Below are 57671 nucleotides of genomic sequence, written 5' to 3' on the forward strand. Positions count from 1 at the left end.
GCCGCCGGGAGCGGAGGCGTTCGGGCTGGTCTCGGGCAGGATGACCTGCCGGTTGAAGAGCGAATTGGCCACGTCGTCGGGCCGGTCCACCGTCCAGCGGTATGCCGGGCGCGTCTGCCCCGGCAGGAAGAGCACCGCCGAACCCGGATCGCCCTTGTCGATCGCCTTCGCGGCCTGCTTCCAGTAGGACGGGATGTCCATCGGCGAGGTGTAGAGCCGGTTGGTCAGGGCCGGCAGCGTCCACGACACCAGCAGCAGGAGGACGGAGACGGCGGCCAGTGGCGCGAGACCGTCACGGCTGAGCAGCCTGGGAAGCACCTTCGCGGCGGCGACGCCGAGGGCGATCGCGAAGGCGAGCGCGAGCAGTGCGCCGACCTTGTTGGTGGTGCGGAAGGCCGCCATACCGGGCAGGTCGACGAACCAGTGGAAGACCACCCCGAACGGCGAGGACGGATGCCCAGCGGCCGGGAACATGCCGACCATCAGCACGGCGGAGATCGCCACCGTGCCGCCGACGATCACCCGCGCGGCACCGTGCAGCCAGCGCATCGCCAGCAGCGCGAGCGCCGGCCACAGCATGGTGAGCGCCATGACCGTGGGACTGGTCAGGAACACCGCGTCCTGTGGCACCCATGCGCCGTGGTTGTCCTGGCCGTAAAGCGACCACAGCCCCATGCCGCGCAGCACCTCGGGGAAGGAGGCGACCTTCGCGATGCCGGTCAGGGATTCCGACTCGTCGATGATCTGGTTGCCGGTCGCCATGGCACCGAAGCCCGGCACCAGCCAGTAGATCGAGACACCGACCACGAACGCCGTGCACTTGCCCAGCGCGCCGAGCACGACCGGCCACCGCAGCCGCCATACCCGACGTGCGACCCAGAGGATCGGCAGCAGGGCGAGCAGCTGGAAGATCGGCACGATCGCCACGTTCATGCCGCTCATGGCGAAGAAGAGCAGCCCGAAGACCGCCGGCCAGGCCCAGCCACGCGGCGAGAACCAGCGATCCCCCGGCGTCCACAGCGCCCGGATGAAGGCGAGCAACGACCACGGCAGCAACGCCATCGGCAACGCGATCGCCAGCGTGCTGCCGGCCTGGATCGTGTAGGGGTTGGCCAGGATCAGCACACCTGCAGCAAGCCCCGCCCACTGCTCACCCCACGAAGTTCTCCGCTCCTGCGTCGCTCCGATACTTCGCGGGGACCCCGAGCCCCGAGTATCGGCGTCCTCGTGATGGATATGGATGAGGCGGCGGGTCAGCCGGGCAGTGCCCCAGGCAGTCGCCAGCCAGAGGACGAAATGCACGACCTTGAAGGTCCACTCCGGCGACAGGCCGATGCCGCGCAACGCACCGGTGACCAACAGGACCGGCACCAGGCCGACATTGAAGTTGGCCGAGCCGAGGTATGGCGTGTCGGTCCAGGCGGAGAGGTACTGCTCGATCATCCGCCGCGGCGCGAGATAGACCTCCGGCTTGATGTCGGTGTAGAAGTGCCCGAGACCGTTCAGCGCCACGATGAGCGCCAGCAGCAGGGTCAGTCCGAAAACAGTGAGCCGGTGGCCCGTCAGCTGTCGGCGCACGTGGTCGGCTCCCAGGGTTGAGGTCGGCTGTCGTCGCGGTCTTTGCGTTTGCGAGCACCCAAATATAACTCGCGGGTAACCTCTGTGCTCGTGGCCACACGTAGCGCACTTCGCACCCCCTCGTCGAGGACGGCGATGGGTGCGTTGCTCGGGGTCGCCATGGGTATGGCGAACGCGCTCGGCTATCTGGTCGTCATGCTGCTCTCGCGCCCGCTCGGACCCGGCGAATTCGGTGGCTACACAGCGCTTTCCACGTATGGCGTGCTGCTCGCCATACCGGCCGGGGTGTTCCAGGTCGTGGTCGCGCGGCGACTGTCCGGCGATGACCCCGAGGGCCCCACCAGCGCCATCCGGCCGGCGCTGCTGATCGGGCTGGGCTGTTTCGCGGTGACGGCTGCCCTCTCCCCCGCCCTGGCGCACTGGTTCCACCTGCCGTCGTTCTGGGCGGCGGTGCTGCTCGGCGGAATGCTCGTGCCGATGATGGTCACCGGCTGCTTCCAGGGGATCCTGCTCGGCCGCGGCCGGTTGCGGACGTTGTCGCTGCTCTATCTGGCCAACGCGCTCACCCGGGTCGTCGCGGCCTCGGTCTGTGCGTTCCTGTCCGCCGACGTCACCGGCGTCTTCGCCGCGATGCTGGTCGCCGGCGCCGTCACGGCCGGGTATGGCGCCTGGTTGTGCCGCGTCGACCTGGCCGCCCTGCCCCGCACGGCCCGGCTGGCCGGGGAACTGATCCGTTCCAACAGCACGCTGGCGGCATACGTCGCCCTGACCAATGTCGACATGCTGCTGGCCCGGCACTTCCTGACCCCGCACGAGTCCGGCGGCTACGCGCTGGCCTCGACCTTCGCCCGCGCGATGTGCTGGGGCACCCAGTTCGTGGCGCTGATCATCGTGCCGCGGATGCAGGGCTCGCGACCGACCCGCACGTTGTTGCGCGCCAGCGGGGTCGTCGCCGCGATCGGGGTGGTCGGCTTCGGGATCGTCGCGATCTCACCGCAGACCTGGATCACCGTCGCGGGCGGACCCGACTACGAGCAGTTCGGCCACCTGGCGCTGCTGTGCGTGGTGCTCGGCGTCGCGTGGGCGCTCGCGCAGGTGTGGCTCTTCTCGGAGATGGGCAGCGACACCGGTGTGCTCGGCGCGCTGACCTGGGCGGTCATCGTCGTCGAGATCCTGGCGATCGCCCTGGTCTGGCACGACTCGCCCACCCAGGTCGTGTGGGTCTGTATGGCGGGCGCGTTCGTCGTCGCCCTCTCCGGTTTGCTACGCGTCGTACTGCGGCATCAGGCCACCGCGATCGCGGACGAATCAGTGATCGTCGCCGCCGATAGCCCGCGAGCGTGAGAGCACCAGTCCGGCCAGCCGCTTGACCGGTCCCGGGAAACGATCGGCCGCACCCCAGGCCACCTTGTTGACCCGGTCCTGCACCGTGGTCTGGTAGCGGCGCAGCCCCTCGTCGGTCCGCGACAACCCGCGGCGCCGACCGGGGACCCGACGGAAGACCAGCGCGTGCAGGCCGTTGGACCAGCGCGGGTCGTCGGCGTGCTGCGCGTCCCAGGTGGCGGTGATGATCCAGCCCGGGTGGCGCTTCAGGAAGAGCTTGTGTGCCCGCTGCACCACCGGCCAGGTGGCGTCGTCGATCAGGACGAGCGCCTCGTCGGCGAGCAACGGCTCGACCACGGCCAGCGCGAGGTAGTGCGACAGCAGGGTGTGCTCGCCGTCGTAGAAATAGACGCCGACCGGCCGGTCGACCACGCCCTCCTGCGCCATGAGGGTGAACGCGTCGCCCTCGAGCAGCCGGATGTCGGCCGTCCCGCCGAACCGCCGCAGGTTGCCCTCGAGCTCGGTGCGGGCCTCCTGCCCCGCCATACCGAATTCCAGGAAGTTCTCCATGGCGTAGAACGTCTTGCCCTCGTTGCCCTGCACTGCGGCGACCAACGAGCGCCCCTTGAAGGTGCCGACCTCCAGGTAGGCCTCGTCCTCGGGCAGCGCCGCGGCCGCGAGGTTGAGCACCGCGAGCTCGTTGGCGCCGGTGTAGCCGGCGACCTCGTCGGTCATCGCCTGCCACCGCGGGTCGAGCGGGTCACTCGTCTGCGGATCGCCCGCGAAGGCGTCGGTGATCGCGTCGAACACACGGGATGTCTGCATGGGCGCAGAGACTAGCCGGACCTGAAGCGGGTCGAGTAGCAGCGGGGGGAGCGAAGCGGAGGACGCTGCGTATCGAGACCTACTCACCGGTCACTTCTTCGGCGGTGCAGGCACGCCGCCCGCCAGTAGGCTGCGATCATCATGGGAGGTTCCAGAGACCGGGCGACGAACACGCAGACCCTGCCCGGTGATGCGCGCGCCAAGCGGGCAATCACCAGGCTCGAGGTCCCGTCGGCCTATGCCGAGCTGGAGCTGGGTTTCGAGACTCGCTCGCTCTACACCCGACTGGCAGCAGAGGGTCCGCTTCCGGTCGGCGACCTCGAGCGCTCGGCGCTGCAGGCACTCGTCGCGACCGGCCTTGTGATCATCAGCGGGGACCGCGCGGATGCCGTGCCTCCTACCGGTCCGTTGCTCGCCCTCTCCGAGCTCCACACCCAACGAGCCGTCGCGGCACGGCAGGCAATCGACGACCTGACGATGGTGTGGCGAACCGCTCGGTCCAGCGAGGTCGGCGTCGAAGTGGTGTCCGGCGCCGCCGCCGACCGCGTATACCGCGACGGTCTGGCCGCCAGCGAGCGAGAGATTCTGGCACTGGCGATCGGTCCGCGCGCGGGCAAGACCATCGAGCCGGCGCCCGGCGTGATCGATGCCCTGGGCCGGGGAGTAGCGGTGCGCGTCGTCTACAACAGCCGAGTGTTCGAGTCGGAGTCGGCGATCGCGGTCACCGAGGCCTGCATGGCGGCGGGCGAGGAGGCGCGCGTTCTGCCGGGCGTTCCGGTCAACCTGACGATCATGGACGACTTCGCGACGATGAACGTTTCCTACAACAGCGATGAACCGATTCACGTCGCGTACACGCGCAACCGGCGGGTGGTCGACTCGTGGAGGGCGATCTTTCAGTCCTTCTGGCAGCTTGCGATGCCGCTGGACCAGCACACCATGCTGGCTGATGGACCGGACGACGACTTCCGGCAGCTGGTCCGGCTGCTGAGTCTCGGACTCACCGATCGCGCGATCGCTCGCGAGCTGGACGTGTCGGAACGCACCATCGGTCGCCGGGTCACCCGGTTGCAGGAGCACCTGGGCGCGGACACCCGCTTCCAGTTGGGCCTGCAGCTCGCCATACGCGGCTGGGTGTGACCCGGCGACCGATCAGGCGTCAGTTCGCGTCAGGTGCGGTGATCTGCGGCAACGCCTTCTCGAACGCCGCGTCGACCGCGAGGCTGGGCAGCACGTGGCCCTGGTCGGACTGGCTCTTGGCCAGATCGGCGCCCCACTCCGCGGCGCGGTACCGCTGGTTGGGCGTGCCGTGGTGACCCGGATTGCTGAACCCGCAGTCGCCGACGTTGTAGAACGTCTGCAGGTCCTGCAAGGTCTGCGCCTTGTTCAGCGACTCACCATGCTTGCTCACGGTGAAATAGGTGCCGAAGGCGTCCGCCATCAGCTCCGTCCGGGCGGTCGCCTCGGCCTCATCGGTGATGTCGGTGACGAAGAGATTGTCGTCGTACTGCACCTGGTGGCTGTATTCGTGCGCGAGAACCGCGCGATCGCCGACCCTGCCGAGGCCGAGGTCGTCCCACATCCGGATGAGGCCCTGGCCCATCGCGATCCGGCGAGTCACACCGAGCATGTCGAGCGTGGCCTTGTCGTCCCCGGTTGCGTGCGTCGGGTCGATGGCGAAGGAGTTGACCGAGAACATCGGGTTGTCGACACCGCCGGGGAATCCGGCGAGCGTGCCGCTCAGGATGCCCGACTCGACACTCAGTCTCAGCAGAATGCTGGCGAACCCGCTGATCTTCGAAATGCCGTCGTAGACGACGGCGCGGTCGGCCGCAGCTTCCGGCGTGTCTGCCAGCAGCTTGGCGTCATACGACACCAGGGCGATTCCGCTGCCGTCGATGTCCCAGAAGTTCTGCAGCGCACCGAAGGTCCGCGCCATCTCGTTGGTGGCCGAGCCGCTCGGGCCGAACGACGTGTCACGCGGCGCCGACGGAGTCTTCATCAGGGTCCAGTACTGGACCAGCAGGTCGGGTGACAGACCGAGGATCCCGTTGGTGTACCACGACCAGGACGTGGGGTCGATCTGTGCCACCTGGTCCTTGACCCAGGCGTTCATCGCCGTGGGGCCGCACTCGTAGTCGCCGGGGTTGAGGGCCGGGTTGGCGTCGCGGTCCACACCTGCGTTGGTCAGGCCGGCCTGCAGCGTGGCCACCGCAACCTTGCCGGCCGCGGTGAATGCCGCGTCCGAGGCACCGGCGGCCTCGAGCTTCGTACGGGTGGCTGCATCGAGATCCATGCCCGCGACATACGCGTTGAACTTCTGCCGCATGGCCGACACATCGGTGGTCGTCGAGGCCGCCGCGGCAGCACTGACTCCCGTCGCCGGGGTGGACGCGTGTGCCGTGGGCATGCCGAAGCCGGTCACGGACACGGCTGCAATGGAAGCAAAGGCCAGGGCGGTCGCGAGGGGGCGTTTCATCAGCTGTGACTCCTCATCATCATCAGGCGCGGATTCGCCTGCGGTTGTGAGGATTCAAGCAACGCTCAGCCGTGCTGGGGACCCCTTGCAGGGTGCCGCCACCGGACATGTCGTAGGTCGGACACGTGCAGCACCGGTCCGTCAGGTCGCCGCGACGGCGGCGCGCAGCGCGAGCAGCGCATAGACCCGGGCGCAGGCCAGCACGTCGCTGATCTCGACGGACTCGTCGACGGCGTGTGCCTGCTCGACCCGCCCCGGGCCGTACTGCAGGGTCGGCACGCCCGCGGCGGCATACAGGCGAAGATCCGAGCCGTATGGCGCACCCCTCACCTCCGGTGCTCTCCCCCGCACCTGCGTGACCGCGTCCGTGACCTGAGCGAGCAACGGGTGACCGGCCGCGAGGCGCCCGGAGGCGAAGACGCCGCCGGGCCAGCTGATCCGCACCGGGTGCTCACGCAGCCACGGATCCTGGCCGGCGTGCGCGGCGACCGCCTGCTCGAATGCCTCCCTGGCGTCCGCCACCGACTCACCCGGCCGCACGCCATACCGGCCCTCGGCCACCAGCAGGTCGGGCACGGTGCTGGCCCAGTCGCCGGCGTGGACCATCCCGATCGACAACGGCCACGGAACCTCGAGGTGCGCGAATTCGCTTGGTACGTCGACGTTTCGGTCCCGTTCGAGTTGGCGCAGCGCCTGCTGTACGACGTCCAGCTTGTCCACCGCACTGACGCCCTGCCACCGCTGGGAGCCGTGCGTCGCCAGACCCGGCACCTCGATCCGGAAAGTCAGCGACCCGGCATTGGTCGGTATGGCGGCTCCCGCCGTCGGCTCGGTGATGACGCACGCCGCCGCACGGTGCCCGCGCCGCAGCGTGGCGAACGCTCCCAGGCCGCCGTCCTCCTCGCCGCTGACACAGTGGATCGCGAGAGGCCGGGCACGACGCGCATCCGACCGGCGCACCGCATCGACGGCGGCGATCATCGCGACGACACCCGCCTTCATGTCGCACACCCCGCGGCCGTAGCCACGGCCGTCGCGAACCCGCAGCACGTAGGGATCTCCGCTCCACCCCGCCACGTCACCCGGAGGCACCACATCGGTGTGCCCGCAGAAGGCGAGCGCCGGTGGACCCGAACTGTCTCCCGCGGATGCCGGCAGCACGCCGACGACACCGAGCGCCCGCTCGCGTTCGACCTCGGCGCCGGGGAAGTCGGGGTCGGCGCTCAACTCCGCCACGTCGATCTCCCAGCCGTCGACGTCGAACCCCGACGCGTTCAGCCGCTCGACGCACCACTGTTGCGCCGCGACCTCGCCGTCGCCACCACCGACGGAGGGTATGGCGACCAGGGTCGCCAGATCGGTCAGGATCGCGTCGTCGTCCACCAGGTCGAGCACACGTCGCTCGAGAGTCGTCAGTTCCTTCACCCGGGCAGGTTCTCACTCATCGACGGCCCGGTCAGCCGATCGGCCGACTGTGTCGGTGCCGAGTGCCACGAGCGCCAAGTTACGCTGAAGTAGCAAAGTGGCGCCGATCACGATTCCGTGGTGGCCCAGCATCAGAAACAGGGAGGTCTCCATCGTGTCTCGCACAGTTCGCCAGCTCGGACTCGCCAGTGCCGCTGTCGGCACAGCAACGGCGATCGCGGTAGCCACCGCGTCCGGTGCAAGTGCCGAGCCGGTGTGGACGCTGCATCATTCCGCCAGGATCTCCACGTATGTCGCCAAGCCGGGCAAGACGGTCACCTTCACCGGCCTGCAGACCACGAAGGTCGACCTCGGCGCCTACAAGAACAACGTGTCGGCCGCGCTCGACCTCAAGCCCGGCACCATGAAGGTCGACCTGCCGATCATTCCGGGCAAGCTCAGCGTCCCCAGCGTGGCCACGGCGACGATGCAGATCGAGCCGGTGGGCAACGCCACCGGCAACTTCGACAGCGGCAAGGTCGACGTCACGCAGCGGTTCAACGTGCGCATCACCAAGCTGTCACCGCTCAACATCGGCATCATCAGCCTGGTGCCGAAGACGTGCATGACCTCGACGCCCGCGTCGATGCACCTGACCGGCAGGATGACCGGCCTCTTCGATCCCTTCACGCTGAAGGGTTCCTACAGCCTGCCGTCCTTCAAGAATTGCGGCCTGCTCACCAGTCTGGTCACGCAGCTCACCTCCGGCGGCGGCAACACGGTCAGCGCGACCTTCACGCCCTCTGCGTAAGTGACTGCCTGAGGAACGCCTGACCAACGGCGCGGCCGGTCACTGCGAGATCTGGTTCGACGGCACCTGGGGCCCGAAGCGCTTGCGCAACTCGGGCGCGAAGTGCTTCCACCACGCTGCGGTCCCCTCCTTGGCGAAGTGGATGCCGTCCGGCCGCATGGTGACACCGTCGATCTGAGCCTGGTACTTCCCGTCCGGGCAGAGGTAGCTGCGTATGTCGAGCAGCGTGGTCCTCGGGTGGGTGCCGGCGACCTGCTCGAGCACCGCGTTGACCGCCTGCTGCCGGGCCGTGCTGTTCTGCGCCTTCGACGCGGCGGCACTCTCGTCCGGGTTCGCGCCCGGGAGCGCGTCCGCCCCGGTCGTGACCTCGCGGTTGTAGCAGGGGATGTTGGCGATCGTGACGGGATAGCGGCCGTGCTGCCCCGCGACGTCCACAGCACGCCCGTATGCCGCGGCCAGGTAGGTGCGCCACTGCGGCGATCCGACCCGGAGCAGCTTGCCCTTGACCCACCGGTCGTAGAGCTCGGCGGACCCGGACACGATGATCGACAGCCGCGGCCTGGTCTCCTTGACCAGGGCACTCCAGCGCTGCTCCCAATGTTCACACTGGGGCTCGGGCGCGGTCCGGAACGAGCCGACCTGAAGTTCCTGCGGCATCGCCAGGCCGCAACCCAGTTGGGTGCTCGAGCCGACGCTGAGGTCGCGTAGCTGCGCCGTCGGGAAGTACTTCCACAGGGTGAAGCCGACCGAGTCCCCGAAGATGTCGACCCGGCTCTGCCCCGGCCGCATCGGTCCCGTCACCGTCGAGATGCTGCCCGGCAACGCAGTGCCGAAGATCGGGTCCTTGGCGTCGGCGGTCGACACGAACGCGCAGGACAGGCCGAGCGCCAGAGCCACCGCCGTCGCGATCACACCACCGTGCGGCACCAGCTTCCGCAGCGCGCCGCGCCGGACCGGTCGCTCCACGAACCAGTCGAACGCGAACGCCACGACGAAGACCACGATCAGCCGCACCGCCAGCAGGACGATGCCGTCGAGGTGGGTCCGCTCGTGGTCGAGCATCAGGAAGATCGGCCAGTGCCAGATGTAGAGCCCGTAGACCCGCTTACCGATCTCTGCCAGCGGACGCCAGCCCAGGATCGCGGAGATGCGACCGTTGCGGCAGGTCACCAGGTGCCAGCCGATGCCGATCGACGTCACGCCTGAGACCAGGAAGCCGCCTCGGAAGACCCACTGACTCTCGTCGTCGACGAACAACGGTGCGAGGACGAGCCAGCCGATGCCGATGCAGGCGGCGACCGCTGAAAGGGATGACGTACGGATCGGCACGCCGAAGAGCACCGGCATACTCCGCCGGCGACGGACCGCCCGTCGCCTGTTCTGCTGCTCCAGCAGCACGGCGAGCAGGCAACCGCACAACAGCGCCTGCGCCCGTGTGAAGGTGCTGTAGTAGACGTTGGACGGGTCGGAGTAGGGCTGGTACATCACGGCCATGAGGACGGCCGATCCCACGGCAAGAGCGGCCAGAACCGTTGGCAGGCCACGCAATCGGCCGCGACGGACAACCATCCAGCCCAGCAGCAGCACCGGCCAGACGAGGTAGAACTGCTCCTCGATGCCCAGCGACCAGGTGTGCAGCAACGGCGAAACCGTCGTGCCCGTCTCGAAGTACGACTGCCGGTCATGGATGAAGTGCCAGTTGGACCAGAAGGTCATCGCCGACACCATGTCCATCCGGAACCGGCCGAGCACCGTCGGGTCCGCGAAGAACTTCGCGTAGACCCCGGCGAGCAGCACCACCCCGGTCATCGCCGGCAGCAACCGGCGCGCGCGGGCCGACCAGAACTGCAGGAGCGGCACCGTCCCCCACCGGTCGTACTGGCGCAGCAACAACGCCGTGATGAGGAAGCCGCTGAGCGCGAAGAACATGTCGATGGCGAGGAACGCCCCACCCAATATCGTCCAGCCGGCGTGGTAGAGCAGCACGATGAGAACGCCGATGCCACGCACCCCGTCGATCGCCGGAAGGTAATGCCGGGACGGCGTCGAACGCGTCGTTGCGTGAGCCATCATCGGATGCCGGTCCGGTGCTTGCCGAGCTCGGCGATCAGGAACGCCCACACGCTGGGTGAGAACTGCGCCGAGAAGTGCATGCCGTCGCTGAAGACCGACATCCCCGGGACGGTCCGTGGCTTGCCGTCCGGGCAGATCGCGCCGTGCAGATCGGCGACCGGGACGTGGTTGGCCGCTGCCCAACGCCGGATGAACGCATTCACCTTGGCCGCAGAGTCGAGCTCGCGGAGTGCGGCAGGTTCCTTCTGTCGCACGGTCTCCACGAATTGACCCAGGTTCACCTGCTTGTCGTCGCGGCAGGTCTGCGTGACGATCGCGGGTTGTGCTCCGTTCGCCTTTGCGGCATCGACGATCGTCTGCAGCTTCGCGGCAACCGCCGCCGAGTATGCCGGGTCGCCCCACCAGCGATCGGTACCGTCGAAGCTGTGCGGGAATCCGAGCATCAGGCTGGGGACGATCACCAGCAGCTGACTGTCGACGTCCTTGAGCTCGGTGGTGAGGTTGGCCTTGAGCGCCGTGCACTCCTTCGAGTTCACGTTGAGGTCGTTGTGCACCGGATCCACGAGCGGCTGATCGAGCAGGTCGCAACCGGGTATCGCTATCGCCTTCGCGGTGACTCCGGGGAAATCGTGCTTCGGGAAGTTCTTCGCCAACAGGTATGGCACCGAATCGCCATACACAGCAATCGTGTAGGGCTTGGCGGGCCGGTGGAACCTCGGCTGTCCGGGGACCAGGGGCACGATCCTGGCCTTGCCAGCGGGCTGGGCCGGTCCGGCGACAGCGGGCGCGCCGACGCCGACACCGACGGCGCCGAGGAAGAGTGCCGCCACCGTTCCGACGGCGATCGAGCGCGCCCGGAACGCGCCACCGACGACCGCGCGCCAGCCCCGATCGTGGATCGGTCGCTCGATGCGCTGGTAGGAGACGGTGGCCACACCGATGGTCAGCCCGAAACCGAGCACCACCCGCAGGACGGTGGGTCCGTCCGGCATCAGCTGCGCGAGCCACAGGCCGATCGGCCAGTGCCACAGATACGCGCCGTACGAGATCCGGCCGAGGGCGGCGAGTGGCGGCATTGACAACACGCGCTGGAGCGGACCGATCCGGTCGTCGGCGGCGGCCCAGACCCAGGCGACCGCGACCACGGACAGGACGAACATGCCACCGTCGCCCATGAGCGGCGTCTGCGGGACGGCGAGCACGAACCCGGCGATCGTGACCGCGAGCGCCGCCCAGCCGATGGCCTGAACATGCTTGACCGAGAACGGGTTTCGTCGCTCGGCAGAGCCGAGACGGGCGGTCCAGACGCCGAGTGCCGCGCCCAGCAGCAGCGACTGGGCACGCGTATCGGTGCCGTAGTAGAGGTGCGAGCGGGCGAAGGCGCTTCCGACACCGACATACGCCATCCACCCGGCCGACACCGCAGCCAGGACGATCAGCGAGATCATCAGCGCACGCCGGGTGCGCAACACCGTCATCAGCAGCAGGATCAGGGCGGGGATGACCAGGTAGAACTGCTCCTCGACCGACAGCGACCAGGTGTGCTGCAGCATGGACGGCTCGGCGAACTCGACGAAGTACTGGTTGCTCTGGGCGATCAGCCGCCAGTTCATGAAGTAGCCCATGGCTCCCAGCACGTCCCAGCGCAGTGGTCCACGGACCTGCGCCGGAGCGAAGACGAACCCGTAGATCACCATCGTGGCCAGCAGCAGGGCCAGCGCCGGGAAGAGGCGGCGCGCCCGGCGGGCGTAGAAGCCGAGGAAGTCGATCCGGCCGGTGCGGGCCCGCTGCTGCACCAGCAGCCGGACGATCAGGAAGCCGGACAGCACGAAGAAGACGTTGAGGGTCAGCCACGCACCCTGCAGCTGCGAGAAGCCGAAGTGGTAGCAGAGCAGGAAGATCACCAGCACACCGCGGATGCCGTCCAGCGCGGCCAGTCGCCGGATCACCGGGGAGCCGCCTCTCACGGCTTCGCCTTCGGTGTGCCCGGCACCCATCCGGCGACCTGCGGCATGATCCATCTCCAGAACGCGCTCGCGCCCGCCTTCGTGTAGTGCACCCCGTCGTGACGCAACTGCACGCCATGGACCTTCTCGGTGAATTTCCCTGTGGGACAGACCAATTCGTTCGTGTTCACGAGGTGTACCGTCTTGCGGTGCGCGGCTGCGAACCCCTTCAGGATCTGGTTGACGGCCGCGGCGCGCTTCGGGTCGTTGCGGTCGGTCGCCATGTTGACGCCGTCGACGACATACTTCGGCTGACCCAGGCACGGCACCTCGGGTATGACGATGGGGCCGTGCGCGCCCGCGCGGTTCATCGCGGTCAAGCCGTCCTCCAACCTTCCCCTGAGGTATGACGCATACGCGGCGCTGCCGACCTTCAACGTCTTGCCGCCGATTTCATGGTCGTAAACCTCCCAGGCACCCAGACTCCACACGATGACGTTCGGCTTGGTGCTGGTGACACCGTCGGACCATTCGGTGAAGATGTCGCCGCAGCCCTGCTGCTCGGGCTGTGCCTGTCCGTCCACGACGATGTGCTGCTCGGCCGTTCCGCAGCCGAAGTTGACGTTCGCGGTCGGCTTCACCGTCGGGAACGCCTTCGCGGGGAAGTTGTAGCCGAGGGAGAACCCGACGGAGTCGCCGACGATCAGCAGACGGTACTTCCCGCTCCCGGCGCCGGTGAGCACCGTGCTGGAGCCGGCCTGCGCGGTCGGCGCCAGCCGCATCCCGTTGACGGAGACCGCGATGATCACCGCGGCTGCGGTCACGGCGGCCACCGGTGCCACCCTGGCCGCCGGCCGCCCGAGCCGGCGCAGTGCGCCGTTCCGGATCGGGTTCTCGATCAGGTAGTAGGACAGGGCCGCGATCCCGAAGGTCAGCCCGAACCGCAACAGCTGCAACGGTATGGCGGGCAGGTGCGTCCGCTGCTCGGTGAGCACGACGAAGATCGGGTAGTGCCACAGGTAGAGCCCGTAGGAGATCATTCCGGCCCAGGCCAGCGGCTTCCAGCCGAGCACCCTGGCGACCGAGCCCGACGGCACCAGCTCCACCGCGAGCACCAGCCCGGCGGCCACGATGTCGAAGGCGAGGTAGCCGCCGTAGAAGACCCAGCCGGACACCGGGACAGTGCCGCACCACACGAGGACCACGCCCAGGCACACCCAGCCGAGCCCGATCAGCACCGAGCGGTTGCGTGCCGCCCATCGGCGGACCCGCTGAGCGGGGACCGCGGACACCGCGATCGCGAGCGCGGCGCCGACGAACACGTCCTGCATCCGGGTGTCGGTCCCGTAGTAGGCCCGGGACGGGTCACCGCCCGGGTTGCTGAGCAGCGCCATCAACGTGGCGGATGCGACCGCGAGCAGCATGACGACCACGAGCGCGCGCGACTTCGCCCGGCGCCCGAAGAGCCGGAGCAACCCGAGCAGCAGCAACGGGAACAGCAGGTAGTACTGCTCCTCGATGGCGAGCGACCAGGTGTGCTTGAACGGTGATGTCGCAGCCTCTCCGAACTGCGCGAAGTAGGACTGTCCGGTGGCGATGTAACGCCAGTTGGCGACGTAGAACAACGAGGCGAGACCGTCGCCCCGGATGGTCGACGGAGTCTGGTCGCCCAGCACCCGCGGCACGACGAGCGACACCGACACCGACATCAGCAGCAGCGCGGGCAGCAGTCGGCGGGCGCGCCGTACGTAGAACGCCACCAGGTCGATCGAGCGCCAGTTGTCGTACTCGCGCAGGAGCAGTCCGGTGATCAGGTAGCCGGACACCACGAAGAAGGTGTTGACGCCCCAGTAGCCGCCCTTCGCCCAGGACAGCGGCACGTGGTACGCCAGGATCGTGAGGACCGAAATCGCGCGCAGTCCGTCCAGCGCCGGGCGGTATCCACCGCCGGTCGGTCGAGGGCTCATCGCATCCGTGGGTGCTCGGGGTCAGGGCGCCGTCAGCATACTTGCCGGAGACGTGCGTCACACCCGGGGCTTACTGGCGAGTAAGTACGCCGGTCACGATCTCGTCCACCCGGACGTCCCCCGCGGGCACCTCGGCCCCCGGCGCCACCACACACCGCGTGACGCGTGCGCCCCGCCCGATCCGGGCACCGGCCAGCAGCACGCTCGCGTCCACGAGGGCGTCCCGTTCGACGACCACCGCGTCGTGGGCCGCGCTCCCGCCGGACAGCTGCGCGCCCGCGCCGACGGTCGCGCCGGGTGCGACATACGAGGTGCTGCCCCGGGTGCCGGGCAGCGCACCGGTCACGGCGTCCACGCTCGCCAGGCGGTATGCCGCGGGACTGCCCACGTCACGGAAGTAGCCGTCCGCCTCCCGGGCGACCACAAGCACGCCGCGATCGAGCAGCGCCGGCAGCACGTCCCGCTCCCAGGACGATCGCCCGGCGGGAAGCGCCCGCAGCAGGCCGGCGTCGACCACATAGGTCCCGGCGTTGGCCAGCCCGGGCCCCGTCCCGGACTTCTCCGCGAACGTCGTGACCCGCCCGTCACGATCGCACACCACACGCCCGTATGCCGCGACATCCGGCACCGGCCGCACGTGCACACACACTTGGGCCGGCCCGGCTGCGGACAGTTGCCCGGCCAGGTCATGACTGGACAGCAGATCGCCGTTGAGCGCGATCACGGTTTCGCTGTCGGGCAGCTGGTCGATCGCCGCGCGCAACGCGCCACCGGTGCCCAGCGGCTCGTCCTCGACGCAGTACCGCAACTCGAGTCCCCGGGCCGAGCCATCGCCCAGCACCTGCTCGAAGTGCTCGGCCAGATAGCCGGTCGACACGACGACACGGCGCACGCCGACGGCCGCGAGCCGGCGCAGTTGGTAGCCGATGAGGGGCTCGGCACCCAGCGGTAGCAATGGTTTCGGGCACTCGTCGGTCAATGGGCGCATCCGGCTGCCCACGCCGCCCGCAAGCACGATCGCCCCGACATTCACGTTGGCATTATGGATGACGTGCCGCTCGGTTAGTCTGCACCGACCGCTTCCCTTTCACGAACTGATCCCCCATGGCTTCTCACACCGGCATGCGCAGCGTGCAGCAGCGACGCACCGGCGCGCCCGTCGCGTGGTCGCCCCGGAGTGATCGTCTCCGGCGGCTCCTGCGCAACCGGGTCACGGGCCTCTCGGTCATCGCGGCACTTCCGGTCGTCGTGGCAGCGCTGCGCCAGACGTGGATCGGGTGGATACCCGAGGGCGACGATGCGATCGTCGTCACGCGCATCCACGACGTCTTCAGCGGCAACCCACCGCTCCTCGGGATGCGGTCGACCAGCAACTTCTTCGACGTGACGATGAGCAATCATCATCCGGGCCCGCTCGAGTTCTATCTCGACGCCCCCATTTCCGCAGCCCTCGGATACAGCGGTGCAGGCATCGTGATCGCCGTCGCCGTCGTCAACATCGCGTGCGTCGTCGGCACAGTGGTGCTCGCCCACCGCATGCGCGGACTGCGCACCGCCATACCGGTGGTGGGTGCGCTGCTGTTGTCCCAGTGGGCGCTCGGCCCCGATGTGCTCGCGCGGCCGCTCAACCCGTGCGCCGGGACGCTCCCCCTCCTGCTGATGCTGGTCGCGACGTGGTCCGTGCTCGATCGTGATCCCCAGGGCTTGTGGGTCACCCTCCTCGCCGGGTCCTACGCCGCGCAGACCGAGCTCGCCTTCTGCCCCTTGGTCGTCGCCGCATGCGGCACCGCCCTGATCGTCGTCGCGTGCCGCACATGGGCCCGCCGGTCGCGTTTCGGCGGCATCGCAGGGATGACCGCGCCGCGCCGCCGCACCGTGCTGACCGCCGTGCTCATCGTGCTCGCGTGGCTACCGTCGATCATCGAACTCTTCGTGCTCCATCCCAACAACCTGCAGCTCGTGTTCCGCTACGCCAGCGGTCCCCGCCACGGCGGGGGAACCGCCTCGGCAGGGGTCTCCGAAGGCTTCGCGTACGTCGTCGGCAACCTGTCCCCGACACAGTTCGGCCGGTTCGACACGACGATCACCACGCTGCCCACCGGCACCGCCGTCGCGATCGGCATGTGCGTGCTCGTCCTGCTCGTCGTCGCCCTCGCCGCAGGTCCCCGGCTGCCGCACACCGCGGCGTCCCGCGGGTGCTGGATCGTGTTGATCGCGGTCGTCGCCGAGTCATTCGCGCTCTCCGCCAAGCCGGACTCGGGCCCTGGCACCTTCTGGGTGCTGCCGGTGCTGGTCATTCCGCCCTTGGCCTACGCCGTCCTCGTCCTGCGCTTCGTCGAGGTGGTGCGGACGCTGAACCTGGAGCGACTGGACGCCCGGCGGTTCCCCCATCGCCTGGTTCCCCGCGCCACTGCCGTGCTGGCGGCGCTCGTCGTGGTCCTCGCGACGGCGGGCGCGAAACCGCCGAGTGCCGACAACTCCGACCGCGCCAAGGCGGTGTCCGACGTCGTCCTGACCTACCTGCACGCGCACAGCAGGCCGGGGACCACGGTCCGGGTGGATTCGTACGGACTCCAGTCCTGGATCAGCCTGGCTCCGGCGCTCGGCGTGCAATTGTTCCGGCACGACCATCCGGCGCACTACCTGCCGAGTTGGCCGTACCCGGAGGAGACGTCCTCGTGGTACAGCACCACAGCGCCCGCCGGCTCCGTCGTGGTCACCCTCGCCGACGAGGGCTCGACCGATCAAGCCCATCCGAAACCCGGCGCCGTCGCCATACCGCTGCCGGCCGACAGTGCGCCCGGGTTGCGCCTGTGGATCGACATACCCCCTGGCGACCGGTTGTGATGGCAACCGCACCGCCCGCCATCGACCTGCTCCGGATCTCCCCCACAACAGAAGGCAACTCTTGAGTAACATACGCGCCATGGATGACGTCGAAACCCGCACGGTGCTGAGTCTGCGCACCGGGACCAAGATCTGCGTCTTGGTCGGCCTGGCCTTCATCGCACTCGCGGTCTACTTCTTCGTCGTACCGGTCACCAGCGTCCGCACCACCAGCGGCTCCGTCTTCGGCTGCGGCACGGCCTTGGACCCCGCACACGGCAGCTTCGCCAACGGCGTCTGCGGGCGCGTGGCGGATGCCAACCGCTACCGCGCGTTCCTGACGCTCGCGATCGGCCTGGTGACGATCATCGTCGGCGCGCTCATGTTCGGCTTCGACCGGCGTGAGGAGCAGCGACAGATCCCGCGCGATCACCACCTGGACGCCGACGAGGACGACCGCCGTCGCGACCCGGACTGGGCCGACGCCCCGCGGACCCGTCGCGAGCGGTTCGCCGCCGACGACGCAGGCCGTGGCCGGGGACGCGATGAGAACACCGAACGACAGAGTCGGCGCTACGACTACGACGCGCACGACGACCAGCACTACGACAGGGATGACGAGCGATCCAGCCGACGACGCGACCACCGTTACGACGACAGGGACGACGAGGGGACGACGGGCAGCACTCGGCACAGCGCACCGGACGAGCGCTGAGCACCGCTGACCGCCGGCGCCCTCAGCACGGCCTGTCCTACCGGCCGGCGCTGGACGGCCTCCGTGGTGTGGCCGTCCTCGCCGTCCTGGGTTACCACCTCGGGATCCCCTGGCTGAACGGCGGCTGGCTCGGCGTCGACGTGTTCTTCGTCCTCTCCGGCTTCCTGATCACCTCGCTCCTACTGCACGAACGGCACGCCTGGGGCCGGATCGACCTGCCCGCCTTCTGGCTGGCCCGCGCGAGACGGCTATTGCCGACGCTGGTCCTCATGTTGCTCGCCGCGTCGGTGACGGCAGCGTTCTGGGCGCCCGCCTCGCGGCGCAGCGCCGATGCCTGGGACATCGTCAGCGCGTTCTTCTACGTCGCCAACTGGCGGCTGCTGCTGTCCGACGATCAGTACTTCAGCTCCCTGTCGATGCCGTCGCCCGTCGTACACACCTGGTCACTGGCCATCGAGGAGCAGTTCTACCTCATCTTCCCGCTGCTGCTGATCGTGCTGCTCGCGCTCGCGGCGCGCTCGAGACAGCGGCATCGGATCGTCGCCGGCGCCTTGGCCGTCCTGGCGATCCTGTCGGTATGGCGGATGGGCGCTCTCTATGTGCCCGGCGCCGACCCGAGCCGGGTCTACTACGGCACCGACACCCGGGCATTCGAGTTGCTCATCGGGGCGGTCTTCGCCGCGTTGCTGCGCGGCCGCGCCTTCGGCGACCGGGCCCGCGAACGCGACCTGATCGCGACCGGGATCGACCGCGCCGCGCGGTGGCTCGCGGCCCCGGCCCTGGTCGTGCTCGCCATCGGCTTCGTGATCCTCAACGACGCGTCCGCGATCCCCTTCCGCGGTGGCCTCGCCATCCTCTGCGTGCTGACCGTCGCACCGATCGTGGCGGCCGCCTCGCGTACCGACTCGAAGGTGCAGCGACTGCTCGCCGCCGAGCCGCTGCGTCAGGTGGGGCTGATCAGCTACGCGCTCTATGTCTGGCACTGGCCGGTCATCGTCTTCCTCGGCGACGGGCGGATCCGGCTGGCCGCGATCCCCCGCGGCATCCTCGAGGTCGTCGTCTCGGTCGGCCTCGCCTACCTGACCTATCGGTATGTCGAACAGCCCGTCCGTGCCGGTGGTCTCCGCGCCCTGATTCCGCGTCGCCCCCACTGGGGGCGGGCCGTCGCGGTCGCCGTCGTGGCCGCCCTCACCGTTGCGCTGGTCGCACTGCCCCGTTCCAGTTTCGGAGCCGCTCGGGCGCACGGCGGCGGCATCCGGGTCGACATTCCGTCATACCAGCCGATGAGGGCGAGGCACACGGTCACGCTCATCGGCAACTCGATCCCGGCGAGCCTGCAGACGGCGTTTCCGCCGGGCACGTTCCCCGACCTGTCCGTGACCGCCGATGTCAGCTTCGGTTGTGATCCCTTCGAGGGCCAGAAGGTGGTCGGCGGGAAGACGCAACCGGTCGGTGCCTCCTGCCCGGGCTTCCGGAAGGCGTGGCAGCACCGGCTGCGCGCCATCTCGCCGGACGTCGCGATCTTCACCGTGCCGCAGAGCATCACCAGTGACATGCGGGTCAACGGCAAGGTGCTGCACTTCGGCAGCTCCGGCTACCGGAAGTGGCTGACCGGCATGCTCTCCACGATCCGCAAGCAGGCGCTCGCGCACGGGGCCGAACGATTCGCGATCGGCACCCTCAGCTGCCACCGGATGCCGGGGACCACACAGGACGCGCGCGATATCAGCAATGACGAGCGGGTGCAGACCATCAATACGGTCGCCCGCCGGTGGGCTGCCAGGACCGACACGCCCGTGGTCGACTTCGACAAGCTGCTGTGCACCGGTGGCTACAACGACACCATCAACGGAAAGCCGCTCTACAAGGACGACCTGCACTACACGTCGGCGTCCGGCGCCATCGTGTGGGATTGGCTCGCACCCCAGGTCCAGCGGATCGTGCGCACCGGCAAGTGACCGGCCGCCGGTGCCGACCCCTCTGGTTCAGTGTGCCGCTGCGTGCCAGGAGTTGCCGACGCCGATGCTGACGTCCAGCGGCACGTCGAGTTCGATGGCGTTGCCCATCTCACGGCGCACGATCTCCTCGACCTGAGCCTGCTCGCCGGGCGCGATCTCGATCACGAGCTCGTCGTGCACCTGCAGCAGCATCCGTGACTTCACGTCGGCTGCCGCGAGGGCGTCGCGCACGTGCAGCATGGCCAGTTTCATCACGTCGGCGGCAGAACCCTGGATGGGCGCGTTGAGCGCCATCCGCTCGGCGGCCTGGCGCCGCTGCCGGTTGTCCGAGGTGAGGTCGGGCAGGTAGCGGCGGCGGCCGAGCATCGTCTCGGTGTAGCCGGTCTTGCGGGCCACGTCGACGATCTCCCGCAGGTAGTCGCGCACTCCCCCGAACCGGGTGAAGTACTCCTCCATCAGCGTCGTCGCCTCACCGGCGCTGATCGCCAGCTGCTTGGACAGGCCGTATGCCGACAGGCCGTAGGCGAGGCCGTAGGACATCGCCTTGACCTTGGCGCGCATCTCGGCCGTGACGTCGGCCGGCTCGACGGCGAACACCCGGGACCCGACGAACCGGTGCAGGTCCTCACCGCTGCGGAAGGCCTCGATGAGTCCCTCATCGCCGGACAGGTGCGCCATGATCCGCATCTCGATCTGGCTGTAGTCGGCCGACATCAGCGACTCGTAACCCGCACCGACGACGAACGCCTCACGGATCCGGCGGCCCTCCTCGGTGCGGATCGGGATGTTCTGCAGGTTGGGGTCGGTCGACGAGAGCCGGCCGGTCGCGGCGATCGTCTGCTGGTAGGTGGTGTGGATGCGCCCGTCGTCGGCGATCGACTTGGTCAGCCCCTCGACCGTCACCCGCAGGCGCGCCGAATCGCGGTGTCGCAGCAGGGCTTCCAGGAACGGGTGCTCGGTCTTGGCGTAGAGGTCGGTCAGCGCGTCGGCGTCCGTGGTGTAGCCGGTCTTGGTCTTCTTCGTCTTGGGCATGCCGAGCTTGTCGAAGAGCAGCACCTGCAATTGTTTCGGGGAGCCGAGGTTGATCCGCTCGCCCGCGGCCGCCTCGTAGGCGTCCTCGGCCGCGCGGTCCAGGGCGTCGGCGTAGTCGCTCTCCAGCCGGTCCAGCAGCTCCGGGTCGACGTGGATGCCCACGCGCTCCATCTGCGCGAGCAGGTCGACCAGCGGCAGCTCCATCTTCGCCAGCAGCTCGGTGCCGCCGGTCTCGGCGACCTGCTCGTCGAGGGCGGTCGACAGGTCGAGCACGGCGCGCGCCTGGACCATCGCCTCCTCGCCCTGGTGGTCGTGCCCGTCCAGGTCGAGCATGCCCTGGGCCGGGTTGTCCTGCTCGGGCCGCAGCTCGCGGCGCAGGAAGCGCAGCACCAGGTCGGCCAGGTCGTAGGCCCGCTGGTCGGGTCGCACGAGGTATGCCGCCAGTGCGGTGTCGCTGACCAGCCCGGTCAGCGGCAGGCCCGCGGCATACAGCGCCTGAAGTGGGCCCTTGGCGTCGTGGACGACCTTCGGTCGCGCCGGGTCTGCCAACCAGTCGCGCACGGCCTTCTCGGCGGCCGGTGTCAGCTCGGTGACGTCGAAGTATGCCGCCCGTGCCGAGTCCTCCTCGCCGACCGCGACGGCGAGCGCACGCACATCGCCGGTGCCCCGCGACCAGTCGCCCACGACGTGCAGGCCGGCGCGTTCGGTCGTGCTGAGGTTGTCGGCGACCCAGCCGGCAACCTCCTCGGGTGCCAGCACCGAACCCTCGACCTCGACTGCACCCTCAGCCTCATCACCGGCCGCCTCGAGCGTCGCGAACAGCCGCTCGCGCAGCACCCGGAACTCCAGGCCGTCGAAGACCTGGTGCACCTGGTCGCGGTCCCACACCTGGCGCTCCAGGTCGTCGACGGTGACGTCGATCGCCACGTCGCGGACCAGCTGGTTGAGGCGGCGGTTGCGCAGCACCCCGTCGAGGTGCTCCCGCAGCGAGTCGCCGACCTTGCCCTTGATCTCGCCGACGTGATCGACGATGCCGGGCAGGTCGCCATACAGCCCGAGCCACTTGGCCGCGGTCTTCGCGCCGACGCCGGGCACGCCCGGCAGGTTGTCGGACTTCTCCCCCACCAGCGCGGCCAGGTCGGGATAACGCTCCGGGGACACCAGGTAGCGCTCCTCGACCTTGGCCGGCGTCATCCGCCACAGGTCGGAGACACCCTTGGCGGGATAGAGCACGGTGACCTTGTCGGTGACCAGCTGCATGGCGTCACGGTCGCCGGACACGATCAGCACCTCGTCGAACCCCTGCGCCTCCGCCTGCGTCGACAGGGTCGCGATGAGGTCGTCGGCCTCCCAGCCGGCCAACTCGATGTAGCGGATCCTCAGCGCGTCGAGAATCTCGTGGACGAGCGACACCTGCCCCTTGAACTCGTCCGGAGTCTTGGCGCGCCCGGCCTTGTATTCGGCGTATTCCTCCGCGCGGAAGGTCTGCCGGGAGACGTCGAAGCAGACGCCGACGTGCGTGGGCTCCTCGTCCCGCAGCACGTTGATCAGCATGGAGGTGAAGCCGTAGACGCCATTGGTGGGCTGCCCGGTGGACGTCGAGAAGTTCTCGACGGGCAGCGCGTAGAACGCGCGGTAGGCGAGCGAGTGACCGTCGAGGAGCAGGAGGCGTTTCACACGTGGCAGCCTAAGGGGCATGACCGACAAGACGACGCAGTCCCCCACCACCGCCGCGGACGCCGACCTGATCAAGCTCTTCCATGACATGACCGCCGGAACTCTCGGCGAGAAGATGGGCATCGAGTTCGTGGAGGCGAGCCCGCAGCGCATCGTCGCGACCATGCCCGTCGAGGGCAACCACCAGCCGTACGGCCTGTTGCACGGTGGCGCGAGCGTCGTGCTCGCCGAGACGCTCGGGTCGGTCGGCGCGGCCCTGCACGCGGGCGAGGGGCGCATCGCCGTGGGCCTGGACATCAACGCCACGCACCACCGCGGAGCGCGCTCGGGTCTGGTCACCGGCACGGCGACACCGCTGTCGCTGGGTCGCACGCTTGCGTCATACGAGGTCGTCATCACCGACGACCAGGGCAACCGGCTGTGCACCAGCCGCATCACCTGCCTGCTGCGCGACTCCGCGCCGCAGGCGACGTGAGGGTGCCGGCTACTTCACCAGCGCCGACTCGCGCGCACGGGCCCGCAGGGACCGGCGACGGCGAACCGCGTCGCTGACGGCGGAGAACTCGGGGCCGGCGAGGCGTCGCCGCAGCGCGGCCGGTGTGGTGCTGCGCTCCGTGACGACCGCGGTGAAGCCCAGCCGGGCGAAGAACCGGTTGGCGTCGCGACTGCTGGCCGGCACACACGACACCACCTCGGGTGCACCGATGTGCTCGGCGTATGCCGCAACGGTGTTGAGCAGCGCGGCGGCGATCCCTCGCTGGCGCTTGCCCGGCTTGACCCACAGCACGTCCAGCCAGACCGCGAGCGTGTCGTGCAGGGCCGAGACCGGGCCCGACATGACGATCGAGTAGCCGACCGGCTCGCTGTCGATGCATGCGAGGTAGATCCGCACGTCCGAGCGGGCGCAGGAACGCGTCAGCCGACCATCGCGCAGCGCACGGTCGATCTGCTCACCGCTATGGCCCTCGGCGTCCTTGGACTGCCGCCACAGGGCGACGAAATCCTCCTGGTCCCCCGACTCGACCCGGGTGACCTGCACAGCCGACCTCGTCTTGAGGCTCATGCCGCGCAGGCAGGGGTCGAAGCAGACTGTCGTCGCGTCGACGCAGTGCCTATCGAATGTGCTTGTCCGGAATTTTCTTCCATGTGCCGAACCTCCGCCAATGACCCCGAGCCATGTGCAACACCGCACGTTACGCCCTGCCGGTTCGGTCTCGTTGACTGGGCAACGAAATCGGCCGGGAGCACCACTCAGTCCTCCGTTGCGGCACCGGAGATGACCGCGTCGGCGACCTCACGCATGCCCAGCCGGCGATCCATCGCGGTCTTCTGGATCCAGCGGAACGCAGCCGCTTCGTCCAGCCCGAGCCGGGTCATCAGGATGCCCTTGGCCCGGTCCATCCGCTTGCGCGTCTCGAGTCGGTCTCCGAGGTCGGCCACCTCGCCCTCCAGCGCCTTGCGCTCGGCCCACCGGGAACGGGCGACGGTGATCGCCGGCTCCAGGTCGTCGATCGTGAACGGCTTCAGCACGTAGGCCATCACGCCGGCGTCGGATGCGCGTTCCACCAGTTCCTTGTCGGAGAACGCGGTCAGCATCACGACCGGTGCGATGCCGTCCCGGCCGATCTCGTCCGCCGCGCTGATGCCGTCCAGCACCGGCATCTTGACGTCCATCACCACCAGGTCGGGTGACAGCTCGCGGGTCCGGTCGACGGCCTGGCGGCCGTCGCCGACCTCGGCGACTACGTCATACCCGGCTTCGCGCAGCATCTCGGCGAGATCGAGTCGGATGATCGCTTCGTCCTCGGCGACGAGCACCTGCACGCCGCTTCGTTGGTTCGTCACGCGCATTAGCTAATCACGCGCGGCGACCGGAGCGTTACTCGCTGGTACTCGAGCATCGGTGGTCGAACACGGTCAGCCGCGCAGGTGGGCCACGCCGGACCAGCCGGGATCGGCTTCGACGCTCACCTTGACGGTCCCGTCGGGCCAGCCGGTCACCGCGGCCTTGATCTGCTCCGCCGCGGGTGTGGCGCCATCGGCATACACATGGACCAGGCAGAGGCCGCCGCTGCACTCATGCGCGACCACCCTGCCCTGCTCCTCGAGCCGTTCGGTGACGTGGCTCTTCAGGCGCTCCAGCTCCGCGATCGTCGCGGCGCTCGGCAGACCGTCGTCCTCCCGCTCGCTGTAGGGCACCGCGACCACGATGTGCTGGTCGAGCTGCGGCGCCGACGCGGCGGCGAGCGGGACCTGCGCCCCGGCAGTGACCGGACCGCGAGGACCCGTGCCCTGCAACGAGATCCACTGCGGGTGTCCGTTGTCGTCGGTGAACTCCTCGCGCAGGTCACGCACCACGGCACGCAGGCCGGTGAGGCCGAAGCCGTCGAGCGGAGGCGTGGTGATCGGCTGGAGCTCGCCGATCCACGTTTCGGTCATCTCCTCGCCGAGTGCGGTGTCGAGCGCGATGAAACACACGCCGAGTCGCTGGTCCTCGGACACCTCGGCGAGTTGTGGGTGATAGACCGTCACGTCGACGCGGCTGCCGGTGCGGCGTACCCCGACCTGTACGGCGCCGAGGTCGAACTCGTGACCCTCGAACTTCAGCACGCGTCCCGCGATGGTCGTGGCGGGCTGCCGGCTGTCGGCATACGACCACACGAACTCGGCCGGGGGTGCGGCTGCCAGCCAGCGACGTGCGACCGACCGCAGCTCCGGGTCGCCGTCCGCGGTCACCACGAGCAGTTGCGCCGACTCCGTGCCGGGTGCGATCTCCCATGCGAGTCCGCTGTTGATGGCGTGCACCCGGGGGTCGAGCAGCGGCGCGGTCCCCGTCTCCGGGTCGGCCATCGCAACCTGGCCGGAGCCGCCTTCGGACCACCATGTCCAGAACGCCTCGATCGCGTCGCCGGTCGTGTCGCGCCGCTTGCCGAAAAGTGCCATGCGGACCATCAAACAACACCGCCGCCAGGCGTCGCCAAGGAGGCGCCGCTGGACGACGCGCGAGTCAGTGCTCGGGCAGGTGCAGGTGTGTTCCCACGCTGGTGCTGAGTTCCTCGGGCGTCGCGCCCGCCGTCTGCACCAGATGCAGTTTCTGGATGAGCACGTAGCAGATCGCGCCGATCGGCACGAGGACGAGGACGGCCAGCGCCCACTGCCACTTGCGCAGTAGCAGCGGCTCCTGGGTGCGCACGATGTCGACGAGGCAGTAGCCGATCAGCAGCGCGCCGAGAATGATCAGTGGCAACGCCATGGCCAGCGAGACGTGGTATGTCATGTCCAACCCCCTCAGCGGCCCGGTCCGGCCGGGCCACCTTCAGTGTGCGCCGGTTCCGCGGGGTTCGTTCAATGAACGCATCGATCAGCTGGTGCCGGAGGCGGGATTTGAACCCGCACGCCCTTTCGAGCAAAGCATTTTGAGTGCTCCGTGTCTGCCGTTCCACCACTCCGGCGGGAGTGCTGGGACAGCATACGGGAGCCGCTGCCCGTGACTCCAATCGGTCACTCGCGGAAGGGCGCTCGGCTGCCCCTATTCATTGAGCGGCATACCTCCGCACTGAGCGGCGTACGAAATCGGCCCGTCTTCGTACGCCGGTCAATGCGTTGGTATGCCGCTCAATGAGGTGGCGGGTCAGTGGTAGGCGGGCGCGGTCTTGTTCTTGGCGTCACCCATGCGGTGCACACGCAGGGCGTTGGTCGAGCCGGGTATGCCGGGAGGCGAGCCGGCGACGATGATCACGAGATCGCCCTCCTCGGCCCGACCGGAGCTGAGCAGCAACTCGTCGACCTGCATCGCCATCTGGTCGGTGTGCTTCACCTGCGGCACCAGATAGGTCTCGACGCCCCAGACCATCGCCAGCTGCGAGCGGGTGGACTGCTCGGGGGTGAAGGCCAGCATCGGGCGGGCGCTGCGGATGCGCGACATCCGCTTCGCCGAGTCGCCCGACTCGGTGAACGTCACCAGGTAACGCACGTCGAGCAGGTCGCCGACCTCCGCGGCGGCTGCGGTCACGGCGCCGCCCTTCGTGTGCGGCCGGGTGCCCAGCGGCGGCACCCGGTCCAGCCCGTGCTCCTCGGTGCTGTCGATGATCCGCGCCATCGTCTGCACCGCCTCGATCGGCCAGGCACCGACACTCGTCTCGCCCGACAGCATGATCGCGTCGGCACCGTCGAGCACGGCGTTGGCACAGTCGCTCGCCTCGGCCCGGGTCGGCCGCGAGTTCTCGATCATCGACTCGAGCACCTGCGTCGCGACGATCACCGGCTTGGCATTGCGACGACAGATCTCGATCGCGCGCTTCTGGACCAGCGGCACCTCTTCGAGTGGCAACTCCACGCCGAGGTCGCCGCGGGCGACCATCACACCGTCGAACGCATCGATGATCGCGGCGAGATTGTCCACGGCTTGGGGCTTCTCGACCTTCGCGATGACCGGCACCCGACGGCCCTCCTCGTCCATGATCTCGTGCGCACGGCGGATGTCGCTCGCATCGCGCACGAAGGACAGTGCGATGACGTCGGCGCCCAGCTTCAGGGCCCAGCGCAGGTCGGCCTCGTCCTTCTCCGACAATGCCGGCACGCTGACGGCGACGCCGGGCAGGTTGATGCCCTTGTGGTTGGAGACCGGACCGCCCTCGACCACCTCGGCATGCACATCCGTCTCGGTCACCTCGCGGGCTCGCAGGCAGACCTTGCCGTCGTCTATCAGCAGCAGGTCGCCGGCCCGTACATCGCCCGGCAATCCCTTGTAAGTAGTGGAAACTCGGCTCTGGTCACCCTCGATGTCATCGATCGTGATCGTGAACCGGTCGCCGTTCTCGAGGGTGATCGGTCCGTCGGCGAACGTGCCGGTGCGGATCTTCGGGCCCTGCAGGTCGCACATCACGCAGACGGCCCGGCCGGCGTCGTTCGACGCCGCGCGGATCGCCCGGTAGACCTGCTCGTGATCGGCGTAGGCGCCGTGCGAGAGATTCAGTCTCGCGACGTCCATCCCGGCATCGACGAGCTCTCGTACTTTCTCCGGTGCTGCAGTGGCAGGTCCAAGGGTGCAGACAATTTTGGCTCGACGCATGCCTCAACCCTAGTGAGCCGGACGGCAGCCCAACACTTGGTCGGGTCCACCGTCCGGCATACGAGTGAGTAACTTCGAGCGGGGTCGCGGTACGGCGTCGTACCTCGCGCCCCTCGACCCGCAATTACACGGTCAGCGGGCGGTCCGTCGGAGCGATCGGCGCCGGCAGGTCGGAGTGACCACCGGACAGGAACGCGTCGACGCCGTGCGCGGCGGCACGTCCCTCGGCGATCGCCCAGACGATCAGCGACTGGCCGCGGCCGGCGTCCCCGGCGACGAAGACACCGGGCACCGACGACATGAAGTTGCCGTCGCGACGCACGTTGGAACGCTCGTCGAGCTCGACTCCCAGGTCGCCGACCAGACTCTCGGTCAACGGTCCGAGGAAGCCCATCGCAAGCAGCACCAGGTCTGCCTCGAGCTCCCGCTCGGTTCCTTCGACCTCTTCGAATCCGTTTGAACCAGAACGAACTTCGACGACCCGCAACGCCCGCAGCTTGCCGGTGCCGTCGTCGATCGCTTCCTTGGTGCTGATCGAGTAGACCCGCTCGCCACCCTCTTCGTGCGCGCTGGCGACACGGAAGATCATCGGGTATGTCGGCCAGGGGTGCGCCGCGGAACGCTCGTCGCCGGGGCGCGGCATGATCTCCAGCGAAGTCACCGATTTCGCGCCCTGCCGCAGCGAGGTGCCGATGCAGTCCGCGCCGGTGTCACCGCCGCCGATCACGACCACGTGCTTGCCCTCGGCCGTGACCTGGCCCTCGACGCGCTCGCCGAGCGCGACCCGGTTGGCCGGGGGCAGGAAGTCCATCGCCTGCACGAAGCCGTCGAGCTCCCGGCCCTGGACGGGCAGGTCACGCGGGACGGTCGCCCCGATCGAGACGACGACCGCGTCATACCGACTGCGCAACTGCGCCCAGGTGATGTCCTTGCCGACCTCGGTGTTGCAGCGGAAACGGGTGCCCTCGGCGGTCATCTGGTCGATGCGCCGGTCCACGACGGACTTCTCCATCTTGAACTCGGGGATCCCGTAGCGCAGCAATCCGCCTGGCTTGTCCGCCTTTTCGAAGACAGCAACGGTGTGTCCCGCGCGCGTCAGCTGCTGCGCGGCCGCCAGACCCGCCGGACCGGAACCGACGACGGCCACGGTCCGACCGGTCAGCCGCTCCGGCGGCTGCGGCTCGACGGTGCCCTCGGCGAAGGCCTCCTCGATCGTGGTCACCTCGATCTGCTTGATGGTGACCGCGGGCTCGCTGATGCCGAGCACACAGGCCGTCTCGCACGGGGCCGGGCACAGCCGGCCGGTGAACTCCGGGAAGTTGTTGGTCGCGTGCAACCGGTCGATCGCATCCGGCCAATCGCCGCGCCAGGCAAGGGTGTTCCACTCCGGGATCAGGTTGCCCAGCGGGCATCCCTGGTGGCAGAACGGTATGCCGCAGTCCATGCACCGGCCGGCCTGCTGCTGCAGGTCGCTGCGCTGTTGCTCCTCGTAGACCTCTTTCCAGTCCTTGATCCGCACCGGGACCGGACGACGCTCCGGGAGGCTGCGCTCCCGCACCTTCAGAAAGCCGCGTGGGTCAGCCACGGGACACCTCCATGATTCGTTCCCAGACGACATCGCCGTCCGGATCGAGACCTTCCTCGGTCGCCTTCGCTCGCACGTCGAGCACCTGCTGGTATGCGCGAGGCAGCACCAGCGAGAAGCGCTCGGCACTGACCGGCCACTGCGCCAGAAGCTTTGTGGCGACAGCGGATTCGGTCCACTCCACGTGCTTCTCGAGGAGTTCGTGCACTGCGGCCAGATCCTGCTCGCGCAGCGGGCTCACGTCGACCAGCTCGCGGTTGACCAGTTGCTCGTCGAGGTCCAGCACGTAGCCGACCCCGCCCGACATACCGGCTCCGAGATTGCGTCCGGTCGGTCCGAGGATCAGCACGGTACCGCCGGTCATGTACTCCAGCCCGTGGTCACCGACGCCCTCGACGACGGCGGTCGCGCCCGAGTTGCGCACGCAGAACCGCTCGCCCACGACACCGCGCAGGAAGATCTCCCCGGACGTCGCGCCATACCCGATGACGTTGCCGGCGACCACGTTCTGCTCGGCGACCAGCGACGCGTCGCGCAGTGGTCGAACAACGACGCGTCCACCCGAAAGTCCCTTGCCGACATAGTCATTCGCCTCACCGAAGAGACGCAGGGTGACACCTGCGGGCAGGAACGCACCGAGTGATTGCCCGGCCGCACCGGTCAGCGTCACGTCGATCGTCTGGTCCGGCAGGCCCTCCGGGTAGCGCTTGGTGACCTCGTGGCCCAGCATCGTGCCGACCGTCCGGTTGACGTTGGCGACCGGCAGGTCGAGACGGACGGGGACCCTGTCCTCCAGCGCGTCGTGACTCATCGTGATCAGCTGCTGGTCGAGCGCCTTCGCCAACCCGTGGTCCTGCGGTATGACGTGCCGGCGCGGCGTGCCCTCGGGCAGCTCGACGTCGGCGAGGATCGGCGCCAGATCGAGACCGGCGGCCTTCCAGTGGTTGACCGCGCGCTCGGTGTCGAGCAGGCCGACCTGTCCGATCGCTTCGTCCAGGCTGCGGAAACCCAACTCCGCCAACAACTCTCGAACCTCTTCGGCGATGTACTCGAAGAAGGTCTCCACGAACTCCGGCTTGCCGGTGTAGCGCGAACGCAGCTCGGGGTTCTGGGTCGCGATGCCGACGGGGCAGGTGTCGAGGTGACAGACCCGCATCATGATGCAGCCGCTGACCACCAGCGGCGCGCTGGCGAAGCAGTACTCCTCGGCACCGAGCAGTGCGGCGATCATCACGTCACGACCGGTCTTGAGCTGGCCGTCGGTCTGCACGACGATCCGGTCGCGCAACCCGTTGAGCAGCAGCGTCTGCTGGGTCTCGGCGAGGCCGAGCTCCCAGGGACCGCCCGCGTGCTTCAGCGAGGTCAGCGGTGCGGCGCCGGTGCCACCGTCATGACCCGACACGAGCACGACGTCCGCGTGCGCCTTGGACACGCCCGCCGCAACGGTGCCGACGCCGACCTCGGAGACGAGCTTGACGTGGATCCGCGCCTGCGGGTTGGCGTTCTTCAGGTCGTGGATCAGCTGCGCCAGGTCCTCGATCGAGTAGATGTCGTGGTGCGGCGGCGGGGAGATCAGGCCGACACCGGGCGTCGAGTGCCGCGTCGAGGCCACCCACGGGTAGACCTTGTGACCGGGCAGCTGACCGCCCTCCCCCGGCTTGGCACCCTGCGCCATCTTGATCTGGATGTCGTCCGCCTCGGTCAGGTAGACCGACGTGACACCGAAACGTCCGGACGCGACCTGCTTGATCGACGAACGCCGCTCGGGGTCCAGCAGGCGGTCGAGATCCTCACCGCCCTCACCGGTGTTGGAGCGCGCGCCGAGTCGGTTCATGGCAATCGCGAGCGTCTCGTGCGCTTCCTTGCTGATCGAGCCGTAGCTCATCGCACCGGTCGAGAAACGCTTGACGATCGCGCTGACCGGCTCGACCTCCTCGATCGGGATGCTCGGCCGAGTTCCCTTGAAGGAGAACAGTCCTCGCAGCGTCATCAGCCGCTCCGACTGGTCGTCGACCCGCTGGGTGTACTGCTTGAAGATGTCGTAGCGACGTGACCGGGTGGAGTGCTGCAGCCGGAAGACGGTCTCCGGGTCGAAGAGGTGCGGCTCACCCTCACGACGCCACTGGTACTCGCCGCCGGTGTCCAGCGTGCGGTGCGACTGGTGCAGGCCGTTCTTCGGGTATGCCGTCTGGTGCCGCTGCGCGATCTCCTCGGCGATCTCCTCCAGCCCGATGCCGCCGATCCGCGACACCGTGCCGGTGAAGTATTCGTCGATCAGATCCTGGGAGAGGCCGAGTGCCTCGAACACCTGCGCGCCGCGGTATGACGCCACGGTCGAGATGCCCATCTTGGACATGACCTTCAGCACGCCCTTGCCGAGCGCATAGATCAGGTTCTTGACGGCCTGCTCCGGAGTGACGCCGGTGATGGCACCGCGCCGGACCAGGTCCTCTACGGATTCCATTGCCAGGTAAGGGTTCACGGCGGCCGCGCCATACCCGATCAGCAGCGCGACGTGATGCACCTCGCGCACGTCGCCGGCCTCGACCAGCAGGCCGACCTGGGTGCGGGTCTTCTCGCGGACCAGGTGGTGGTGCACGGCGGCGGTGAGCAGCAGCGACGGGATCGGCGCGAACGCGGCGGTGCTCTCCCGGTCGGACAGCACCACGAAGCGGTGGCCGTCCTCGATCGCCTGCGACACCTCGGCGCAGATGCCCTTCAGCCGCGCGCGCAGCGCGCTCGGGCCACCGGCGACGCGGTAGGTGCCGCGAATGACGTACGTCTGGTAGCCGGGGAAATCGCCCTCGTTGTTGAGGTTGACCAGCTTGGCCAGCTCGTCGTTGTCGATGACCGGGAAGTCCAGCTCGACCTGCCGGGCGTGCTGCGGGCCGACCTCGAGCGCGTTGTGCTCGGGACCCATCAGGGTGCCGAGGGAGGTGACCAGCACCTCGCGGATCGCGTCCAGCGGCGGGTTGGTGACCTGAGCGAACAACTGGCTGAAGTAGTCGAAGAGCAGCCGCGGGCGGTCCGACAACACCGCGACCGGGGTGTCCGTGCCCATCGAACCCAGCGCCTCGGCGGCAGATTGCGCCATCGGCGTCAGCAGGATCCGTAGTTCCTCGTGAGTGTAGCCGAAGGTCTGCTGGCGGCGCACGACCGACGCCGGGGTGTGCCACACGTGCTCACGCTCGGGGCGCTTGGACAGCTTGATGATGCCGGCGTGCAGCCAGTCCTCGTAGGGGTGCTCGGCGGCGAGGTCACGCTTGATCTCGTCGTCGCTGATCAGCCGGCCCTGTGCGGTGTCGACCAGGAACATCCGGCCCGGCTGCAGCCGGCCCTTGCGCACCACGTGCGCGGGGTCCAGGTCGAGCACGCCGGCCTCGGAGGCCAGGACGACGAGTCCGTCGTCGGTCACGGCATACCGGCCCGGGCGCAGCCCGTTGCGGTCCAGGACCGCACCGACCAGGGTGCCGTCGGTGAAGGCGACACAGGCAGGCCCGTCCCAGGGCTCCATGATCGCCGAGTGGTACTCGTAGAACGCCCGGCGGGCGGGGTCCATCGTCTCGTGGTTCTCCCACGCCTCGGGGATCATCATCAGCACTGCGTGCGGCAGGCTGCGGCCGCCCAGGTGCAGCAGTTCGAGCACCTCGTCGAAGCTGGCCGAGTCGGAGCTCGAGTCGGTGCAGATCGGGAAGAGTCGCTCGATGTCGCCACCGAAAGCGTCACTGTGCAAAGTGGATTCGCGGGCACGCATCCAGTTGCGGTTGCCGCGCACGGTGTTGATCTCGCCGTTGTGGGCGATCATCCGGTAGGGGTGTGACAGCGGCCACGACGGGAAGGTGTTGGTCGAGAAGCGCGAGTGGACCAGCGCCAGCTCGGTCGTGAACCGCCGGTCCGACAGGTCCGGGTAGAAGGGCTCCAGCTGACCGGTGGTCAGCATGCCCTTGTAGACGATCGTCCGGCCGGACAGCGACGGGAAGTAGACGTCCCGCTCGGCCTCGATGCGCTTGCGCAGTGCGTAGGCCTTGCGATCCAGCTCGACGCCCGCGAGCTCGCCCTCGGCGGCCGCCACGAACGCCTGCCGGAAGACCGGCATCACGGCCTGTGCTGCCTGACCGACCAGCTCCGGGTCGGTCGGCACGTCGCGCCAGCCGAGCACGCGCAGGCCCTCCTCGGCCGCGATCTGCGCGAAGCGCTCACCGATGTACCACTGCTGCTCGGGATCGGTCGGCAGGAACGCGATGCCCACGGCATACGTGCCCTTGGCCGGCAGGTCGAAGTCACAGACCGCACGGAAGAAGTCGTCCGGGATCTGCGTGAGTATGCCGGCGCCGTCGCCGACCGCCGGGTCCGCGCCCGTCGCGCCGCGGTGCTCCAGATTGCGCAACGCGGTCAGCGCGTGATCGACGATGTCGTGTCCGGCCGTGCCGCGCATGGTGGCCACCATGGCCACACCGCACGCGTCGTGCTCTCGCGCCGGGTCATAGAGGCCCTGCGCTGCCGGAACCGCGGAAAAACTACTCTGCGCCGTCAAAACTCACCGTCCAGTCGTCGTGAACGACGCCGAACGCGCGTCGTTCAATGGGATAACCGAACCTTGTGAGGACGACGCTGGCCTCCAAGGCCCGCCCAGACTACCACCCTTCGGGGGGTGCTCACAAAGTGGACTCAGCGTCTCGCGATGCGAGACGGGCGTTCAGCGCCGTGCCGTGGTCGCCACGCGCCGTGCCTTACCGGCCGTACGCCGCAGCTTCCGAGTCGCTGCGTGGGTGAGGAGGACGGCCAGTTCACCCCAGCCGGGGACGTCGTCACCGGCCTCGCGGCTGCTGCTCACGGCCTCCTTCGGCAGGCGCGGGCGGCCGTCAGCATCGACCAGTTTCAGGCTCAGCTTCCCGTAACCCTTGGTGCCGTAGGCCTGAACACGCCCATATTCCGGGGCGGATCTCTCAGCGGGGAGCCCAGCGAACTTCGGGACCGGTATGCGGGCGATCGAGGTCCAGCCGAAGCCGGTCAACCGAGTCCGCAGATCGATGACGGTGCCGACCGGCTTCTCCCGGAAGATTTCGGCTGGATCGATGACGACTTCCGTGATGGCGGCGATGCGATCGGTGGAGAGGACCGGTCTGCTGCGAGACACCAGGTAGCGCATCTCGTGGGTCGTCCGGTCGGTCGCCAGCACATCGACCATGACCTTCCCGACACAGTCGCTCACATCGATCGGATCCAGGCGCCCACCCATCGCCGGGACTTCCCAGTAGACGCGGCCGTCTCGCGTCAGCAGCTCAACCGGTTTCTTGCTGTCCTCGTACACAAACTCCGCACGGACCGACAACGACAGTCTCCCGTCGTCGGTCCAGGTGAACTCGTCCACGCTGACACGAGACGTCACCCGGTTCACCTTCGCGAGGTCGCACAGATCGTCGACGGTCCCGTGGTGCAGCAACTGCGCTCGCGCACGGGTGCCGGCGCCGAGGTACGGCAACATGCGCTCGTCCATCCCGAATCGGGTGCTCACTTCGCGCAACGCCTCGACCAGCCGTTCCCGACTCGCCGGCGAGCGCGTCAAGAACCCGCCCCCCAGCCGAGCGAGCATCTTGGTGATGTACCAGTGGCTGTAGAGCTCGTTTCGGAAGTCCCCAGGGGTGGTGTTCGCCTCGACCACTTCGAGCGCCCTGGCCACTCCTGCGTAGTAGACAGCCGGCGTTGCGCTACTGAACTGCGCATTCTCGCCGCTGGACTCGCGCCGCATCCAGTAGTAACAGAGCCTGTCGGCCAGCACGGAGATCCGCTTCGCTGCGAAATACGAAGCGATCACGACGTAGTGATCTTCGAGACGGACGCGCCCCTCCGGGAAGCGGATGCCGTGCTCGCGCAGCAACGAAGTACGGATCAGCTTGTGCGGTGTGAGAACGCCCAGGATGGGGTCCGTTCCGAGCTTCGCGTCCGGGATGTTCTTCCGGAAAATCGGGCCCATCACACCGCGATCGGCGCCGACTCCGACTTCCTTCGTCACCACGACGTCCGATTGGTTCGCGTGCGCGTAGTCGTACATCCACTCCAACGCCTTCGGAGTGAACTTGTCGTCGTTGTCGGCGAAGAAGACGAACTCGCCCTTCGCGGCGTCGATGCCGAGGTTGCGCGGCCGCCCGGGCCAACCGGAATTCGGCGTGTTGTGCAGAACCCGGACGTTCGGCCGCTCCCGAGCCCAGTCGCGTAGCCGTTCGCGCGTACCGTCCGTCGAGTCGTCGTCGGCGAAAATCACCTCGAACTCATCGCGCGGCATGGATTGCGCGTCCAAGCTCTCCAACAGCTTGTCAATCTCCTGCCCCGGGTTGTAGACCGCTACGACGACCGACACCTTCACCACGAAATCTCCTCCTCCCACCGACTCTCCCCGAGCCGGTCGGGACAGCCTAGAACCCTTCCATGTACGCAGCATGTGCATTCGACGGAACCGGCCTGCTGAGGACGCCGCACCGCCCGGCGGGTTGCCGGACCAGAACGGCCGGCGCTGTAGGCTCTGCGGACCTTGTCCGACGATCAATGAGGTGTGCACCGCAGCAATGAGCAATTTCCGGTCGAGCGTCCGTGACGGCATACGCACACGGGTGGTGGCACCCGTGCGGACCATGGGGTGGCGCGTGCTCGGAGAGGTCCCGGCGCCCGCGGCGCCGCCCGCCGCCACGGGCGGTACGCCGCCCTTGCCAGCAGGCGGCGCCAAGGGCAGTAAACCGACGAACAATCCCTGGATCGGACTGCGCAAGCACGGGCTGCGGATCCAGCCCGGACTCGGCTTCTTCGGTGCGGGCCCCGGGCACATCAAGGTTCGTTTCGAGCCACCGGCACAGCTGAACAACACGACCATGCACGTCTATCGGGACATCGCGATCGGTCGCTACAGCTTCCTGCGCAGTGGACGCATCCGCTACATCGACACGATCGGCCGCTACACGAGCATCGGTCCGGACGTGACGATCGGCGAGGGCGAGCACCCGGTCACCTGGCTCACGAGTTCCCCCGCCGTGCACGACGCGAAGCGGTTCCGTTACTACCCGCCGGAAGCCGACTCGAAGCCGCGCACGATCAAACGGCACGAGGGCAACATCGACCCGAAGACGATGCAGAACGCCACCATCGGCAACGACGTCTGGATCGGCGCCAATGCGCTGATCCGACGCGGGGTCACCATCGGCGACGGTGCGATCGTCGCTGCGGGCGCCTTCGTCAACAAGGACGTCGAGCCCTACACCATCGTCGGCGGTCTCCCGGCGAAGGTGATCGGCAAGCGCTTCAGCGACGAGATCATCGAGCGCCTGCTCGAGCTGAAGTGGTGGGAGTTCGACGTGGCCGACCTGCCCGGTGTCGACTTCGACGACATCGAGAAGGCGATCGAGCAGATCACCGAACGCGAGCGCGCCGGTGAGATCTCCCGCGTGCCCGTCACGTATGACGAGGTGGTGATCAGCAGGAAGGGCTACCGCTCACTCGTCATCGCCCCGCTGAACGCCGAGCGCGCCCGCACCCGGATCGAGCGGCTCAAGCAGGCGGAGTAGCGAGTTCGGTGTTGTGGTCGTCGGCCGGTCGCACCGGCGGCCACGGCGCGTGCGACACCTTGGCAGCGGCCTTGAGGAAGCCCTCCTCGTAGGTCTCTTCGGGGAAATCACCCAGGTAGTAGGTGCGCTTCTCCCGGCGGACCGTCCCGAGCGGGTCGTCGGTGGCCGCAGCCGTCAGCGCGGCACGGACCTGCTCGCGCGACCCGTCCACGACATACGTCGCGGATGCCAGTGGGAACTCCTCGGCGAAATCCGCGGACTCCTGACCGGGATTCACCAGCAGGATCGGCTTCTCGGAGTAGAGATAATCGGCCACCACGCTCGACACGTCGGCGATCATGGCATCCGAGGCGTTGAAGCAGTCCTCCATGGACATGTCCTGCGCCGCGGCCGGGCCGAAGACGTGGGCCCGGCCCGTCGACGCGGCGTCCGCCGCGAGCAGCTCACAGGCCTGCGCGGCGATGCGGGCGAACTCCGGGTCCCGATCGTTGTAGGGGTGCGCCCGGAAGATCACCCGGCAGCCGAGATCGAGCGCCTCGCCGAGGATGTCCAGCGCACGCGGGATCGAGCTGTATGCCGTGTCCTCGTGGAAGCCCTTCCAGGTCGGCGCGTAGAGCACCGTGGCGTCGGTCAGGTCGAGCGTGTCGCTCTGCCGGCGATCGATACCGACGACCTGTGGGCGCCCGACGATCTCGAACTTCTCGTCCGGGATGAGCACGTCGTGCGCGGCATACCGGTCGATACCCGCCTGGCCGGCGACGAAGATCTTGTCGAACATCGCCGTGACCGGGCTGTAGCTCGGCGCCTTGTCGCTGTCGCCGTGCAACAGCTGGATGTGGGTCAGCTCGCTGTAGCGGACGAAGTGCGAGTTGCGCGCAGCGTTGTTGACGTAGAACGCGGCTCGCAGGCTGTCGGTGCGTGCGCGCTCCACCGAGGCCATCGTCGGGCAGTGCAGGACCGGTACGTCGCCGCAGGCGGCTACCGCCTGCGGGTAGCTGCGCCGGTCCCGGATCATCACGAAGAACGGCACGCCGACGTGCTGCAGGTGCGGCACCCACATCGCCAGCTGTTGCTGCGAGTTGCGCGGTGCGTCCCAGTAGAGGACGAAGGCCGGGCTCAGTTCGTCGAGCACCGACGGCAGCAGATCCTGCGCGCGCCGGGACGCTGTGCGCCGGACGTAGGCGTCGGCGACGACCGCGACGGCGGACAGTCCGGCGATGCATGACGCGAGCAACCACCACAGGCCGTTGAGGTGGAAGTACCCCGCGCAGATCAGCACGAGCGGCATCACGAACATGATCCGGCCGTAGGCACGAACCAGCTGCGGCTTCTTCTCCCGAAGTTCGAGGCGGTCGAACCCGGACGCCCGCACACCGGTGTAGCCGAACGCGCGCCGGACCAGTGGCTCACTGCGCACGAGCACGACGTGTATGGCGATCGCCGTCCATGCCGCCCACACGACACCCACGGTGTGGTCGATGATCAGGCCGGCGGGCGCGAGTGCGAGCAGCACTCGCGCGATCAGGTGCGCTCCGAGACCGCGGCCACTCCACATCTTGCGGCACAGCCAGGTGCAGCCGACGTATCCCACCAGCCAGATGACCACGCCGGCGTCCTTCGCGCCGGACAGCAGCACGAGGGTTCCGGCGAGCGCCACGAGGACGGCCGCCAGGGTGCGGGCTTCACGCTTGAGCAAGGAGCACTCCGATTCGAGGGTGGTGCCGCCGGGGATCGCCCGGGGCGCGGAAAGTCGATCCGAATGTTACCGAGGCGGTCGCCCACCGCTCATCCGGCGTTCGCGCTGGAGGTCGCGCAAGTGCGAGGGCTCACACACGCACGCCCGCCCGCGGTTTGGTGACTGCGGACGGGCGTTTTCGGAATGACGACGCCGTCAGAGACGGACGACGAGGTTCTCGCTGTCGACGTAGCGGCCCACCGGGCTGGTGAGCATCCGGATGGCGTCGGCGACGTCCTCCGGCTGCATGATCGTCGTGGGGTCCTCGTCCGGTGCGAGCTTGCGCCGCAGTGCCGTCGCGCATCGCCCCGGGGAGATGGTGATGACCCGGGTGCCGTAGATCGCCAGCTCCTCCTTGAGCACCTGGCTCATGGCGATGAGCGCCGCCTTCGAGCTGGAGTAGGTCAGCCAGCCGGACCGGCCGGTGATGCCGGCGGTCGAGGCGACGTTGACGATGTACTCGAAGGTGTTGCCGAGGTGCAGCAGGTGCTGCACGATCAGGAAGGGCGCGTAGAGGTTCACGCCGATGGTGCGCTCGAAGTCGGCGAAATCGATCTCGTGGATCGGGTCGGGCGCGGTGTAACCGGCGTTGTTGATCAGGAACTCGATGTTGCCGTGCTTCTCGATGATCTTGGGCATCAGCGCCGCGATCGCGTCGCGGTCGCCCAGATCGATCTCGTAGCAGAAGACCTTCTTGCCGAACGGGTTGTCCTCCAGCAGCTCCCTCTCGGCCTCCGCGAAGTCGTCCGACTTGCGCGCGAGCAGCACGTAGTCGGTGACGTCGTTGTCCTCGCGGAAGAACCGCTCGGCGGTGGCCAGGCCGATGCCCTTGGAGGCACCGCTGATCAGGATCGTCTTACTCATCTTCGTCATCACCCGCCAGCAAGTAGCCTGCCAGCTTCACGTCCGTCTTGGTCGTGATCTTGAAGTTCCGGTCGCTGCCGGGGATGTAGTAGACCTCGGCGCCCGCGACGGCGCACAGGGTGGCGTCCTCGGTGAAGACGACCTTCTCCTTCAGCGCGTAGGCGTGGCCCTCCTCGAGGGTGGTCTTGCGGAACTTCTGCGGCAACTGCACGTTGCGCAGCCGAGCGCGCTCCAGGGACCCGGTGACCTGCTGTGTGTCGGGGTCGACCGGCGCGACGGTGAAGGGGATCTCCAGCATGAAGCTGACGTTGTCCTTCTCGGCTGCGATGAGCGCCTCGAACTCGGCCTTGGTCGCCAGCGGACGGGCGGTCTCGTGCAGGATCACGTGTTCGTTGGTGCAGTGCTCCAGCATCGCGGCGACGGATGCGTGCCGTGTGTCGCCCGCCTCGACATACGTGATCGGCGTCTTGATGGCGTAGTCGGCGACCAGCTTGCGCATGGTGTCCTCCCAGCCCGGGGGGAAGTTGAGGATGATCTGGTCGATGTCGGGGATGTCATCGACCGCGACCAGGGGGTAGATCATCGCCGGGATGTGGTTGACCCGGATGAGCTGCTTGGGCTGACCCGCAGCAACTCGTGTGCCTACACCGCCGTTCAGCAGAGCGAGGGTATACATGCAGTGCACCTTAACCTTTCGTCCAGTCTTGGGTTACTCGTGGGTTACTCGTGCGTTCATGGAGTCGTGGGGGACGTGCCCCGTATGGCGGCGGCCGCGGCGTCGACGAAGGCGCTCACCTCATCGGGGTGGTCGCCCAGGTAATAGGTCCGCAGTTCCGAACGTGTCGCAGCGAGCGGGTCCTCCTCGAGCATCGTGCGCAGCGGCGCGCTCATGTCGCCCTCCACGTCGATGACGTATGCCGCCTGCAACACCGGGTATGCCTCCTGATCCACCGACTGCCCCGAGCCCGTCGCACCGACGTCGACGACGGCGAAGGGTTTGCCGGAGTGCAGGTAGTCGGATGCGACGCTCGAGACGTCGGTCACCAGCGCGTCCGAGGCGTTGAAGGAATCCGCGATCGAACCGTGCAGCATTCGTTGGCTGGTCACGTGTGGCACTGCTGCCGATGCGGCGGTGGACAGCAACTCGTCGATCCGGGCGATCGTCGCGGCCGACTCCTTCTCCTTCAACGACAGCGGGTGCGGCCGGAACATCACCCGCACACCGAGATCCAGCAGGTGGCGGACGATCGTCTCGCCATACGCCAGTGAACTGAACGACATGTCCTGCACTCCGCCCCGCCACGTCGGCGCGTAGAGAACGGTGCGGCGGTCCGGGCACGGATCGATGTTGTGGTCCAGCACGTCGGCGACCTGGGGACGGCCGATCAGCCGGAACTTCTCCTCGGGAACGATCACGCCGTGGCGGCGGAACCGATCGACGCCCGCCTGTCCGGCGACGAAGATCTGGTCGAACATCCCGATCATCGGGTGATAGCTCGACGGCTTGTCGGAGTCACCGTGGTTGAGGTGCACGTGGGTCCGGTCCAGGTAGCGCACCCCGTCGACGCACTGGGCGTGGGTGTTGACGTAGAACAGCGCCCGCACGCTCGGCACCATCACGTCGTCCATGCTGCCGAGTCGCTGACATGCGACCACCGGCCGATCGGTGAGTGCCGCAGCGCGCGCGAGCATCTTCGGGTCCCGCGCGAGCACGGCATACGGCAGGTTCAGCTGCTCGAGGTAGGGCAACCACATCCGCACCTGGTAGTCGCCGTCGACCGGTCCGCTGAAGTAGATGTAGAAGGCCGGCGCGTAGTCGACCAGCGCGTCGGTGACCGACCTGTTCACGGTCTTCGACCGCCGGGCGAGGACTGCCGTGCGCAGTTGCAGCCCACTGCGGGTGAGCACGCCCAGCACGATCAGCAGGACGATCGAGTCGGTCCAGTCGGGTAGGTCGACGAACGACGTGACCAGCAGCAGACACGCGAACAGCACGATGCCGATCTGCACCACCGAACCCATCGGGCCGAGCGTCTGCGGCCGGCGGTCGTCCGGCAAACCGGGCAACTGCGCGACACGGACCCTGGGGACCAGCCTGTTGTCCAGCGGTTCACCGATCAGCCCCGCGCACACCATCAACACGGCGCCGGCGGCGAGCCACGGTGTGTTGTCCTCCCGAACGGACGGGACGAAGGTCGCGATCAACCCGACGAGCGCCATCAGCCGCAGGGCCGGGCCCGGGCGCAGGCGGCCCACCACAACCAGGCCCACGGTGAGCAGCAACGCCAGCACCGCGACGATCGGGTCTGACAACTCCAGCGCGCTGGTGACCAGTAGGAGCGCGGTGAGCAGGGTCAGGCCGACGACGGCCAGCAACGACTGACCGAGACGGCGCACGGTCGTCAACGCGCCGCCTTCACGCGTGGGGAGGCCATGATCGCGACGAAGTGTCCGAGCACGACGATCCAGACGACGGGGGCGAGGACCCACATCGCGATCCGGAAGACCTCGACGCCGTCACCGGTGAGGAGTCCGAGCACGGCCAGCAGGAGCGCGACCAGGCTGAGCTCGACGGAGTGGAAGATGCGGTGGAACGGCAGGAAGCGCGCCCCTGCCCGCAGGATGCCGACCAGCCCGCGGCGGGTCACCGCCTTCGCCTCCGCGGTGTCCGGCAGTCGCTCGATCCCGCTGAACGCGCGGGCGACGTGCACGAGGTCGTTGAGCGCCTTGTTGAGCATGATGCCGGTCATCAGGAGGGCACCGAGGAACGCGTATTTCCAGGTGTCGGTGTCCCCCGTCTGACCGCCGAAGACGCCGGCGGCGCGCAGCCCGAACGCCAGCCCGACGAAGCTCTCCGTCGTGTAGTGCGCGACCCGGTCCAGGAAGACGCCGGCCGGGCTGAAGCGCTGTCGCCACCGGGCGAGTTCCCCGTCGACACAGTCGAGGTACATCTGCAGCTGGGCGAACAGGACCGCCAGCACCGCTCCACCGATGCCGGGCAGCAGTAGCGACAGGCCGATGCACCAGCCGGACAGGATCATCAGGCCGGTGACACCGTTCGGCGTCATACGGGTCGGCACGAGTTGCCGGGTCAGGTGGAGCGAGTAGTGCCGGAGGTACTCCCCCGACCAGTGCTCGGCGTTCTTCCGGCCCCGGACCGACGCCGGCTGCGAGCGCTCCCGCAGCTCTTCGATCGTTGGTTTGTTCGTGCCCATCAGATACCTGACTCGCAGGAGGAACGAATCGTCATCTCAGATCCGGGTTCACAAAAGACACCAGGTGATTGAGATGGCGATGAGGAACGAATCGTCATCTCAGATCACCGGCCATCTGCCGTTGCGGGCCATCCGCCATACGGCGGACCAGGGCAGCTTGCGATGCGGCTCACCCGGACCCCAGGGCTCGGTCGTCCAGCCCTCGCGCCAGCCGGCGAACCAGGGGCGCAGGCTCTCGCGCACGTGGCGGGAGCGGACCAGCTGCACCGCGGTCCACGAGCCGACATACCCCCAGCTGACCGGCCAGGGCAGGTTGCGCCGCGCCAGCCAGACCCGGTTGCGGGCGTTCTTGGTGAAGTAGTCGTCGTGCCGGCGCGGGTCGATGACCGGGTGTCCGGCGCGCAGGTGACCGAGGTAGACGGTGCGGCTGCCCGCCGCCCACACCCGCCAGGCCAACTCGATGCCCTCATGCGCGTAGAAGAACGGCGCCGGCCAGCCGAGGGTCTGCTCGAAGACCTCCCGGCGGATGGCGACCGCCATCTCGACGACGGAGAAGACGTTGGACGAGCGGTAGGGGCTGCCCTTGCGCAGTCGTGGGATCCAGCGGGTCGGCAGGTCCCCCACCGAGGGGTCCTCGATGCGCGGCTGGATCATGCCGATCGTCGGGTCGGCCCGGAACTCCGCGGCGCACTTGGCCAGGAAGTCGTCATCGAGCAGCCAGGCGTCGTCGTCGAGGAAGAAGAGCAGGTCGCCGGTCACCTGGTCGACGCCGGCGTTGCGTCCGGCGGGTATGCCGACGTTCTCCGGGAGCCGGAGTGACTTCACCCGGTCCGGGAGGTCGACCGGCTCCCAGCCATTGCCGACCACGACGATGTCGAGCCGGACTCCGGTCTGTCGCAGCAGCGAATCGAGGCCACGACGGAGCTCCGGGGGGCGAGTGCCCTGCGTCAGCACCACGACCGCGAAGGAAGGGGTGTCGGCGTCCGGCTGAGCCGGCTCGACGGCGAGTTCGATCGTCATACTCCTTCGCTTCACCCGGTGAACCGGGTGCGTTCATCCCGCGCTGCCGCAGCGATCCTATGTCACTGGGGCGCCGCGTCCGCCTTCGGCTCGCTGGGGTCGGCGCTTTCGGCCTCGGCGCCGGGGATCGGCTCGCGGGGGCCGTTGGGATGGCGCCGGGAACAGATGATCAGGCCGGCCAGCCCGCCGAGGAAGACCAGGATGCAGACCCAGACGTTGACCCGCTGGCCGAGGATGTGGTTGGCCGGGTCGTCCCGCATCCATTCCATCCAGATGCGGCCGACCGGGTAGAGCATCACGTAGAGCCAGAACGACTTGCCGCGGCCCAGCAGGTAGCGCCGGTCCAGCCACACGATGAAGAGGGCGAGGACGAGCAGGAAGAGCGATTCGTAGAGGAAGGTCGGCTGGAAGTAGCCGGCGACGATCGGGTGACCGGCCGCGTCCTTGACGGCATGTCCCGCGCTCTCGTCCCACTGGTAGATCTTCAGTCGCCACGGCAGGTCGGTGGTGCGGCCGTGCAGCTCGTTGTTGAAGTAATTGCCCCAGCGGCCGATCGCCTGCGCGAGCACCACACCCGGAGCAGCCGCATCGGCGAAGTCGAGGAACCGGATGCCGTTGCGGCGACAGCCGATGTAGGCACCGAGGGCACCGAGCGCGATCGCGCCCCAGATGCCCAGCCCGCCGTGCCAGATGGCGAACGCGTCCCAGGGGTTGCCGTGCTCGCCGAAGTAGGGCTGCGGCGAGGTGATGACGTTGTAGATCCGCCCGCCGACGATGCCGAACGGCACCGCCCACCAGGCGACGGTCAGTGCATCCTCGCGCTGATAGCCGCGGTCCTCCATCCGCCGGCCGGCGACCCATACGGCCAGGACGATGCCGGCCAGGATGCACAGCGCGTACATCCGGATCGGGAACGGGCCCAGCCAGAAGACCCCGACCGTCGGGCTCGGGAAGTATGACGCCCCGGCGGTCACAGCGAATCCCTCCTTCGTCGGGTTTCGCGATTCACCCTGCGCTCGATCGGTTGCTTGCTCGCCCTCGCACTCCGTCGGCGAGCGCGGTCGCGGTGCGGGCGAGCTGTGCGAGCCCGTCCTTCGCATTGTCCGCCTCGACCAGGGTGCTCACCAGCGCGGATCCGACGATCACGCCGTCGGCGAACCCGGCGACCTCACGAGCCTGCTCCGCGGTGGAGACCCCGAGACCGACGCACACCGGGATGTCGCTGATCTCGCGGACCCGCTCGACCAGCACGGCTGCTTCGCCGCTCACCGCCGACCGGGCCCCGGTGACACCCATCAGGGCCGCTGCGTAGACGAAACCACGCGAGGCAGCCGTCGTCATGGCCAGTCGCTCCGGCGTCGAACTCGGCGCGACCAGGAAGATGCGGTCGAGGTCGTGGGCTTCGCTGGCGGTGATCCACTCGCCGGCCTCGTCGGGCACGAGGTCGGGCGTGATGAGCCCGGAGGCCCCGGACGCCGCGAGGTCCCGGGCGAACGCGTCCACGCCGTACCGCAGGACGGGGTTCCAGTAGGTCATGACCACACACGCTCCACCGGCGGCCGTGATCGCCTCGGCGGCGCGGAACACGTCACGCACGTGGACCCCGGCGGCGAGCGCACCCGTCGCTGCCGTCTGGATGACCGGCCCGTCCATCAGCGGGTCGGTGTAGGGCAGTCCGATCTCGACGATGTCGACACCGGAACGCACCATCGTCACCATCGCCTCGATGGAGGTGTCGACGTCGGGGTATCCGACCGGCAGGTAGCCGACGAACGCCGAGCGGCCCTCGGCCTTGGCGGTCGCGAGCACGGCGGACACCCGGCTGGTGTGCTGCGTGGTCGTCATACTTGGGTGTCCTTCTCGTCGAGCAGGCCGAACCATTGCGCGGCGGTGTGCACGTCCTTGTCACCGCGACCGGACAGGTTGACCAGCAACAGCGCGTCCTTGCCGAGCTCGGGACCCAGCTTCATCGCCCCCGCGACCGCGTGAGCACTCTCGATCGCGGGCAGGATGCCCTCGGACCGCGAGAGGGCCTTGAAGGCGTCCATCGCCTCGGTGTCGGTGATCGGGAGGTATTCGGCACGCCCTGAGTCACGCAGGTAAGCATGCTCCGGACCGACGCTCGGGTAGTCCAAACCCGCTGACACGGAATGGGATTCGATGGTCTGGCCCTCGTCGTCCTGCAACACGTAGGTGAACGCGCCGTGCAGCACACCGGGGGTCGCCTGCCCGCTGAAGCGTGACGCGTGCCGGCCCGAATCGGGCCCGTCGCCGCCGCCCTCGAGGCCGATCAGGCGGACGCCCTCGTCATCGATGAACCGGTGGAAGATGCCCATCGCGTTGGAGCCGCCGCCGACGCACGCGAGCACCGCGTCCGGGAGCCGACCGTATGCGTCGAGCATCTGGCCGCGGGCCTCGACGCCGATGACGCGGTGGAAGTCACGGACCATCTCCGGGAAGGGATAGGGGCCGGTCACCGTGCCGAGCACGTAGTGGGTATGGGCGACATTGGCGACCCAGTCACGGAACGCCTCGTTGACGGCGTCCTTCAGGGTGCGCGAGCCGTGGTCGACCGGGACGACCTCGGCGCCGAGGAGTTCCATCCGGGCGACGTTGAGCGCCTGTCGCTCGGTGTCGACGCGCCCCATGTAGACGGTGCACTCGAGTCCCATCAGGGCGGCGGCCGTCGCGGTCGCGACGCCGTGCTGGCCCGCCCCGGTCTCGGCGATCACCCGGGTCTTACCCATCTGCTTGGTGAGCAGTGCCTGGCCGAGCACGTTGTTGATCTTGTGCGAGCCGGTGTGGTTGAGGTCCTCCCGCTTGAGCACCACCTGTGCACCGCCGCAGTATTCGTCACCGAACCGGCGCGCGGGCGTGATGATGCTCGGCCGGCCGGTGTAGCTGCGCTGCAACTCGGTGAGCTGACCGAGGAACGCCGGGTCGGCCATCGCCTTGCGGCGGTGCTCGTCGAGCTCCTCCAGGGCCGCGACCAGTGCCTCGGGCACATAGCGGCCGCCATACGCCCCGAAACGTCCGAGCGGTGGGTTCGTCTGAGTCATCGCGATCCTTCGATCATCGTGCGTATGGCGGAGCGCGGGTCGCCACCGGTGACCAGTGCCTCGCCGACGAGCACGGCGTCGGCACCGGCCGCGACGTATTCGGCGACGTCCTGCGGTCCGCGGATGCCGGACTCGGCGACCCGGACGCGGTCGGTGGGCACCCGCGGTGCGAGCTGGGCGAAAACCCCGCGGTCGACGTCGAGTGTCTTGAGGTTGCGGGCGTTGACACCGATCAGCTGGGCGTCTGCTGCGAGCGCGCGATCGATCTCGGCCTCGTCGTGCGTCTCGACCAGCGCGGTCATACCGAGCTCGGTCGCATGCTGGAAGAGGTCACGCAACGCGGCGTCATCGAGGGCCGCCACGATCAGCAGGATGATGTCCGCACCATGCGCCCGCGCTTCGTCGACCTGGTAGTGATCGACCATGAAGTCCTTGCGCAGCACCGGGATTCGCACCGCGGCACGCACGGCGTCCAGGTCGGCGAGCGAGCCGCCGAAGCGGCGTTGCTCGGTGAGCACCGAGATGGCGGTCGCACCGCCCTGCTCGTATGCCGCGGCGAGCTCCGCCGGATCGGGGATCTCGGCGAGATCACCCTTGCTCGGGCTGCGGCGCTTGACCTCGGAGATGATCTTGACCGGGCCGTCGGCACGGAACGCGGCCAGCGCGTCGATCGCCGGTGCGGCGGCCGCTGCCCGGTCGGCGATCTCCCCCGCCGAGGTGTGGCGCTTCCGGTCCTCGAGGTCCTCGCGAACCCCGAGGATGATGTCGTCGAGGACGGTGGCCACCTAGGACGCCCGCTGCGACTCGAGCTGGGAGCGCTCCTCCGCCGTGAGCGGCGGGGCATCCAGCTTGTGGTGGTTGCCGAAGCCCATCTTGGCGAGCACCTTGCCGACCAGGACGCCGACGACGGCCAGCGCGCCACCGATGTAATAGAACGGGTGCAGACCCCAGGCGACGCCGATCGACACGGAGATCGACGCGAGCAGCAGGAAGCACACGGTGGTCCACGCGGCGACGCTGTGTCCGTGGTCCTCGTGGATTTCTTCGGCCATCTGGCGTTGCTCCTTCGTGGGCGGTCTCTTGGTCGTCATGAGGTGTCTGCGGGCGCCGATCAGTCCGACGTCCGCCGCTCCTTGATTGTGTCAGACCCTGCTGGGCGGTCCGTCGGGTCCTCACCGTCGGTCAGCATGTCCCAGTCCGAGCGCCTGGTCTCCTTGGGCGTCGTCGGGGCGTCATACCGACTGGACAGACCCGACCAGCTGCGGACGCCGAGGATCGCCAGGACACCGGTCAGCGCCAGCAGAACACCGCCGAGCAGTGCCACCCACGGCCAGATCGTCAGGTCCGCGACGACCTTCCGGTCACCCGTGTGCCCGGTCATGGTCGTCGCGACATCGCCGAGGATCTTGACCGGCTCGCGCACGACCACGATCACGGCCACGATCGCGACGATCCCGGCGACCAGCGTCAGCACCGCCGCGATCCAGCGCGCGATGCGCCCGGCCGTCAGGGTCGCGAGGACCGCCGCCGCCCCGACCAGTGCCGCGGCGAGCAGGGCCGGCGCCGACTTGCTGCCCGACGCGGTGGTGTGCGCACCTTGCAGGACCGCGTCGGTCACCGACCCGCTCACCCACGTGCGTGTGTTGGCCGCGACCAGCAGTAGCACGGCGACTGCGCCGACGAGCAGGATCGACCGTTTCCCGATCATCATCCGATCGCCCGCATCCCCGAGGCCACGGCGACCGCGCGCAATGCTGCGGCCGCCTTGGTGCGGGTCTCCTGGTATTCGGACTCCGGCACCGAGTCGGCCACGATGCCCGCGCCGGCCTGCACGTAGGCGACGTTGTCCTGCAGCACCGCGGTGCGGATCGCAATGGCCATGTCCAGGTCGCCCGCGAAGTCGAAGTAGCCCACGACCCCGCCATACACACCTCGCCGGATGCCCTCGAGACGCTCGATGATCTGCATCGCACGGGGCTTCGGCGCGCCGCTGAGCGTGCCGGCCGGGAAGGTCGCCACGAGCGCGTCGTATGCCGAACGGCCGCTGCTCAACGCACCGACGACCGTGGACTCCAGATGCATGATGTGGCTGTAGCGCCGGATCTGCATGAACTCGATGGTGTCGACCGTCCCCGCGTCGCAGACCTTCTGCAGGTCGTTGCGGGACAGGTCGACCAGCATCAGGTGCTCGGCGCGTTCCTTGGGATCGGCGAGCAGTTCGTCCGCCAGGTCCTCGTCCTGTTCGGGACTCTTGCCCCGCGGCCGGGACCCGGCGATCGGGCGGGTGATGACGTGATCACCGGTCACCTTGACCAGGGCTTCCGGGCTGGATCCGACGACGTCGTAGGTCGAACCGCTCGGGTGCGGCAGCCGCAGGAGGTACATGTAGGGGCTCGGATTGCCGACCCGCAATGCGCGGTAGACATCCAGCGCGTCGGCACCGCAGGGCACCGAAAAGCGTTGTGACACAACGATTTGGAAGGCTTCGCCGGAGCGGATGTCTTCCTTCGCCTGCTCGACCATGTCGTGGTACTGCTCGCGCGTGTGCGTGCTGACCGGCTCCAGCTCCACCGGCTCGGGCACCGAGACGGTGCTCGGCGCATCGACCGCGAGAGCCTCCTGCATGGCGTCGAGCCGGTCGACGGCGCCGGCCCATGCCTGCTCGGCGCGCGCGTCGGTGTTGTCGTGGTTGATCGCGTTGGCGATCAGCAGCACGCTGCCGTCGGAGTGGTCGAGCACCGCCAGATCGGTCGCGAGGACCATCCCGATCTCGGGCGTGTGCAGATCGTCGGCTCCGGAGTCGGCCAGCTTCTCCCAGTGCCGGACTGCGTCATACGTGACGGCGCCGACGAGGCCGCCGGTGAGCGGCGGCAGGCCCGGGATCCGGGGTGTCGCGAGCACCTGCAGGGTGTCGCGCAGCACGTCGGTCGGTGTGCCGTCGGTCGGCACGCCCACCGGCGGTGTCCCGAGCCAGACTGCGTGGCCGTCCTGCTCGGTGAGCGTGGCGCGGCTGTCGGCGCCGATGATCGAGTAGCGCGACCACACTCCCCCGTGCTCGGCCGACTCGAGGAGGAACGTGCCCGGGCGGTCTGCGGCGAGCTTGCGATAGATGCCGAGGGGCGTCTCGCCGTCGGCGAGCAGTCGGCGTACGACGGGTATGACGCGCCGGCCGTCGGCGGCGAGCTGCAGGAACTGCGGCAGGCTCGGCCAGGTCACACCCCACTCGAGTTCGGCATGCACGGTCTCTGTGGTGCTCGCGCTCATACCTCGACCGCCTTGAGGTCGGTGAAGAAGCAGGACCGCTCACCGGTGTGGCATGCGGGGCCGATCTGGTCGACGCGCACCAGCAGGGTGTCGCCGTCACAGTCGAGTGCCACCGACTTCACGTGCTGCTCGTGACCGGAGGTGTCGCCCTTGCGCCAGTATTCGCCGCGGCTGCGTGACCAGAAGGTCACCCGACCGGAGGTGAGGGTGCGATGCAACGCCTCGTCGTCCATCCAGCCGACCATCAGCACTTCGCCGGTGTCGTGCTGCTGGATCACAGCGGGAACCAGCCCTGCCGGGTCGTGCTTCAGGAGGGCTGCGATGTCGGGGTCGAGAGCTGAGGAACTCACAGTTGCATTCTGCCGCACCGACTTTCCGGTCTCGGCACGGCCGCATCCCGGCGGTCGTGACGGGCGCGCCCGGATGCCCTGTGCCCGCTCGTTGTGCGCCATGATCCCTGTATGCCGAATTTCGCCCAGTCCGAACGCGCCGGCTTGTGTGACGCGTTCGTCGACGTCGGACCCGACGCCCCCACCCTGTGCGGCGACTGGACCACCCGTGACCTCGCCGCCCACCTGGTGGTCCGCGAGAGCCGGCCGGACGCCGCGGCCGGAATGTTCATCCCGCTGCTGGCCGGGCGCCTTGAATCCATTCAGCGCAAGGTCGCGGAGACACCGTGGGACGAGCTGGTCGAGAAGGTGCGCTCCGGCCCACCACGGCTCGGACCGTTCGGTTTCCCGGGCGTGGACGCGAAGGCGAATCTCTCGGAGTTCTTCATCCATCATGAGGACGTGCTGCGTGCGGGCGACCACCCGGACGCGCGGCGTGAGGTGCCCGCCGAGGAACAGGCCGAGCTGTGGAAGATCCTGCCGCGCATCGGCCGTATGACGTTGCGCAGCACCCGCGTCGGCGTCGTCGCGGACTGCCCCGGTCACGGCCGCCGCAGCCTGCGCAGCCCCCGGGACGACCACGGGAACGTCGTGCTGCACGGCGCGCCCGGTGAGGTGCTGCTGCACATCTTCGGTCGCGTCGCAGTCACCGACATCGAGCTCGACGGCTCCGACGCCGACGTCGCCGCGTTCCGCGAATCGTCACTCGGCTTCTGATCGAGGTCCCACACCTCTACGCCGTGCCGAACGAGCTCTATGGGGCACGTTTGGCACGGCGACCGACATCCGCGGTCATCAGCGAACCTCGTGACCGGCGTCCCGCAGGGCGTCCTTGACCTGTCCGATCGTCAGCTCTCCGAAGTGGAAGACCGACGCCGCGAGCACCGCATCGGCGCCGGCCTCGACCGCCTGCACGAAGTGCTCGACCCGTCCTGCTCCCCCGCTGGCGATGATCGGCACGTCGACCTCGGCGCGCACTGCACGGATCAGCTCCAGGTCGAAGCCGTCCTTGGTGCCGTCGGCATCCATCGAGTTGAGCAGGATCTCACCGACGCCCAAAGTCGCTGCACGAGAACACCATTCGAGCGCATCCAGTTCCGTGGACTTCAGCCCGCCGTGGGTCGTCACCTCGAAGTTTCCGTGTTGCGAGCGCCGTACGTCCGCCGACAGGACGAGCACCTGCGAGCCGAAGCGCTCGGCGATCTCGGCGATGACCGCCGGTCGCGCGATCGCGCCGGTGTTGATCCCCACCTTGTCCGCGCCCGCCCGCAGCAGACGGTCGACATCGTCCACCGTCCGCACACCGCCTCCGACGGTGAGCGGGATGAAGACCTCCTCCGCGGTCCGGCCCACCACGTCGTATGTCGTGTCGCGGCCCGCAGAACTCGCGGTCACGTCGAGGAAGGTCAGCTCGTCGGCACCCTGGCCGTCATACCGCTCGGCCAGTTCGACCGGGTCGCCGGCGTCGCGGAGGTTCTCGAAATTGACGCCCTTGACCACCCGCCCGGCGTCGACGTCCAAGCAGGGGATGACTCGCACGGCAACCGTCATGACAAGCAAGGGTAGCGGTGCCGAAACCGCCGACCGGGCCGGTCTTCCGAGCGGGCGCGGCCTGGCCGATGGACCTGGTCCTGAATCACACCATTGCAACTCATCTCAGATGTTGAGACCCATTTTCGGGCCTCCGATTTGACATCCGGGGATTTTCAGCTGTCCACGCCAGATCGCGGAAAATGCGCTCCCCCAACGTGATTCGATCCTGCACTGCCGATCAGAACTTGCCTTGACTTGGCTCTGCGAGCGCATAACGTCGACGCCAGTCATGCCGATACCAATCGAAGTACCGACCCGACCCCTGTCCGCCAAGCAGCATGCTCCGCACTCCTCCCGAGCGCATGCTCCACGCCCCAGCGAGACACACACGCTGGTGATCCGGGAGCCGCGCCCGTCCGATGGTGCGCACATGTGGACCGTCGCCAAGGACGGCGGTGAGCTCGACCTGAACTCGTCATACGCCTACCTGATGATGGCTCGCGACTTCTCGACCACGTGCCGAGTCGCGTTGAGCGACAACGAGGTTGTGGGCTACGTCCTCGGCTATTGCCCGCCGGAACGGCCCACCCACCTGTTCGTCTGGCAGGTCGCCGTGCGCGACGACCAGCGCGGGCGAGGCGTCGCGGCCCACATGATCGAGCACCTGATCGCAACCAGTGAGATCGACGCCCTCGAGGCCACTGTCGAGGAGACCAACGGTGCGTCCCGCGCACTGTTCGCCAGCATCGCGCGCAAGCACGACGCCGAACTGACCTGGTCCCAGGGCATCCCCGCGGAGCACTTCCCCGACGGCCACGCCGGGGAGCCGATGCTGCAGATCCAGCCGCTGCGCTGAGCTCCAGCGCACCAACGCTGTATCGCCGCGACGACGACATCGCGGCACCGTGCGAGGTAATCGCCTGTGCACGTCCCCGATTCGACCGAAGGACTCACCATGACCGTGACAGCCGACACAACCAGCCTTGAGTCCGGTGTCCGGAGCTACTCGCGCACCTGGCCGGCGACCTTCCAGCGTGCCAAGGGCAGCTTCCTCTACACACCGGACGACGAGCAGTACCTCGACTTCTTCACCGGTGCCGGGGTCATGAGCTACGGGCACAACAACCCGATCCTGAAGGACGCGCTGCTGCGCTACCTCACCGAGGACAACATCGTTCACTCGCTGGACATGCTGACCACGGCACGCGAGGACTTCCTCACCACGTTCACCGAGAAGATCCTGCGACCGCGTGGACTCGACCACACCGTGATGTTCCCCGGACCCGGTGGAGCGAACGCGGTGGAAGCTGCCTTGAAGCTGGCCCGCAAGATCACCGGTCGTGAGTCGATCGTCAACTTCACCAACGCTTTCCACGGTATGACGCTCGGCGCCCTCGCCGTCACCGGCAACTCGATGAAGCGCGGCGGCGCCGGCATCCCGCTGGTCCACGCCACGCCGATGCCGTACGACGACTACTTCGACGGCGACGTCCCCGACTTCGTCTACTTCGAGCGGATGCTCGCCGACAGCGGCTCCGGCCTGAACAAGCCGGCGGCCGTCATCGTGGAGACCGTGCAGGGCGAGGGCGGCGTCAACGCCGCGCGCCTGGAGTGGCTGCGCCAGCTGGCCGATGTGTGCAAGAAGTACGAGATCCTGCTGATCGTCGACGACATCCAGGTCGGCTGCGGCCGCACCGGTGGCTTCTTCAGCTTCGAAGAGGCCGGCATCGTGCCCGACATCATCTGCCTGTCCAAGGCGATCAGCGGCTACGGCCTGCCGTTGGCAGTGACCCTGATCCGCCCCGAGCTGGACGTGTGGGAGCCCGGCGAGCACAACGGCACCTTCCGCGGCTTCGCCCCGGCATTCGTGACCGCGGCCGAGACCATCCGCACCTACTGGTCGGACGACACGCTGGAGCAGTCGACGATCACCAAGGGTGCGTTCGTCGAGGCCACCCTCAACAGCATCGTCGCCAAGCGCCCGGAGGGCGAGCTGACCGCCAAGGGTCGCGGCCTCATCCGCGGGCTGGAGTTCGCCGACCCGGAGAAGGCAGCCGAGACCTGCCGGAACGCCTTCGAGGCGGGCCTGCTGGTCGAGACGTCCGGACCGCGCGACGAGGTCATCAAGCTGCTCCCGCCGCTGACCATCAGCGAGGACGAGCTCACCAACGGCCTCACGCTGCTGCGCAACGCCACGACGGCCGCACTCGACGACTGACCGCGAGTCCCGCACTCCCCCAAAGACTTTCGAAAGGAATCACTTCATGCTCGTCCGATCACTCGACGACGTCACCGACACCGAACACGACATCAAGACCGAGAACTGGCGCAGCAAGCGCATCATCCTCGCCCGCGAGGGCGTCGGCTTCTCCGTGCACGAGACGACGCTGTATGCCGGGACGGTGAACGACTTCTGGTACGCCAACCACATCGAGGCAGTCTTCATCGTCGAGGGTGAGGGCGAAGTCGTGAACAAGGCGACCGGTGAGCGCCACGAGTTGCGCCCCGGCTCGCTCTACCTGCTCAACGACCACGACAAGCACCAGGTGCTCCCGCGCACCGAGATGCGAACCGTCTGCGTCTTCAACCCACCGGTCACCGGCCGCGAGGTGCACGACGAGAACGGCGTCTACCCGCTGGTGCTCGAGGACGCCTGACCCGAGACCCCCCGACACCCCTACGCGACCTCGCGTGGGGGTGTCGATCGTTTCCGACCGAGAGGAGAAAAGTATGACGACGGCAACTCACACGACGGACGACTATCCGACGCGGCATCGCTCAGAGGAGTCGAAACCACGCAAGCATCCAACGGTTTGGGGCACCGCTGCCGACGGTCCGTTCGACGAGGCCGCACTCGATGAGCACGAACGCCACGGCTTCACCATCCTGGAGGACTTCATCACTCCTGCCGAGGTGGAGACCTTCACCGGCGAGCTGAACAGGCTGGCTTCCGATCCGACCCTGCAGGGCGACGAGCGCGTCGTGACCGAGAAGGCGTCCGGGGAGGTGCGTTCGGTCTTCCAGGTCGAGAAGCTGAGCGATCCGATCGATGCACTGACCCGCGACCCACGAGTGCTCGACAGGGCTCGCCAGTTGCTCGGGTCCGACGTCTACCTGCACCAGACGCGCGTCAATTACATGCCGGGGTTCAAGGGCACCGGCTTCTACTGGCATTCGGACTTCGAGACCTGGCACGCCGAGGACGGCCTGCCGGCACCGCGTGCGGTGAGTTGTTCGATCGCGCTGACCCGGAACTACCCCTTCAACGGCGGCCTGATGGTCATGCCGGGGTCACACCAGACGTTCGTGCCCGGCGTGGGCGAGACGCCGGAGAATAACCACGCGGCATCGCTCAAGGAGCAGACGGTGGGTGTGCCGAGTGAGGAGGCGATCGCCGATCTGGCGCGGCGCTGCGGCGTGGACCAGTTCACCGGTCCGGCCGGTTCGGCGCTGTGGTTCGACTCGAACATCATGCACGCGTCGTCGAACAACATCACGCCGTACCCGCGCTCGAACGTCTTCCTCGTCTTCAACAGTGTCGAGAACACGCCCGTGGAACCGTTCGCAGCATCGGCGCCCCGCCCGGCGCACATCGCCGCCCGGGACTTCACACCCCTGCATTAGGTTGCCCATGTGAATGACCCGGTCTCCGCGACGCAGGCGCAGCAGGTCGCTGTGCTCGCGCGTGCGGTGGACCACGCTGCGGCCATCGTCGCGATCGATGGCCGCAGCGGGTCCGGCAAGACGACCCTGGCCGGAGCGGTTGCCGCTGAACTGCAGGACGCGACGGTCGTCCACCTGGACGACATGTACCCGGGCTGGGACGGCCTGGCCGCGACTCCCCCGCTGCTCGTCGCGCAGGTGCTGGAGGCGACGCGTCGCGGCGAAGGTGCCGCATTCCGCCGATTCGATTGGGTACGAGGCACCTTCGCCGACCTGGTGCCAGTGCCGCGAGTTCGTTTCCTCATCGTCGAGGGTGCCGGCAGCAGCGTCGGTATGGCGCGCCGGTATGGCGACGTGCGCGTGTGGCTCGAAGCCGATCCCGCCATACGGAAGCAGCGTGGACTGGCCCGCGACGGCGATGCCTATGCGCCGCACTGGCAGCGCTGGGCCGACCAGGAGGACGCCGTCTTCGGCGCCGACCACACCCGCGAGCATGCGCACCTCGTGCTGCGCACGGACGACTAGTCGGTGGCACCCCGGCTGTTGTTGGCCTCGACCAGGGCGGCCAGCCGCCGGGCCTCGGCGGTGGCGAAGGCTCCGTCCGAGCGCTGCACCGCCATCACCGCCATCGTCTCGGTGTCACTGAGTTCCAGGACCAGCCACGGCGTTCCGCCGCCGAACTGCACGTTGACGATCTCGGCCCACTCCACGTCGCGGGACACGATGAGGTTCTGGATGTGCAGGCCTTGAGGGCTCGGCGTCGCGCGCACCAGCGCGTAGCGCAACAGGAACGCTGCGACGGCCACCCCGAAGACGATCATCGCCGCCGAGTCGGGTGTGTTCCATCCGGTCACACCACCGCGCGGGATGGTGAAGGCCACGATCGTGAACACGACGACCACGGCAATCGCCATGACAACGCTGACGATTCGTGACCTACGCGGGCGGAACGTTGCGTAGGCCGCGGCAGCGGAGTGCTCGGTCATCTGCGTGGTCACAACCGGCAGGCTGCGATCTCGGTGACGAGGATGGCACGCGCACCGATCTCGTAGAGCCCGTCCATGACCGCGTTGGTCGCGGTACGCGGCACCATCGAACGGACTGCGACATACCCCTCGCGGTGCAGCGGCGAGACCGTCGGCGACTCCAGGCCGGGCGTGAGCGCGCACGCCTGCTCCACCAACTCGACCCGGATGTCGTAATCCATCATCACGTACCGGCTCGCCGTCAGGACGCCCTGCAACCGCCGCAGCAGCACGTCCACCGACGGGTTGCTCCCGGTGCGGTCCTGCGGGCGGATCAGCACGGCCTCGCTCTGCAGGATCGGGTCGCCGAAGACCTCGAGCCCGGCGTTGCGCAATGTTGTGCCGGTCTCCACCACATCGGCGATCACGTCGGCCACGCCAAGCGTCACCGCGGTCTCGACGGCGCCGTCCAGCCGCACCACGGACGCGTCGATCCCGTTGTCCGCGAGGTTCTTTCGCACAAGCCCGGGGAAGCTCGTCGCGATCCGCGTGCCCTGCAGGTCGGTCACCGAGGACGCCTGGCCGGGACGTGCCGCGTAGCGGAAGGTCGAGGCGCCGAAACCGAGCTGCATGACTTCCACGGCCGGAGCCTCGGAGTCGAGCAACAGGTCACGGCCGGTGATGCCGACCTCGAGGTGGCCACGCCCGACATACACGGCGATGTCCCGCGGCCGCAGGTAGAACAGCTCGATGTGCTGCTCGGCGTCGATGACGACGAGTTCCTTGGACTCACGGCGCACCCGGTAACCGGCTTCACGCATGAGGCGGGCGCTCTCCTCGGCGAGCGCGCCCTTGTTGGGCATCGCGACGCGCAGCGTCTCAGAGGTGGGCATAGACGTCCTCCAGCGAAATGTCCTGAGCGATCATCAGCACCTGCAGGTGATAGAGCAGCTGGCTGATCTCCTCGGCGGTCCGCTGCACTCCTTCGTGCTCGGCGGCCATCCAGACCTCGGAGGCTTCCTCGACGATCTTCTTGCCGATGAAATGCACGCCGGCATCGAGCTCGCGCACGGTGCCGGAGTCGGCCGGCCGGTCCTTGGCTTTGGCAGTCAGCTCAGCATGCAGCTGATCGAACGTCTTC

General features: G+C 68.3%; 49 protein-coding genes and 1 tRNA gene (2 of these 50 running past the window's edge). 14 read left to right on the top strand and 36 right to left on the bottom strand.

The window, feature by feature from the left end; translation table 11 throughout:
- Positions 1 to 1578, bottom strand: partial view of an alpha-(1->3)-arabinofuranosyltransferase domain-containing protein gene (locus VG502_RS06565; protein ID WP_325549225.1) — the beginning only. The gene continues 2811 nt to the left of window position 1, outside the view; only the first 1578 of its 4389 coding nucleotides appear in the window; it begins with the start codon at positions 1576 to 1578; its stop codon lies beyond the left edge, outside the window.
- A 135-nt stretch (positions 1579 to 1713) separates the two neighbouring features.
- On the opposite strand from VG502_RS06565, the gene VG502_RS06570 reads away from it, so the two are divergent.
- A complete protein-coding gene (locus tag VG502_RS06570) occupies positions 1714 to 2922 on the top strand; it encodes an oligosaccharide flippase family protein (RefSeq protein WP_325549226.1) in 1209 nt (402 codons plus the stop codon).
- Here VG502_RS06570 and VG502_RS06575 read toward each other — a convergent pair.
- Entirely contained in the window at positions 2887 to 3726 is an 840-nt protein-coding gene (locus VG502_RS06575; RefSeq protein ID WP_325549227.1) for a class I SAM-dependent methyltransferase, read from the bottom strand. The genes VG502_RS06570 and VG502_RS06575 overlap by 36 nt on opposite strands.
- Positions 3727 to 3867: 141 nt before the next feature.
- Here VG502_RS06575 and VG502_RS06580 point away from each other — a divergent pair, with 141 nt between their 5' ends.
- Positions 3868 to 4866: a hypothetical protein gene (locus VG502_RS06580; RefSeq protein WP_325549228.1), complete on the top strand. Its 999-nt coding sequence runs from the start codon at positions 3868 to 3870 to the stop codon at positions 4864 to 4866.
- Positions 4867 to 4885: 19 nt separating this feature from the next.
- Here the strand turns inward: VG502_RS06580 and VG502_RS06585 are convergent, their stop codons facing one another.
- Positions 4886 to 6205: a hypothetical protein gene (locus VG502_RS06585; RefSeq protein WP_325549229.1), complete on the bottom strand. Its 1320-nt coding sequence runs from the start codon at positions 6203 to 6205 to the stop codon at positions 4886 to 4888.
- A 141-nt stretch (positions 6206 to 6346) separates the two neighbouring features.
- A complete protein-coding gene (locus VG502_RS06590; protein ID WP_325549230.1) occupies positions 6347 to 7630 on the bottom strand; it encodes an ArgE/DapE family deacylase in 1284 nt (427 codons plus the stop codon).
- A 154-nt stretch (positions 7631 to 7784) separates the two neighbouring features.
- On the opposite strand from VG502_RS06590, the gene VG502_RS06595 reads away from it, so the two are divergent.
- Positions 7785 to 8420 (top strand): hypothetical protein, encoded by a 636-nt coding sequence (locus VG502_RS06595; protein WP_325549231.1) that lies wholly within the window; start codon positions 7785 to 7787, stop codon positions 8418 to 8420.
- Positions 8421 to 8459: 39 nt separating this feature from the next.
- Here VG502_RS06595 and VG502_RS06600 read toward each other — a convergent pair whose 3' ends face one another.
- The 4 genes from VG502_RS06600 to VG502_RS06615 form a co-directional block, all read right to left on the bottom strand.
- Positions 8460 to 10493, bottom strand: a complete 2034-nt coding sequence (locus VG502_RS06600; protein ID WP_325549232.1) for an acyltransferase family protein — start codon at positions 10491 to 10493, stop codon at positions 8460 to 8462.
- On the bottom strand, positions 10490 to 12460 hold the full coding sequence (locus tag VG502_RS06605) for an acyltransferase family protein (protein ID WP_325549233.1): 1971 nt from the start codon (positions 12458 to 12460) through the stop codon (positions 10490 to 10492). Before VG502_RS06605 ends, VG502_RS06600 begins: the two co-directional genes overlap by 4 nt.
- Positions 12457 to 14406, bottom strand: coding sequence for an acyltransferase family protein (locus tag VG502_RS06610; protein ID WP_325549234.1), 1950 nt, complete (start codon positions 14404 to 14406; stop codon positions 12457 to 12459). The genes VG502_RS06605 and VG502_RS06610 overlap by 4 nt, the downstream gene beginning before the upstream one ends.
- Positions 14407 to 14476: 70 nt before the next feature.
- Positions 14477 to 15439 (bottom strand): nucleotidyltransferase family protein, encoded by a 963-nt coding sequence (locus VG502_RS06615; RefSeq protein ID WP_325549235.1) that lies wholly within the window; start codon positions 15437 to 15439, stop codon positions 14477 to 14479.
- A gap of 71 nt (positions 15440 to 15510) precedes the next feature.
- On the opposite strand from VG502_RS06615, the gene VG502_RS06620 reads away from it, so the two are divergent.
- The 3 genes from VG502_RS06620 (at position 15511) to VG502_RS06630 (ending at position 19905) form a co-directional block, all read left to right on the top strand.
- Entirely contained in the window at positions 15511 to 17253 is a 1743-nt protein-coding gene (locus VG502_RS06620) for a hypothetical protein (RefSeq protein ID WP_325549236.1), read from the top strand.
- A 79-nt stretch (positions 17254 to 17332) separates the two neighbouring features.
- Positions 17333 to 17947, top strand: coding sequence for a hypothetical protein (locus VG502_RS06625; RefSeq protein WP_325549237.1), 615 nt, complete (start codon positions 17333 to 17335; stop codon positions 17945 to 17947).
- 50 nt (positions 17948 to 17997) lie between these two features.
- Positions 17998 to 19905 (top strand): acyltransferase family protein, encoded by a 1908-nt coding sequence (locus VG502_RS06630; protein WP_325549341.1) that lies wholly within the window; start codon positions 17998 to 18000, stop codon positions 19903 to 19905.
- 27 nt (positions 19906 to 19932) lie between these two features.
- Here VG502_RS06630 and polA read toward each other — a convergent pair whose 3' ends face one another.
- Positions 19933 to 22614, bottom strand: a complete 2682-nt coding sequence (gene polA, locus VG502_RS06635; RefSeq protein ID WP_325549238.1) for a DNA polymerase I — start codon at positions 22612 to 22614, stop codon at positions 19933 to 19935.
- A gap of 19 nt (positions 22615 to 22633) precedes the next feature.
- Here polA and VG502_RS06640 point away from each other — a divergent pair, with 19 nt between their 5' ends.
- On the top strand, positions 22634 to 23089 hold the full coding sequence (locus VG502_RS06640) for a PaaI family thioesterase (RefSeq protein ID WP_414655707.1): 456 nt from the start codon (positions 22634 to 22636) through the stop codon (positions 23087 to 23089).
- Between the two features lie 9 nt (positions 23090 to 23098).
- On the opposite strand, the gene VG502_RS06645 is transcribed toward VG502_RS06640, so the two are convergent.
- The 9 genes from VG502_RS06645 to VG502_RS06685 all read right to left on the bottom strand — a co-directional run bounded on the left by VG502_RS06645 (position 23099) and on the right by VG502_RS06685 (position 35637).
- The gene (locus VG502_RS06645; protein WP_325549239.1) at positions 23099 to 23677 is read right to left on the bottom strand and encodes a GNAT family N-acetyltransferase; all 579 of its coding nucleotides are present in this window, start codon (positions 23675 to 23677) and stop codon (positions 23099 to 23101) included.
- A 188-nt stretch (positions 23678 to 23865) separates the two neighbouring features.
- Positions 23866 to 24459 carry an ANTAR domain-containing response regulator gene (locus tag VG502_RS06650; protein ID WP_414655708.1) on the bottom strand — a complete coding sequence of 198 codons (594 nt, stop codon included), beginning with the start codon at positions 24457 to 24459 and terminating at the stop codon, positions 23866 to 23868.
- Positions 24460 to 24531: 72 nt separating this feature from the next.
- Positions 24532 to 25557: a DUF695 domain-containing protein gene (locus tag VG502_RS06655; protein ID WP_325549241.1), complete on the bottom strand. Its 1026-nt coding sequence runs from the start codon at positions 25555 to 25557 to the stop codon at positions 24532 to 24534.
- A gap of 64 nt (positions 25558 to 25621) precedes the next feature.
- Entirely contained in the window at positions 25622 to 25891 is a 270-nt protein-coding gene (locus VG502_RS06660) for a hypothetical protein (protein ID WP_325549242.1), read from the bottom strand.
- Positions 25892 to 25980: 89 nt separating this feature from the next.
- Positions 25981 to 26066: transfer RNA gene (locus VG502_RS06665), tRNA-Leu, on the bottom strand.
- Between the two features lie 179 nt (positions 26067 to 26245).
- Positions 26246 to 27685 (bottom strand): pyruvate kinase, encoded by a 1440-nt coding sequence (gene pyk, locus VG502_RS06670; RefSeq protein WP_325549243.1) that lies wholly within the window; start codon positions 27683 to 27685, stop codon positions 26246 to 26248.
- A 124-nt stretch (positions 27686 to 27809) separates the two neighbouring features.
- On the bottom strand, positions 27810 to 29270 hold the full coding sequence (locus tag VG502_RS06675) for a glutamate synthase subunit beta (protein ID WP_325549244.1): 1461 nt from the start codon (positions 29268 to 29270) through the stop codon (positions 27810 to 27812).
- Complete coding sequence (gltB, locus tag VG502_RS06680) at positions 29263 to 33717, bottom strand: glutamate synthase large subunit (protein WP_414655709.1); 4455 nt, start codon at positions 33715 to 33717, stop codon at positions 29263 to 29265. Before gltB ends, VG502_RS06675 begins: the two co-directional genes overlap by 8 nt.
- A gap of 249 nt (positions 33718 to 33966) precedes the next feature.
- Positions 33967 to 35637 carry a glycosyltransferase family 2 protein gene (locus VG502_RS06685; protein ID WP_325549246.1) on the bottom strand — a complete coding sequence of 557 codons (1671 nt, stop codon included), beginning with the start codon at positions 35635 to 35637 and terminating at the stop codon, positions 33967 to 33969.
- A 196-nt stretch (positions 35638 to 35833) separates the two neighbouring features.
- Here VG502_RS06685 and VG502_RS06690 point away from each other — a divergent pair, with 196 nt between their 5' ends.
- Positions 35834 to 36823: a CatB-related O-acetyltransferase gene (locus VG502_RS06690; protein WP_325549247.1), complete on the top strand. Its 990-nt coding sequence runs from the start codon at positions 35834 to 35836 to the stop codon at positions 36821 to 36823.
- Here the strand turns inward: VG502_RS06690 and VG502_RS06695 are convergent.
- The 14 genes from VG502_RS06695 to hisI all read right to left on the bottom strand — a co-directional run bounded on the left by VG502_RS06695 (position 36807) and on the right by hisI (position 50330).
- The gene (locus VG502_RS06695; protein WP_325549248.1) at positions 36807 to 38519 is read right to left on the bottom strand and encodes a CDP-glycerol glycerophosphotransferase family protein; all 1713 of its coding nucleotides are present in this window, start codon (positions 38517 to 38519) and stop codon (positions 36807 to 36809) included. The two genes, VG502_RS06690 and VG502_RS06695, sit on opposite strands and share 17 nt — an antisense overlap.
- Positions 38520 to 38714: 195 nt before the next feature.
- The gene (locus tag VG502_RS06700) at positions 38715 to 39422 is read right to left on the bottom strand and encodes an SDR family NAD(P)-dependent oxidoreductase (RefSeq protein WP_325549249.1); all 708 of its coding nucleotides are present in this window, start codon (positions 39420 to 39422) and stop codon (positions 38715 to 38717) included.
- Positions 39415 to 40098, bottom strand: a complete 684-nt coding sequence (locus VG502_RS06705) for an IspD/TarI family cytidylyltransferase (protein WP_325549250.1) — start codon at positions 40096 to 40098, stop codon at positions 39415 to 39417. The genes VG502_RS06700 and VG502_RS06705 overlap by 8 nt, the downstream gene beginning before the upstream one ends.
- Before the next feature lie 56 nt (positions 40099 to 40154).
- Positions 40155 to 41819: a CDP-glycerol glycerophosphotransferase family protein gene (locus VG502_RS06710; protein ID WP_325549343.1), complete on the bottom strand. Its 1665-nt coding sequence runs from the start codon at positions 41817 to 41819 to the stop codon at positions 40155 to 40157.
- Between the two features lie 5 nt (positions 41820 to 41824).
- Positions 41825 to 42637, bottom strand: a complete 813-nt coding sequence (locus VG502_RS06715; protein ID WP_325549251.1) for a CDP-alcohol phosphatidyltransferase family protein — start codon at positions 42635 to 42637, stop codon at positions 41825 to 41827.
- 99 nt (positions 42638 to 42736) lie between these two features.
- Positions 42737 to 43657 (bottom strand): glycosyltransferase family 2 protein, encoded by a 921-nt coding sequence (locus VG502_RS06720; RefSeq protein WP_325549252.1) that lies wholly within the window; start codon positions 43655 to 43657, stop codon positions 42737 to 42739.
- 62 nt (positions 43658 to 43719) lie between these two features.
- Positions 43720 to 44631, bottom strand: coding sequence for a prolipoprotein diacylglyceryl transferase (gene lgt / locus VG502_RS06725; protein ID WP_325549253.1), 912 nt, complete (start codon positions 44629 to 44631; stop codon positions 43720 to 43722).
- Between the two features lie 31 nt (positions 44632 to 44662).
- Entirely contained in the window at positions 44663 to 45502 is an 840-nt protein-coding gene (gene trpA / locus VG502_RS06730) for a tryptophan synthase subunit alpha (RefSeq protein ID WP_325549254.1), read from the bottom strand.
- Complete coding sequence (gene trpB, locus VG502_RS06735) at positions 45499 to 46716, bottom strand: tryptophan synthase subunit beta (RefSeq protein WP_325549255.1); 1218 nt, start codon at positions 46714 to 46716, stop codon at positions 45499 to 45501. Before trpB ends, trpA begins: the two co-directional genes overlap by 4 nt.
- A complete protein-coding gene (gene trpC / locus VG502_RS06740; protein WP_325549256.1) occupies positions 46713 to 47501 on the bottom strand; it encodes an indole-3-glycerol phosphate synthase TrpC in 789 nt (262 codons plus the stop codon). The genes trpB and trpC overlap by 4 nt, the downstream gene beginning before the upstream one ends.
- Positions 47502 to 47768 (bottom strand): HGxxPAAW family protein, encoded by a 267-nt coding sequence (locus VG502_RS06745; protein WP_325549257.1) that lies wholly within the window; start codon positions 47766 to 47768, stop codon positions 47502 to 47504.
- A gap of 59 nt (positions 47769 to 47827) precedes the next feature.
- Positions 47828 to 48427, bottom strand: a complete 600-nt coding sequence (locus VG502_RS06750; protein WP_325549258.1) for a Trp biosynthesis-associated membrane protein — start codon at positions 48425 to 48427, stop codon at positions 47828 to 47830.
- A complete protein-coding gene (locus VG502_RS06755; RefSeq protein ID WP_325549259.1) occupies positions 48424 to 49980 on the bottom strand; it encodes an anthranilate synthase component I in 1557 nt (518 codons plus the stop codon). Before VG502_RS06755 ends, VG502_RS06750 begins: the two co-directional genes overlap by 4 nt.
- Positions 49977 to 50330 carry a phosphoribosyl-AMP cyclohydrolase gene (gene hisI, locus VG502_RS06760; RefSeq protein ID WP_325549260.1) on the bottom strand — a complete coding sequence of 118 codons (354 nt, stop codon included), beginning with the start codon at positions 50328 to 50330 and terminating at the stop codon, positions 49977 to 49979. The genes VG502_RS06755 and hisI overlap by 4 nt, the downstream gene beginning before the upstream one ends.
- A 111-nt stretch (positions 50331 to 50441) precedes the next feature.
- Between hisI and VG502_RS06765 the strand changes: the two genes are divergently transcribed.
- The gene (locus VG502_RS06765) at positions 50442 to 51086 is read left to right on the top strand and encodes a TIGR03085 family metal-binding protein (protein ID WP_325549261.1); all 645 of its coding nucleotides are present in this window, start codon (positions 50442 to 50444) and stop codon (positions 51084 to 51086) included.
- A 78-nt stretch (positions 51087 to 51164) separates the two neighbouring features.
- On the opposite strand, the gene hisF is transcribed toward VG502_RS06765, so the two are convergent.
- The gene (gene hisF / locus VG502_RS06770) at positions 51165 to 51920 is read right to left on the bottom strand and encodes an imidazole glycerol phosphate synthase subunit HisF (RefSeq protein ID WP_325549262.1); all 756 of its coding nucleotides are present in this window, start codon (positions 51918 to 51920) and stop codon (positions 51165 to 51167) included.
- A gap of 373 nt (positions 51921 to 52293) precedes the next feature.
- On the opposite strand from hisF, the gene ectA reads away from it, so the two are divergent.
- The 5 genes from ectA (at position 52294) to VG502_RS06795 (ending at position 56090) form a co-directional block, all read left to right on the top strand.
- On the top strand, positions 52294 to 52758 hold the full coding sequence (ectA, locus tag VG502_RS06775; RefSeq protein WP_414655712.1) for a diaminobutyrate acetyltransferase: 465 nt from the start codon (positions 52294 to 52296) through the stop codon (positions 52756 to 52758).
- Between the two features lie 99 nt (positions 52759 to 52857).
- Positions 52858 to 54120 (top strand): diaminobutyrate--2-oxoglutarate transaminase, encoded by a 1263-nt coding sequence (gene ectB, locus VG502_RS06780; protein ID WP_325549264.1) that lies wholly within the window; start codon positions 52858 to 52860, stop codon positions 54118 to 54120.
- 46 nt (positions 54121 to 54166) lie between these two features.
- Positions 54167 to 54559, top strand: coding sequence for an ectoine synthase (locus VG502_RS06785; protein WP_325549265.1), 393 nt, complete (start codon positions 54167 to 54169; stop codon positions 54557 to 54559).
- Positions 54560 to 54632: 73 nt separating this feature from the next.
- Positions 54633 to 55526 (top strand): ectoine hydroxylase, encoded by an 894-nt coding sequence (gene thpD / locus VG502_RS06790; protein ID WP_325549266.1) that lies wholly within the window; start codon positions 54633 to 54635, stop codon positions 55524 to 55526.
- A gap of 9 nt (positions 55527 to 55535) precedes the next feature.
- Positions 55536 to 56090 carry a nucleoside/nucleotide kinase family protein gene (locus VG502_RS06795; RefSeq protein WP_325549267.1) on the top strand — a complete coding sequence of 185 codons (555 nt, stop codon included), beginning with the start codon at positions 55536 to 55538 and terminating at the stop codon, positions 56088 to 56090.
- Here the strand turns inward: VG502_RS06795 and VG502_RS06800 are convergent.
- The 3 genes in view from VG502_RS06800 to VG502_RS06810 are tightly spaced (each overlapping or abutting the next) and all read right to left on the bottom strand, a layout consistent with a single transcriptional unit that may run on beyond the window.
- On the bottom strand, positions 56087 to 56563 hold the full coding sequence (locus tag VG502_RS06800) for a PH domain-containing protein (RefSeq protein WP_325549268.1): 477 nt from the start codon (positions 56561 to 56563) through the stop codon (positions 56087 to 56089). The genes VG502_RS06795 and VG502_RS06800 overlap by 4 nt on opposite strands.
- Positions 56560 to 57423, bottom strand: a complete 864-nt coding sequence (gene hisG / locus VG502_RS06805) for an ATP phosphoribosyltransferase (protein ID WP_325549269.1) — start codon at positions 57421 to 57423, stop codon at positions 56560 to 56562. The genes VG502_RS06800 and hisG overlap by 4 nt, the downstream gene beginning before the upstream one ends.
- A protein-coding gene (locus VG502_RS06810; RefSeq protein WP_325549270.1) for a phosphoribosyl-ATP diphosphatase crosses the window boundary here: on the bottom strand, positions 57410 to 57671 show its 3' portion. The gene runs 2 nt beyond the window's last position; only the last 262 of its 264 coding nucleotides appear in the window; only part of the start codon is in view: it crosses the right edge, with 1 base visible at position 57671; its stop codon occupies positions 57410 to 57412. The genes hisG and VG502_RS06810 overlap by 14 nt, the downstream gene beginning before the upstream one ends.

The sequence above is a fragment of the Flexivirga sp. genome, assembly GCF_035551235.1.
GTDB lineage: Bacteria > Actinomycetota > Actinomycetes > Actinomycetales > Dermatophilaceae > Flexivirga.

Bases quoted from the DNA above. Each gene is read 5' to 3' on its own strand.
- VG502_RS06570 (WP_325549226.1), top strand. From the start codon at position 1,714: ATGGGTGCGTTGCTCGGGGTCGCCATGGGTATGGCGAACGCGCTCGGC.
- VG502_RS06575 (WP_325549227.1), bottom strand. From the start codon at position 3,726: ATGCAGACATCCCGTGTGTTCGACGCGATCACCGACGCCTTCGCGGGC.
- VG502_RS06580 (WP_325549228.1), top strand. From the start codon at position 3,868: ATGGGAGGTTCCAGAGACCGGGCGACGAACACGCAGACCCTGCCCGGT.
- VG502_RS06585 (WP_325549229.1), bottom strand. From the start codon at position 6,205: ATGAAACGCCCCCTCGCGACCGCCCTGGCCTTTGCTTCCATTGCAGCC.
- VG502_RS06600 (WP_325549232.1), bottom strand. From the start codon at position 10,493: ATGATGGCTCACGCAACGACGCGTTCGACGCCGTCCCGGCATTACCTT.
- VG502_RS06610 (WP_325549234.1), bottom strand. From the start codon at position 14,406: ATGAGCCCTCGACCGACCGGCGGTGGATACCGCCCGGCGCTGGACGGA.
- VG502_RS06620 (WP_325549236.1), top strand. From the start codon at position 15,511: ATGGCTTCTCACACCGGCATGCGCAGCGTGCAGCAGCGACGCACCGGC.
- VG502_RS06625 (WP_325549237.1), top strand. From the start codon at position 17,333: ATGGATGACGTCGAAACCCGCACGGTGCTGAGTCTGCGCACCGGGACC.
- VG502_RS06640 (WP_414655707.1), top strand. From the start codon at position 22,634: ATGACCGACAAGACGACGCAGTCCCCCACCACCGCCGCGGACGCCGAC.
- VG502_RS06645 (WP_325549239.1), bottom strand. From the start codon at position 23,677: ATGAGCCTCAAGACGAGGTCGGCTGTGCAGGTCACCCGGGTCGAGTCG.
- VG502_RS06655 (WP_325549241.1), bottom strand. From the start codon at position 25,557: ATGGCACTTTTCGGCAAGCGGCGCGACACGACCGGCGACGCGATCGAG.
- VG502_RS06660 (WP_325549242.1), bottom strand. From the start codon at position 25,891: ATGACATACCACGTCTCGCTGGCCATGGCGTTGCCACTGATCATTCTC.
- pyk (WP_325549243.1), bottom strand. From the start codon at position 27,685: ATGCGTCGAGCCAAAATTGTCTGCACCCTTGGACCTGCCACTGCAGCA.
- gltB (WP_414655709.1), bottom strand. From the start codon at position 33,717: ATGGTGGCCACCATGCGCGGCACGGCCGGACACGACATCGTCGATCAC.
- VG502_RS06690 (WP_325549247.1), top strand. From the start codon at position 35,834: ATGAGCAATTTCCGGTCGAGCGTCCGTGACGGCATACGCACACGGGTG.
- VG502_RS06700 (WP_325549249.1), bottom strand. From the start codon at position 39,422: ATGAGTAAGACGATCCTGATCAGCGGTGCCTCCAAGGGCATCGGCCTG.
- VG502_RS06705 (WP_325549250.1), bottom strand. From the start codon at position 40,098: ATGTATACCCTCGCTCTGCTGAACGGCGGTGTAGGCACACGAGTTGCT.
- VG502_RS06715 (WP_325549251.1), bottom strand. From the start codon at position 42,637: ATGGGCACGAACAAACCAACGATCGAAGAGCTGCGGGAGCGCTCGCAG.
- VG502_RS06720 (WP_325549252.1), bottom strand. From the start codon at position 43,657: ATGACGATCGAACTCGCCGTCGAGCCGGCTCAGCCGGACGCCGACACC.
- trpA (WP_325549254.1), bottom strand. From the start codon at position 45,502: ATGACGACCACGCAGCACACCAGCCGGGTGTCCGCCGTGCTCGCGACC.
- trpB (WP_325549255.1), bottom strand. From the start codon at position 46,716: ATGACTCAGACGAACCCACCGCTCGGACGTTTCGGGGCGTATGGCGGC.
- VG502_RS06745 (WP_325549257.1), bottom strand. From the start codon at position 47,768: ATGGCCGAAGAAATCCACGAGGACCACGGACACAGCGTCGCCGCGTGG.
- VG502_RS06750 (WP_325549258.1), bottom strand. From the start codon at position 48,427: ATGATGATCGGGAAACGGTCGATCCTGCTCGTCGGCGCAGTCGCCGTG.
- VG502_RS06755 (WP_325549259.1), bottom strand. From the start codon at position 49,980: ATGAGCGCGAGCACCACAGAGACCGTGCATGCCGAACTCGAGTGGGGT.
- VG502_RS06765 (WP_325549261.1), top strand. From the start codon at position 50,442: ATGCCGAATTTCGCCCAGTCCGAACGCGCCGGCTTGTGTGACGCGTTC.
- hisF (WP_325549262.1), bottom strand. From the start codon at position 51,920: ATGACGGTTGCCGTGCGAGTCATCCCCTGCTTGGACGTCGACGCCGGG.
- ectB (WP_325549264.1), top strand. From the start codon at position 52,858: ATGACCGTGACAGCCGACACAACCAGCCTTGAGTCCGGTGTCCGGAGC.
- VG502_RS06785 (WP_325549265.1), top strand. From the start codon at position 54,167: ATGCTCGTCCGATCACTCGACGACGTCACCGACACCGAACACGACATC.
- thpD (WP_325549266.1), top strand. From the start codon at position 54,633: ATGACGACGGCAACTCACACGACGGACGACTATCCGACGCGGCATCGC.
- hisG (WP_325549269.1), bottom strand. From the start codon at position 57,423: ATGCCCACCTCTGAGACGCTGCGCGTCGCGATGCCCAACAAGGGCGCG.